Annotated in this window: 48 protein-coding genes (1 of these 48 running past the window's edge); 35 read left to right on the top strand and 13 right to left on the bottom strand. The window is 63.2% G+C overall.

Annotated features, from left to right (window positions below; genetic code table 11):
- The 18 genes from IB272_RS26595 to IB272_RS26510 form a co-directional block, all read left to right on the top strand.
- Positions 1-917: the 3' portion of an ABC transporter substrate-binding protein gene (locus IB272_RS26595; RefSeq protein WP_234798813.1), read on the top strand. The gene continues 697 nt to the left of window position 1, outside the view; only the last 917 of its 1614 coding nucleotides appear in the window; its start codon lies beyond the left edge, outside the window; it ends in the stop codon at positions 915-917.
- A gap of 19 nt (positions 918-936) precedes the next feature.
- Positions 937-1920 (top strand): ABC transporter permease, encoded by a 984-nt coding sequence (locus tag IB272_RS26590; RefSeq protein WP_034789647.1) that lies wholly within the window; start codon positions 937-939, stop codon positions 1918-1920.
- Positions 1917-2819, top strand: a complete 903-nt coding sequence (locus IB272_RS26585; protein ID WP_192356905.1) for an ABC transporter permease — start codon at positions 1917-1919, stop codon at positions 2817-2819. The genes IB272_RS26590 and IB272_RS26585 overlap by 4 nt, the downstream gene beginning before the upstream one ends.
- The gene (locus tag IB272_RS26580; RefSeq protein WP_060519302.1) at positions 2816-3631 is read left to right on the top strand and encodes an ABC transporter ATP-binding protein; all 816 of its coding nucleotides are present in this window, start codon (positions 2816-2818) and stop codon (positions 3629-3631) included. Before IB272_RS26585 ends, IB272_RS26580 begins: the two co-directional genes overlap by 4 nt.
- Entirely contained in the window at positions 3628-4569 is a 942-nt protein-coding gene (locus IB272_RS26575) for an ABC transporter ATP-binding protein (protein ID WP_113188590.1), read from the top strand. The genes IB272_RS26580 and IB272_RS26575 overlap by 4 nt, the downstream gene beginning before the upstream one ends.
- A gap of 86 nt (positions 4570-4655) precedes the next feature.
- The gene (locus IB272_RS26570; protein WP_034789642.1) at positions 4656-6680 is read left to right on the top strand and encodes a beta-N-acetylhexosaminidase; all 2025 of its coding nucleotides are present in this window, start codon (positions 4656-4658) and stop codon (positions 6678-6680) included.
- Positions 6681-6936: 256 nt separating this feature from the next.
- A complete protein-coding gene (locus tag IB272_RS26565) occupies positions 6937-7815 on the top strand; it encodes a LysR substrate-binding domain-containing protein (protein ID WP_192356904.1) in 879 nt (292 codons plus the stop codon).
- Between the two features lie 195 nt (positions 7816-8010).
- Positions 8011-9435, top strand: a complete 1425-nt coding sequence (gene aldA / locus IB272_RS26560) for an aldehyde dehydrogenase (protein ID WP_060528954.1) — start codon at positions 8011-8013, stop codon at positions 9433-9435.
- A gap of 107 nt (positions 9436-9542) precedes the next feature.
- The gene (locus IB272_RS26555) at positions 9543-10820 is read left to right on the top strand and encodes an MFS transporter (RefSeq protein ID WP_200949915.1); all 1278 of its coding nucleotides are present in this window, start codon (positions 9543-9545) and stop codon (positions 10818-10820) included.
- A 5-nt stretch (positions 10821-10825) separates the two neighbouring features.
- Positions 10826-12043 carry a mandelate racemase/muconate lactonizing enzyme family protein gene (locus IB272_RS26550; protein WP_034789633.1) on the top strand — a complete coding sequence of 406 codons (1218 nt, stop codon included), beginning with the start codon at positions 10826-10828 and terminating at the stop codon, positions 12041-12043.
- A gap of 21 nt (positions 12044-12064) precedes the next feature.
- Complete coding sequence (locus IB272_RS26545) at positions 12065-13678, top strand: GMC family oxidoreductase N-terminal domain-containing protein (protein WP_060519375.1); 1614 nt, start codon at positions 12065-12067, stop codon at positions 13676-13678.
- Positions 13679-13920: 242 nt separating this feature from the next.
- Complete coding sequence (gene ggt / locus IB272_RS26540; RefSeq protein ID WP_060519315.1) at positions 13921-15660, top strand: gamma-glutamyltransferase; 1740 nt, start codon at positions 13921-13923, stop codon at positions 15658-15660.
- A gap of 217 nt (positions 15661-15877) precedes the next feature.
- Positions 15878-16234, top strand: coding sequence for an SPW repeat protein (locus IB272_RS26535; protein ID WP_034789629.1), 357 nt, complete (start codon positions 15878-15880; stop codon positions 16232-16234).
- A gap of 680 nt (positions 16235-16914) precedes the next feature.
- Entirely contained in the window at positions 16915-18048 is a 1134-nt protein-coding gene (locus IB272_RS26530) for a YdcF family protein (RefSeq protein ID WP_192445425.1), read from the top strand.
- Between the two features lie 235 nt (positions 18049-18283).
- On the top strand, positions 18284-18994 hold the full coding sequence (queC, locus tag IB272_RS26525) for a 7-cyano-7-deazaguanine synthase QueC (RefSeq protein WP_192445424.1): 711 nt from the start codon (positions 18284-18286) through the stop codon (positions 18992-18994).
- Positions 18994-19350: a 6-carboxytetrahydropterin synthase QueD gene (queD, locus tag IB272_RS26520; RefSeq protein ID WP_113135820.1), complete on the top strand. Its 357-nt coding sequence runs from the start codon at positions 18994-18996 to the stop codon at positions 19348-19350. The genes queC and queD overlap by 1 nt, the downstream gene beginning before the upstream one ends.
- Positions 19347-20084, top strand: a complete 738-nt coding sequence (gene queE, locus IB272_RS26515) for a 7-carboxy-7-deazaguanine synthase QueE (RefSeq protein ID WP_060519323.1) — start codon at positions 19347-19349, stop codon at positions 20082-20084. The genes queD and queE overlap by 4 nt, the downstream gene beginning before the upstream one ends.
- A 102-nt stretch (positions 20085-20186) precedes the next feature.
- On the top strand, positions 20187-20537 hold the full coding sequence (locus IB272_RS26510) for a DUF488 family protein (RefSeq protein ID WP_060585677.1): 351 nt from the start codon (positions 20187-20189) through the stop codon (positions 20535-20537).
- Between the two features lie 14 nt (positions 20538-20551).
- On the opposite strand, the gene IB272_RS26505 is transcribed toward IB272_RS26510, so the two are convergent.
- Both IB272_RS26505 and IB272_RS26500 read right to left on the bottom strand, forming a co-directional pair.
- On the bottom strand, positions 20552-21400 hold the full coding sequence (locus tag IB272_RS26505; protein ID WP_113135821.1) for an arylamine N-acetyltransferase: 849 nt from the start codon (positions 21398-21400) through the stop codon (positions 20552-20554).
- Positions 21401-21402: 2 nt separating this feature from the next.
- Positions 21403-22569: a serine hydrolase domain-containing protein gene (locus tag IB272_RS26500; protein WP_113135822.1), complete on the bottom strand. Its 1167-nt coding sequence runs from the start codon at positions 22567-22569 to the stop codon at positions 21403-21405.
- Positions 22570-22767: 198 nt separating this feature from the next.
- Here IB272_RS26500 and IB272_RS26495 point away from each other — a divergent pair, with 198 nt between their 5' ends.
- The 3 genes from IB272_RS26495 to IB272_RS26485 all read left to right on the top strand — a co-directional run bounded on the left by IB272_RS26495 (position 22768) and on the right by IB272_RS26485 (position 25485).
- Complete coding sequence (locus tag IB272_RS26495) at positions 22768-23583, top strand: SDR family NAD(P)-dependent oxidoreductase (RefSeq protein WP_113135823.1); 816 nt, start codon at positions 22768-22770, stop codon at positions 23581-23583.
- Between the two features lie 7 nt (positions 23584-23590).
- Positions 23591-24484 carry a LysR family transcriptional regulator gene (locus tag IB272_RS26490; RefSeq protein WP_162733032.1) on the top strand — a complete coding sequence of 298 codons (894 nt, stop codon included), beginning with the start codon at positions 23591-23593 and terminating at the stop codon, positions 24482-24484.
- Between the two features lie 149 nt (positions 24485-24633).
- Positions 24634-25485: an alpha/beta hydrolase gene (locus IB272_RS26485; protein WP_113135825.1), complete on the top strand. Its 852-nt coding sequence runs from the start codon at positions 24634-24636 to the stop codon at positions 25483-25485.
- 57 nt (positions 25486-25542) lie between these two features.
- On the opposite strand, the gene ugpC is transcribed toward IB272_RS26485, so the two are convergent.
- The 7 genes from ugpC to IB272_RS26450 form a co-directional block, all read right to left on the bottom strand.
- Entirely contained in the window at positions 25543-26625 is a 1083-nt protein-coding gene (ugpC, locus tag IB272_RS26480) for a sn-glycerol-3-phosphate ABC transporter ATP-binding protein UgpC (protein ID WP_113135826.1), read from the bottom strand.
- Positions 26622-28886 carry a glycoside hydrolase family 2 TIM barrel-domain containing protein gene (locus IB272_RS26475; protein ID WP_113135836.1) on the bottom strand — a complete coding sequence of 755 codons (2265 nt, stop codon included), beginning with the start codon at positions 28884-28886 and terminating at the stop codon, positions 26622-26624. Before IB272_RS26475 ends, ugpC begins: the two co-directional genes overlap by 4 nt.
- 8 nt (positions 28887-28894) lie before the next feature.
- On the bottom strand, positions 28895-29716 hold the full coding sequence (locus IB272_RS26470; RefSeq protein ID WP_051659165.1) for a carbohydrate ABC transporter permease: 822 nt from the start codon (positions 29714-29716) through the stop codon (positions 28895-28897).
- Positions 29713-30612 (bottom strand): sugar ABC transporter permease, encoded by a 900-nt coding sequence (locus IB272_RS26465; protein WP_034789839.1) that lies wholly within the window; start codon positions 30610-30612, stop codon positions 29713-29715. The genes IB272_RS26470 and IB272_RS26465 overlap by 4 nt, the downstream gene beginning before the upstream one ends.
- An 82-nt stretch (positions 30613-30694) precedes the next feature.
- A complete protein-coding gene (locus IB272_RS26460; RefSeq protein ID WP_060643595.1) occupies positions 30695-31963 on the bottom strand; it encodes an extracellular solute-binding protein in 1269 nt (422 codons plus the stop codon).
- 126 nt (positions 31964-32089) lie between these two features.
- Positions 32090-33118 (bottom strand): LacI family DNA-binding transcriptional regulator, encoded by a 1029-nt coding sequence (locus tag IB272_RS26455; RefSeq protein ID WP_113135827.1) that lies wholly within the window; start codon positions 33116-33118, stop codon positions 32090-32092.
- Between the two features lie 134 nt (positions 33119-33252).
- Positions 33253-34140: a LysR substrate-binding domain-containing protein gene (locus tag IB272_RS26450; RefSeq protein ID WP_162733033.1), complete on the bottom strand. Its 888-nt coding sequence runs from the start codon at positions 34138-34140 to the stop codon at positions 33253-33255.
- A gap of 91 nt (positions 34141-34231) precedes the next feature.
- Here IB272_RS26450 and IB272_RS26445 point away from each other — a divergent pair, with 91 nt between their 5' ends.
- The 7 genes from IB272_RS26445 (at position 34232) to IB272_RS26415 (ending at position 42350) form a co-directional block, all read left to right on the top strand.
- Complete coding sequence (locus IB272_RS26445; RefSeq protein WP_060585691.1) at positions 34232-35131, top strand: EamA family transporter; 900 nt, start codon at positions 34232-34234, stop codon at positions 35129-35131.
- Between the two features lie 203 nt (positions 35132-35334).
- Positions 35335-36297 (top strand): galactofuranose ABC transporter, galactofuranose-binding protein YtfQ, encoded by a 963-nt coding sequence (ytfQ, locus tag IB272_RS26440; RefSeq protein WP_034789595.1) that lies wholly within the window; start codon positions 35335-35337, stop codon positions 36295-36297.
- A gap of 133 nt (positions 36298-36430) precedes the next feature.
- The gene (ytfR, locus tag IB272_RS26435) at positions 36431-37945 is read left to right on the top strand and encodes a galactofuranose ABC transporter, ATP-binding protein YtfR (protein ID WP_090297020.1); all 1515 of its coding nucleotides are present in this window, start codon (positions 36431-36433) and stop codon (positions 37943-37945) included.
- Positions 37942-38967: an ABC transporter permease gene (locus IB272_RS26430; protein WP_113135829.1), complete on the top strand. Its 1026-nt coding sequence runs from the start codon at positions 37942-37944 to the stop codon at positions 38965-38967. Before ytfR ends, IB272_RS26430 begins: the two co-directional genes overlap by 4 nt.
- Positions 38964-39932 (top strand): galactofuranose ABC transporter, permease protein YjfF, encoded by a 969-nt coding sequence (yjfF, locus tag IB272_RS26425; RefSeq protein ID WP_034789588.1) that lies wholly within the window; start codon positions 38964-38966, stop codon positions 39930-39932. The genes IB272_RS26430 and yjfF overlap by 4 nt, the downstream gene beginning before the upstream one ends.
- A gap of 15 nt (positions 39933-39947) precedes the next feature.
- Positions 39948-40676: a FadR/GntR family transcriptional regulator gene (locus IB272_RS26420; RefSeq protein WP_060528942.1), complete on the top strand. Its 729-nt coding sequence runs from the start codon at positions 39948-39950 to the stop codon at positions 40674-40676.
- Between the two features lie 150 nt (positions 40677-40826).
- Positions 40827-42350 (top strand): FAD-dependent monooxygenase, encoded by a 1524-nt coding sequence (locus tag IB272_RS26415; protein WP_113135830.1) that lies wholly within the window; start codon positions 40827-40829, stop codon positions 42348-42350.
- 105 nt (positions 42351-42455) lie between these two features.
- Here the strand turns inward: IB272_RS26415 and IB272_RS26410 are convergent, their stop codons facing one another.
- The 3 genes from IB272_RS26410 to katG form a co-directional block, all read right to left on the bottom strand.
- Positions 42456-45644 (bottom strand): multidrug efflux RND transporter permease subunit, encoded by a 3189-nt coding sequence (locus tag IB272_RS26410; protein ID WP_113135831.1) that lies wholly within the window; start codon positions 45642-45644, stop codon positions 42456-42458.
- 3 nt (positions 45645-45647) lie between these two features.
- The gene (locus IB272_RS26405) at positions 45648-46760 is read right to left on the bottom strand and encodes an efflux RND transporter periplasmic adaptor subunit (protein ID WP_034789574.1); all 1113 of its coding nucleotides are present in this window, start codon (positions 46758-46760) and stop codon (positions 45648-45650) included.
- A 405-nt stretch (positions 46761-47165) separates the two neighbouring features.
- Positions 47166-49373, bottom strand: coding sequence for a catalase/peroxidase HPI (gene katG / locus IB272_RS26400; RefSeq protein ID WP_090297014.1), 2208 nt, complete (start codon positions 49371-49373; stop codon positions 47166-47168).
- A 438-nt stretch (positions 49374-49811) separates the two neighbouring features.
- On the opposite strand from katG, the gene IB272_RS26395 reads away from it, so the two are divergent.
- Positions 49812-52100 (top strand): hypothetical protein, encoded by a 2289-nt coding sequence (locus IB272_RS26395; protein ID WP_113135832.1) that lies wholly within the window; start codon positions 49812-49814, stop codon positions 52098-52100.
- A 42-nt stretch (positions 52101-52142) separates the two neighbouring features.
- Here the strand turns inward: IB272_RS26395 and IB272_RS26390 are convergent, their stop codons facing one another.
- Complete coding sequence (locus IB272_RS26390) at positions 52143-52523, bottom strand: hypothetical protein (RefSeq protein WP_146749526.1); 381 nt, start codon at positions 52521-52523, stop codon at positions 52143-52145.
- Between the two features lie 322 nt (positions 52524-52845).
- On the opposite strand from IB272_RS26390, the gene IB272_RS26385 reads away from it, so the two are divergent.
- The 6 genes from IB272_RS26385 to IB272_RS26360 all read left to right on the top strand — a co-directional run.
- Entirely contained in the window at positions 52846-53736 is an 891-nt protein-coding gene (locus IB272_RS26385; protein ID WP_034789833.1) for an AraC family transcriptional regulator, read from the top strand.
- A 133-nt stretch (positions 53737-53869) separates the two neighbouring features.
- Entirely contained in the window at positions 53870-54778 is a 909-nt protein-coding gene (locus tag IB272_RS26380) for an AraC family transcriptional regulator (protein WP_113135833.1), read from the top strand.
- 227 nt (positions 54779-55005) lie between these two features.
- Positions 55006-55914: an AraC family transcriptional regulator gene (locus IB272_RS26375; RefSeq protein WP_113135834.1), complete on the top strand. Its 909-nt coding sequence runs from the start codon at positions 55006-55008 to the stop codon at positions 55912-55914.
- A 146-nt stretch (positions 55915-56060) separates the two neighbouring features.
- Complete coding sequence (locus tag IB272_RS26370) at positions 56061-56711, top strand: hydrolase (RefSeq protein ID WP_043623178.1); 651 nt, start codon at positions 56061-56063, stop codon at positions 56709-56711.
- Between the two features lie 84 nt (positions 56712-56795).
- Positions 56796-57083, top strand: a complete 288-nt coding sequence (locus IB272_RS26365) for a XapX domain-containing protein (RefSeq protein ID WP_034789552.1) — start codon at positions 56796-56798, stop codon at positions 57081-57083.
- Between the two features lie 2 nt (positions 57084-57085).
- Positions 57086-57671 (top strand): amidohydrolase family protein (locus IB272_RS26360; protein WP_192445423.1); only part of this gene is annotated, 586 nt, incomplete at its 3' end.

Below are 57671 nucleotides of genomic sequence, written 5' to 3'. Positions count from 1 at the left end.
TGCCGCAGATCGACAAGACCTATGTCGGCCTCGACCCTGACCATAATGGCTACTGGCAGCCTCCAGCCGAAACCGTTTCGTTCCAGATGAACTTCAAGTCGTCGAATCCGGGCAACGCCGAGGCCTTCAACGATATGACGTTCCGGCGCGCCTTCAGCCTTTCCATGGATCGCACCGCGATGGTCGATATCGCCGGTTTCGGCTATCCCGTCGTCAACACCCATGCGAGCGGTCTGCCGCCGCGCTTCGACAGCTGGCGCAACAAGGCCGCCGAGGGTGCTCAGGACGAGTGGCTCGCCTATGACATCGACAAGGCCAACAAGCTGCTTGACGATGCCGGCTACAAGAAGGACGGCGAGGGCTTCCGCACCACGCCGAGCGGCAAACCGATCGCCTTTCCGATCATCGTGCCGAACGGCTGGACCGACTGGATCGACGCGGTGCAGATCGCGGCCGAAGGCTTGCGCAAGATTGGCATCAACGCCTCTGTCGCAACGCCCGAATACGAGCAGTGGCAGAAACAGATCCTCGACGGCAGCTTCGAGGCGGTGATGAATTCGCGTGCCGACGGCCCGACGCCTTTCCGCGGCTACTTCCAGTCGCTGTCGACCGGCTTCGGTGGGCGTATCACCAGCGCGCCGTCACGCTATTCCAACCCCGAACTCGACAAGGTCTTCGATGATTACCGCCGGGCGGCGACGGACGACGACCGCAAGAAGCTGTTCGATCAGGTGCAAGTGATCGTCGCCGACAACCTGCCCGTCGTTCCCGTCTTCAACGGTCCGACCTGGTATCAGTTCTCGACCAAGCGCTTTACCGGCTGGGTGACGAAGGACGAGCCTGTCATGAACCCCGAGGATCACGACAACAACCGGATGCGGCTGGTGCATCTGCTCCGCCTGAAGCCCGTACAATAAGTGGCAGCGGGTTCCAGCGATGCGACTTTCCCGTCGACGGCTTACCGTCTACTGCGTGGCGTTCCTCTTCGCGATCGTCATGAACTTCGCGGTTCCCCGGCTGATGCCGGGGTCCCCCGTCGACAGCATGATCGCCCAACTCGGACCGCGGGCAACGCCCGCGGCCATCGAGGCGATCAAGGCGCGTTTCGGTGCGATCGAGCAACCGATCTGGCAGCAGTTCGTCGACTATGTCGTCGGGCTCGCCCATTTCGATCTCGGCGTCTCGGTCAAGTATTATCCGCAGACGGTGCTTGAAGTTCTCGGCCGCTCGGCCGGGTGGACGGCGTTTCTCGTGGTCACCGCCATAACCTTCTCTCTTTGCATCGGTGTGCTGCTCGGCGCCGTCGCCGCCTGGCGCCGTGGCGGGCGTTTCGACAGTTTCGTCTCGCCGTTCTCGGTGGTGCTGATTGCCGTTCCGCCCGTCATCATCGCGCTTGCGACGCTTTTCACTTTCGGCGTGACGCTCCGGCTGCTGCCGGTCGGCTACGCCTATGATCCGAGCCTCGACCCGGGGCTCAACTTCACCTTCTTCGGCAGCGTCTTCCTGCATGCAATCATGCCGGTGCTGACGCTCTCGCCCTATCTGATTGGCGAGTTTCAGACGACGATGCGCTCCAGCATGATCTCGGTGCTCGGTGAGGACTACGTCACCATGGGGCGAGCCAAGGGCCTCTCGGAAGCAGCCGTCATGTTCGGCTACGCGGCGCGCAACGCCATGCTGCCGGTGCTCACCAACCTGGCGCTGATGCTGGGGGCGGTCTTTGGCGGCTCGATCGTGACCGAGATCGTCTTCAACTATCCGGGTCTCGGACTGACGCTCTATACGGCAAGCGTTGCCCGCGACTATCCCGTGATCCAGGGGCAGTTGCTGCTGATGACGATCGCCACGCTCGGCGCCAATCTTCTGGTCGACATCATCTATGGCGTGGTCGATCCGCGCATAAGGGAGGGCAGGGCATGAATGCGGCCGTCTCCTTGTTCTGGCGGCAGAAGAAAGCCGTCGCCGGCCTTGTCATCATTCTCACGCTCTGCCTGATGGCGCTGCTCGCGCCGGTTCTCGCACCGGGTGATCCGAGCGAGCGTGTCGGTCGTTCGCATCAGCCACCAACCGTCGAGCATGTCTTCGGCACCACGAAGATGGGCCGCGACGTCTTCTCGCAATTCGTCTGGGGTGCCAGGCCGTCGCTTGCCGTCGGCTTTGCCACCGGCCTTGCGATTACCGCGCTCGGCACCATCGTCGGCCTCGTCGCCGGTTACTTCGGCGGCCGCACGGATGCGACGCTTGATCTCGCCACCAATGCCGTCCTTGTCATACCGAATATTCCGCTGCTGATCCTGCTTGCGTCTTTTGCCGGCACGGTCGGGCCGATGGCGATCATGGCGATCATCGCGCTCACCTCGTGGCCCTGGGGCGCGCGCATGACGCGGTCGCAGACCATGGCGCTCCGGCAGCGTGAATTCGTGGTGGCGGCGCGCATGGTCGGCGAGCCGCATTGGCGGGTGATCTTCGTCGAGATCCTGCCCAATCTGGTGCCGCTGATCGGCATCAACGTGGTCGGCAGCATCATCTATGCGATCGTCGCGCAGACGACGCTCGAATATCTCGGCTTCGGCGATCCGCTCCGGGTGACCTGGGGCACCATGCTCTACAATGCGCAAAACTCCTCGGCGATCATCGTCGGCGCGTGGTGGGACATCGCCGTTCCGGCCGCGGGCATCGCGCTCGTCGGTCTTGGTCTCGCGCTCATCAACTTCACCTTCGACGAGATCGCCAATCCGCAGCTTCGCTCCGGTCCGGCGCTCAGCCGCTGGCTGCGTCTCACGCGGCTGCGCCGTCGCGAACTGGAGGCGGCCCGATGAGCGATGCACTCCTGGAAATCCGCAACCTGAACGTCGATTACCTGCTTGACGACGGCGCTTTCCGCGCGGTTAACGATGTCTCCTTCGAGGTGCGCCGCGGCGAACTCTTCGGCCTTGCCGGCGAATCCGGCTGCGGCAAGAGCACGATCGCCTATGCGATCACGCGGCTGTCAAAACCGCCGGCCTGGGTCGCCGGCGGCGAGATCCTGCTCGATGGTCAAAACCTCCTGAAGATGCCGGAAGCGTCGCTTCAAAACGTCCGCTGGCGGCGGATCGGCATGGTGTTCCAGAGCGCAATGAACTCGCTCAACCCGCTGATGCGGGTTGAGGCGCAGTTTTTCGACGTCTTGCGCAAGCACACCGGCGCGACCAGGCCGCAGGCCCGTGCACGGGCCGAGGAGATGTTCCGGCTCGTTGGAATCCCGATCAACCGCCTCGACGACTATCCGCACCAGTTCAGCGGCGGCATGCGCCAGCGCATCGTTATCGCAATCTGCCTGGCGCTGAAGCCGGAACTGATCATCATGGACGAGCCGACGACGGCGCTCGACGTCGTCGTGCAGCGGGAAATCCTGGAGCAACTCGTCGACCTGCAGCGCAACCTCGGTTTTTCGGTGCTGTTCATCACCCACGACCTGCACCTGATGGCGCAGCTCTGCCATCGCATCGGTGTTATGCTCAAAGGGCAACTGGTTGAGGTCGGCGACACGCAGCAGATCAGCCGTGCGCCGGAACACGACTACACGCGGAAACTCTGGGGCGCGATCCCGCAACTGCCCTCATCCGTCCGCAGCCTGGGGGTCGTCGAATGAACGTGATGCCGCTAACGACGACCATGGCTGATGAAGACGACGCGATCGTGCGCCTCAAGGACATCAGGCGCAGCTTCGGTACCGTCGAGGCTTTGCGCGGCATTTCGCTTGCCTTAAAGCCCGGCCGGGCGCTGGCGCTCGTCGGCGAATCCGGTTGCGGCAAGACCACCTGCGCCCGCATCGTCGCGCGGCTCGATGCGCCGACATCGGGGACGATGGCGTTTCGCGGCGCCGACGTTACCCAGGCCGGAGGAAGGGCCGACGAAAAGACGCGTCGGCGGGCGATCCAGATGGTGTTTCAGGATCCCTTCGCCTCACTCAACCCGGTGTTCTCCGTCTACCATCACCTCGCGCGGCCACTGCTTTTGCATGGTCACGCCAAGAACGGGGGCGAGGCGAAAGCTGCCGTCGCGCGTCTGCTCGCCGATGTCGGTCTGGACGCCGATGTGACGGCACGAAAGTTTCCGCACGAACTGTCCGGTGGCCAGCGCCAGCGCGTCAACATTGCCCGGGCGCTTGCCGTTGGGCCGGATGTGCTCGTTGCCGACGAGCCGACATCGATGCTCGACGTTTCGATCCGCCTCGACATCCTGGAACTGCTCGCGCGCATCAAGCGCGAGCGGAACCTCGCCATGCTCTACATCACCCACGATATAGCCACGGCCGCCCACATCGCCGAGGAGGTCGTGGTGATGTTTGCCGGGCAGATGGTCGAGTGGGGCGAGACCAGCGCCGTCATCGGCAATCCCCGCCATCCCTATACGCAACTGCTTCTTTCCGCGGTCCCCGACCCCGATCGCCCCTTTGTGCCAGGGCAAAGCGCCCGCTTCCTTGCCCATGCCGACGACGTGCGGCGAAAGAGCCGTCCGGCCTCCGACAACGTGGAAGAAGTTACCGTGAATCACTTCGTCCGTGCCCTTGGCCGAACGCCGGCGTGAGCTATGTGAACCGAGGACCCGCATTCCCCAAGAAACGCGCTGGCCCCCGGCCGGCCGCAGAGACCAATCACTCATGGAGCCATTTGATGACGTTTGCCGCCAAATCTGACTATCTTCTGGAAACGCTCTGGGTGCCCGTCGGCACCGCCGACAGGTCGGTCTATGCGCTGACGCTCACCAACAATTCGGACCGGCCGATCAAGGGCTTTCGCCTCGGCGTCTCGGGCCCGGCGCGCATCGATCCTGCCGCTGAGGTCGAGGGCGGGCAGCTTCTTGTCCGGCTCTCCAACTATGCGGAATTCGCGCCGCCGGAAGGTTTTGAGCTGAAGCCCGGCGCGACCTGGACGCTCAAGGCTCACGGCATGAGCTTCGAGCCGCGCCACTGGACCGATGGCGCAAACGCCGCCTTCCTCGTCCTGTCCGATGGCACGAATGCGCCGGTTGCCGTGCTTGCCTCGCGGGCGCACGGTGACAATGCCGAGCTGAAGCGTGGCGCCGCCGTCTATCCGGTGCCGAAGGTGGCTCCGGTGCCAGTCTCGATCGTGCCGTGGCCGCAAGCGGTTGCGGTCTCCGGTCAGCTATTGGCACCTCCGGGCCTCGATCTGAAGGCCGAAGGCAGTGAAGCGTCCGCCGCGGCGAAGGCGTTTGCCGATCTCACGGCCAGCCTGTTTCCGGTCGAGGGCATTGTCCGGCCGGCGGCGGAGGGCGGTTTCCCGGTCGAATTGTCAAAGGCGTCGCACCTTGGTCCGGAGGCCTACACGATCCGTTTCTCGCCTGCCGGCGTCGCCATTTCGGGCGGTAGCCAGACGGGTATTCTCTACGGCCTGATCACGCTCGGCCAGGTCCTGCGCGGGGCGCGGTCGCATCCGGGCACCTTCGTGTTTCCGACGGGCGGGGAGATCAAGGACGAGCCGGCGCTCGCCTGGCGCGGCACCCATCTCGACGTCGCCCGGCAGTTCTATAGCACCGCCGAGGTCGAGCGTTTCCTGCAGCTGATGGCCTGGAACAAACTCAACCGTTTCCACTGGCACCTGACCGACGACGAGGCCTGGCGCGTGGAGATTGACGCCTATCCGGCGCTCACCGAAATCGGCGCCTGGCGCGGCCATGGTCGCAAAATCCCGCCGCTGCTCGGCTCCGGTCCTGAACCGACCGGCGGCTACTACACCAAGGCGGCGGTTCGTCAGATCGTAGCGCTTGCCGCCAGCCTCGGCATCGAGGTGATGCCGGAAATCGACATCCCCGGCCATTCCTATGCGATGCTGCAGGCAATCCCGGAACTGCGCGATCCCGAGGAAAAGGGAAGCTATCATTCAGTCCAGGGCTTCCCGGACAACTGCCTGAACCCGGCGCGCGAAGAGACCTATCGCGTGCTGGAAGTCATCTTCGACGAGTTGATCGAACTCTTCCCGATGCGGGCGATTCATGTCGGCGCCGACGAGGTGCCGCTTGGTGCCTGGTCCGGCTCGCCGGAAGCGCTCACGCGGCTTCGTGCACTTGCCGGCGACGAGGTCGCCGAAACCCACGCCAAGCGCCTGAACGTCGTCACCAACACCCATGGCGCCGACGAGATCGACGGTTCGGGTGCGGCGGTGCTGCAGGGCGAGTTCCTGGCGCGCGTCCAGGCGTTCCTGGCGAGCCGAAATTGCGTTACCGGCGGTTGGCAGGAGGCGGCCCACGGCAACGTCATCGACAAGGCGAAGTCGTTGCTCTTCGGTTGGCGCACGGTCGAGGCGTCGGCCGCGCTTGCCGAGGAAGGTTACGACATCGTCGTCTGCCCGGGCCAAGTCTACTATCTCGACATGGCCAACAGCCCGGCCTGGTCGGAGCCCGGCGGCAGCTGGGCCGGCTGGTCAGACCCGGAAAAGCTCTACACCTTTGACCCGGTCGAAGGCTGGACCGACGCACAGAAAAAGCACCTGCTCGGCGTGCAGTGCTGCATCTGGTCCGAACCGATGACCGACCGCGCCGTCTTCGACCGGCTCGTCTTCCCGCGGCTTTCGGCGCTCGCCGAAACCGGATGGACGCGACCCGAACGTAAGTCCTTCAAGCGCTTCGAGGCGCTGGTCGGGCTGATGCCCGTGCTCTACGGCTTTTATGCTGCGGAGTAGGCGCGGTTAAGTTTCCAGTTTTCGTCTGGGCTTGGCCAGGCGATGGATTGGATAGGCAAACGGCGGCGAGAGCCGCCGTTCGTCGTTCGGAGCTAGCCAGGCGTGCGCTTCCGCTTTGCTGGATACGATTTGGATTTTCGTGCTTGTGCGCCGGAGCGTGACACGCAAAGGTGCGCATCGATCCCGCGACGACCCGCGGGATGCAGCGTTTCCTGAGGCCAAGTTATCGATGCGAAGACTTCCTGGATTGTCGGCGATGAAGGTCTTCGAAGTGGTCGGGCAGACCCGCAGCTTCACGCGGGCGGCCGAGCGGCTCAACCTCACGCAAAGTGCGGTCAGCCGCCAGGTTCGCAACCTCGAGGATGAGCTTGGCGAAGACCTGCTCATCCGTCGCCACCACCATCTCGAGCTGACGCCGGCCGGTGCCGAACTGCTGGCGACGATCCAGGAAGCGTTCCATAGTATCGAGGTTTCGCTGCGCAGCATCACCGAGAAGAGCAACCAGAACCGCTTGCGGATCAACGTTCCGCCGACCTTTGCCAAGCGCTGGCTGCTGCCGCGTCTGCCGCGGCTGCGCGAGGCTCTGCCCGATGTTGATATCAGCCTCAGCACCGAAGCCACGGACACGATTGCCGAGCGCGGTCTTCTCGACTGCGCCATCCGCTTCGGCGATGGCGAGTGGCCGATGCTGGATGCCAGCATCCTGATGACGGAGCGGCATGTGGTCGTCTGTGCGCCATCACTGCTCGAAGGGGTGAAAGTCGAGGGTCCGACGGACCTGCAGCGCTTTACCTTCCTGCACGTGCTCGCTTCACCCGACCGGCGCTATCTGACGTGGCGGCACTGGCTCGACGCGGCGGGGTTCCAGGATGTCGATACCCGCGGCGGGCTAGAGTTCGACCTGCTCGATCTTGCGATCGAAGCGGCCTGTGCGGGCCTCGGCGTCACGGTCGCCGACCGTTCGATGGTGCGCGGTCAGTTGGAAACTGGGCAGCTCGTGCAGCTTTTCGACGTCGAAGTCGAAGGGCATGAATCCTACTGGTTCGTCACGCGGCCCCAGGCCGGAAACGACCGCAAGGTCGACGCGTTTCGTGCCTGGCTGCTTACGGAAGTTTCGGCCGACCGGGCTGCCTGAGCCAAGCATTCCATTTTGGAATGCTCTCGCTGAAAATTACTCGCTTGTGCCTCCGGCCCTATCGTCGCAACAGTTTCGTGACGGTCTCGGTCGGGGAGAGAGACGGGCCGTCGCTCATTGTGCTCTCTCCCGCGCAGTCCGCTTGTCCTGCGCGCCTTTGGCGCCGGGAGCTGCGGCCAACACATCCGAGATGCCATGAGCCCCTATCGCAATTTTTCCGGCGGTCGTTTCATCGAAAGCACGTCTGCGGTGACGATCGACGTCCGTAATCCGGCGACAGGCCAGGTCTTCACATCGGTGCCGGCAGCAACGGATGAGGAGGCAACAGCAGCGGTCGAGGCAGCCATGAAGGCGCAGCGCGCCTGGGCGGCACTGCCGGCCATCCAGCGTGGCGATGCGCTGCGTCGACTGGCGACGGTGCTGGAAAGCCGGGCTGAGACCATCGGCGCTGCCCTGGCGAAAGAGTCGGGCAAGAGCCTCGCCGACGCGACCGCGGAAGTCATCTACGGCGCCGAACTGATGCGCTACCACGCCGAATGGGCGCGCCGCATCGAGGGCGAAGTGATCGAGAGCGACAATCCCGGTGAAACGCTGCTCTTGAAGCGCGTTCCGATCGGCGTCGTTGCCGGGCTGATCCCGTTCAACTATCCGATCTACACACTGGTGCGCAAAATCGCCCCGGCGCTGATTGCAGGAAACGCCGTTGTCGTACGGCCGAGCAACAATACGCCGACATCCGCCTTCGTTTTTGCCGAAGCGATCGTCGAGGCCGGCCTGCCGGAAGGTCTCGTCAACATCCTGACGATGTCGCATGACGTCGCGAAGACGCTCTGCACCCATCCCGGCGTCGGCATGATCACGCTGACCGGCAGCGTTTCGGCCGGCCGCATCGTGCTCGACTACTGCAAGGAAAACATCGCCAAGCCCTCTCTCGAACTCGGCGGCAAGACCCCCGTCATCGTCGAGCCGGATGCGGATCTCGATGCTGTGGCACAGGCGATCATCGCCGCCAAGACCGCCCATTGCGGCCAGGTCTGCACCAGTGCCGAGCGGCTCTATGTACACGAAAGCGTGCATGACACGCTGCTCGCCAAGCTGCGCGAAGGTTTCGCTGCCCGCGCCTTCGGCGACCGCGCCGAGGATGCGACCCGCATGGGCCCGCTCGCCAACGCCGCCGCGCAGAAACGCGTGCATGAAATGGTCGAGCAGGCGCGGGCGGAAGGCGGAACGGTCGAGACCGGCGGTTACCTGCCGGAAGGACCGGGCTACTTCTATCCGCCGACGCTGATTTCCGGCTGCCGCCAAGAGATGGAGATCGTGCGCGAGGAGGTCTTCGGGCCTGTTCTCGCGGTGATCCGCTACTCGACCTTCGAGGAAGCGCTGGCGCTGGCGAGCGACCATCAGTTCGGCCTGAGCTCGGTACTCTTCACCGAGAACTATCGCACCGTCATGCGGGCCAGCGACGCCATCGAGGCCGGCGAACTCTACGTCAACCGTTTCCCGGCGGACCCCTATCAGGGCTTCCACGCCGGTTGGAAACGCTCGGGCCTCGGCGGCGACGACGGCAAGCACGGCATGCTGGAATTCACCCAGACGCGCCTCGTCGTCCTGAAACACTGATCATTTGAAATGACGCAATTCCGGACGGGAACCGGAATTGTTCGGACATCAACATCAAGACCGGGCCGATGGCATGCTCCCGCCATCGGTCGGGGAGGAGACTACCCTTGAGCTCAATTTCCGAAACAGAAATCGCTGCGCCGTCCGTGTCGGCCCGCAGCCGTTACCTGCAACTGGCGCTGATCGTGATCGCCGCCGGCGCGATCTATCCGATCCTCTACCTGCGCCAGTCCTACCAGACGACGATGCTGGAGGTGCTTAAGCTTACCAACACCGAGCTTGGCGTTCTCTATTCCATTCTCGGCACCAGCTTCCTGGTCGGCTACCTGCCGAGCGGCTGGCTCGCCGACCGCGTCCAGCCGCGCATCCTGATCCTCGTTTCCATGGTCGGCACGGGACTGCTCGGCCTCTGGTATGCGACGCTGCCCGGCTACTCATCGCTTCTCGTTATCTATTGCGGCTTCGGCGTCACGACGGGCCTGACGTTCTGGGCGGCGACGCTGAAGCAGGTGAACCTGATCGCCGGCGCCAATGAGCAGGGACGCTTCTTCGGCATTCTCGACGGCGGCCGTGGCCTGGTCGAGGCGCTGCTTGCCAGCGTCGCCATCGCGCTCTTCGTCTTCACGACGGAAACGCGCGGTGCCGGGCTTGCCATGGGTTTCCGTGATGTCGTGCTGCTCTATGCCGTTTTCTGCATCGTCGTCGGCATCGCCTATTTCGCCGTGTCGCAGCCCGTCGCTGTCGAGAAAGGCGCGCGCAAGCGCGAAGGCAACCTGCTTGCCGACATCAAGACGCTGCTCCGTATCCCCGAGGTCTGGCTCGTCGCCGCCATCATCTTCTGCGGCTATCACGTGTTCCTCGCGACCTACAGCTTCTCGGCCTATCTGCAGGAAGGCGGCTTCGGCATTTCCGCCGCCATGGCCGGCCTGATCGTCACGATCAAGCTGTGGCTGCGCCCGGTCGGGGGCATCGGCGGCGGCCTGCTCGGCGACCGCTTTGGCAAGACCGCGATCCTGCTCCTGAGTTTCATCGTGGCAGCCGCCAGCCTCGTGGCGATGATCGCCCTGCCGGGCATCGGCTCGACGGTCCTCTTCGTCGGGCTGGTGCTGCTCGTCGGCCTCATCACCTATACGATCCGTGGCCTCTACTGGGCGATCCTCGACGATTGCCACGTGCCGGCCAACATCACCGGCCTTGCGATCGGCATCATCTCGCTCGTCGGCTACGCGCCCGACACCTACCTGCCGCTCGTCAACGGATACCTCTCAGACCGTTATCCGGGCATCGCCGGCTACCAGTTCTATTTCGGCTACATCGCCGCCATCTGCGTCCTCGGCGCCATCGCCACCCTGGTGCTGATGGCCCGCCTCAAGAAAAAGGGATGACACAAATGAAGATCGCGTCTCTCAAGACCTATGCCGTCGCCGTCCCGCCGCCGCATGTGGGCGGAATGTACTGGATCTTCGTGCGCCTCACGACCGCCTGCGGCATCGAGGGCATCGGCGAGATCTACGCGACCTCGTTCCATCCAAAGGCGCTGACGCCGCTGATCGAAGACGTCTTCGAGCGGCATCTGCTCGGCCATGATCCGCACCAGATCGAGCGCTTCTGGCGCTCGGCCTATTCGAGCGGCTTCACCCAGCGCCCCGACCCGACGATGATGGGCATCGTCTCGGGTCTCGAAATCGCCTGCTGGGATATCATCGGCAAGGCCGCCGGCCGGCCCGTCGCGGACCTGCTCGGCGGCACCGTGCACGAGAAGCTCCGCGCCTACACCTATCTCTACCCGAAGAACGCGGCTGGAGAGTTCGACTTCAACGATCCGGATCTCGCCGCCGGATGCGCCGTCGAAATGGTCGAGATGGGCTTCACCGCCGTCAAGTTCGACCCGGCCGGTCCCTACACCAACTATTCCGGCCACCAGCTTTCGCTCGGCGTGATGGACCGCTCGGAGGAATTCTGCCGCAAGATCCGTGACGCCGTTGGAAGCAGCGCCGATCTGCTCTTCGGCACGCACGGCCAGATGGTGCCGTCCTCGGCGATCCGGCTGGCGCGGCGTCTCGAAAAATACGACCCGCTCTGGTTCGAAGAACCGGTTCCTCCCGGACAGGAAGCGGCGATGGCAGAGGTGGCGCGCGCGACCTCGATCCCGATTTCGACCGGCGAGCGCCTGACGACCAAGTACGAGTTCCAGCGCGTCCTCGAACTGAAGGCTGCCTCGATCCTGCAGATGAACGTCGCACGCGTCGGCGGGCTTCTCGAAGCGAAGAAGATCGCCGGCATGGCAGAAGCCTATTACGCCCAGATCGCCCCGCATCTCTATAACGGCCCGGTCGGGGCTGCGGCCAGTATCCAGCTGTCAGCTGCGTCGCCGAACTTCCTCATCCATGAGGCGATCCTCGATTTCAGCGGATTTCATGCGGATGTGCTGAAGACCAAGCTCGCCGTCGAGGATGGCTACATCATCCCGTCGCGCGAGCCTGGCCTTGGCATCGAGCTCAACATGGACGTCGTCGAAAAGCACACGCCGTACACCGGCGAGCGCCTGCACCTGCAGATGGACAGCCGGCCGGCGGACGTGAAGGCCTTCGCGCCGGCACGCGGATAACTCCGACTATAGGACATGCAGATGATCTACGACTACATCATCGTCGGCGCCGGGTCGGCCGGCTGCATTCTTGCGAGCCGGCTCAGCGAAAATGGTCGCCACAGGGTGCTTTTGATCGAGGCTGGCGGCAACGACAATTCCTTCTGGTTCAAGATCCCGGTCGGCTACGCCCGCAGCTACTACAATCCCCAGGTCAACTGGATGTATTCGAGCGAGCCGGAGGCCGAGCTTCAGGATCGCAGCATCTACGTGCCGCGTGGCAAGGTCCAGGGCGGATCCGGCTCGATCAATGCGATGATCTATGTGCGCGGCGCGCGCGACGACTTCGACGACTGGAAAAACGCCGGCAATACGGGCTGGGGCTATGACGATGTCCTGCCCTATTTCCGCCGGCTCGAAACCCATGCGCGCGGATCGTCCGAATGGCACGGCGGCGAAGGCCCGATCCACATCACCCCGATGCGCGGCATGACGCACCCGATCACCGACGCTTTCCTCGAAAGCTGCGGATCGTTGCAGCTGCCGCTGAACGAGGATTTCAACGGCGCCTCGATCGAGGGCGCCGGCGTCTACGACGTCAACACCAACAACGGCCGCCGCTCGCATTCGAGCGCGGAGTATCTGAGGCCCGCCCTCAAGCGTCCCAATCTCACGATCGAACGCTACGCGCAGGCAGAAAAGCTGGTCTTCGGCGAAGACGGACGCGTGACCGGTGTCGATGTCATCCAGAATGGGACGCGGCGTCGCTTCACGGCGGGGCGCGAGGTCATCCTGGCCGCCGGTGCGGTCGGTAGCCCGCAGCTGCTGCAGGTCTCGGGCATTGGCGACGGCAAGCAGCTGTCGTTGCTCGGGGTCGAAACGCGCCGGCATCTGCCGTCGGTCGGCTTGAACCTGCAGGATCATCTCTGCGCCAGCTTCTATTATCGCGCGACGATCCCGACGCTCAACGACGAGTTCGGCAGTCTGTTCGGCCAGATGCGTCTCGGTCTGCAGTATCTCTTGACCGGCAAAGGACCGTTCTCGATGAGCGTCAACCAGGCGGGCGGTTTCTTCCGCGGCCGGCCCGACGAAGAGCGGCCGAACATCCAGCTCTATTTCAACCCGCTCTCCTACCGCATCCCGACGGATCCGAAGGCCGGGCTGAAGCCGGAGCCCTATCCCGGCTACCTGATCTGCTTCAATTCCTGCCGGCCGACGAGCCGCGGCAGCATCTCGATTGCGTCCGGCGACCCCTCGGTGAAACCGCTGATCCGGCCGAACTACCTGACGACCGATCGCGACATCGACGAAGTGCTGCAGGGAAGCCGGCTTGTCCGCCGGATCGCGTCGGCCTCGGCACTCTCATCGTTGACGGCGGAAGAGATTTCGCCGGCGCCGCGCGTGGAAAGCGACGAAGCGCTGATGGACTATTTCCGCGAAAACTCCGGCTCGATCTACCATCTTTGCGGCACCTGCGCGATGGGGCCGGAGCAGGAGAGTTCGGTGGTCGACAGCCGCCTGAAGGTTCACGGCGTGCCCGGTCTCCGCGTCGTCGACGCCTCGATCTTCCCCAACATCACCGCGGGCAACATCAACGCGCCGACGATGATGGTTGCGGAGAAAGGTGCCGATCTGATCCTTGCCGATGCCGCCTGAGCGGCACGGCTTTTCTGTCGACTGGGGGACCCGACGCAGTGGCCGGTCAGGCGTAGGGGTGTCGTTGAACGTCAGGCGTGATTTGCCATCGTCGATTGAGCGTGACTATACTTCCCGCACTTCATAGCCGTCCATATCAGGTGCTTGCCCCTACCGAACGATCGTTGCCACCGCGCTCGACGCGGCGAGACCACGGTCATTGAAATCTGGCAATGCGCCGCGAGCCTGCGAGGGAGAGACGCATGCCGAGTTTCCGCTTGAAGACCCTGTCGATTACGTTGCTCTTTGCATCGAGCCTGACGCCCTGGGCGGTGCAGGCGGCTTCACCCGAGCCCGTGAAGGCGGAGCACGGCATGGTGGTCACCGCCCAGCACCTGGCATCCGATATCGGTGTTGCCGTGCTGAAAAGCGGTGGCAATGCCGTGGATGCAGCCGTTGCCGTCGGCTATGCGCTTGCCGTCACCTATCCGACCGCCGGCAATATCGGCGGCGGCGGTTTCATGACCATCCGCTTTAAGGACGGCAAGACGACGTTCCTCGATTTCCGCGAGCGGGCGCCTCAAGCCGCTACCAAGACCATGTATCTCGACGCCAAGGGCAATGTCGTCGACGGCCTGAGTACCGAGGGCTATCTCGCCGTCGGCGTTCCCGGTCCGGTCCTGGGCTTCGAAATGGCGCGCAGCCGCTATGGCACCAAGCCGCTTGCCGAATTGATCGCTCCGGCGATCGCGCTTGCCAAAGACGGCTTCGTGCTGGAGCAGGGCGATATCGATTCCTTCGAGGGCGAAACGGACAGGCTCGCCAAGGACCCGGCCGCGGCCGCGATCTTCCTGAAGGACGGCAAGCCGTTCGTCGCCGGCGAGAAGCTGATCCAGGCCGATCTTGCCGCATCGCTTTCGAGCATCGCCGAGAAGGGCACCGACGCCTTCTACAAGGGCGCGATCGCCGACCAGATCGTCAAGGCGAGCGCGGAGAAAGGCGGCGTGCTCGTCAAGGCAGATTTCGAGCGCTACGCCGTGCGCGAACTGGAGCCGGTCAAGTGCAACTACCGCGGCTATGACATCGTCTCCTCGCCGCCGCCATCCTCCGGTGGCGTGATCATCTGCGAAATCCTCAACGTTCTCGAAGGCTACCCCATTTCCTACATGGGCTATGGCGCCGCCGACACCGTGCATGTGATGATCGAGGCCATGCGCCACGCCTATGTCGACCGCAACACGTCGCTCGGCGATCCTGATTTCGTCGAGAACCCCGTCGCCAAGCTCACCGACAAGGCCTATGCCAAGGACATCCGCGACAAGATCGATCCGTTCCGCGCCGGCGTTTCCGCCACGCTGATCCCCAAGGGTTTCGGCGAAAGCAAGGAGACGACGCACTATTCGATCATCGACGACGAGGGCAATGCGGTTGCCGTCACCTATACGCTGAACGGCTCCTTCGGCGCCGGCGTCGTGGCGCCCGGAACCGGCATCCTGCTCAACAACGAGATGGATGATTTCACCGCCAAGCCAGGCGTGCCCAATCTCTACGGTCTGGTGCAGGGCGAGGCCAATGCGATCGCGCCCGGAAAGACGCCGCTGTCATCGATGAGCCCGACGATCATCTCCAAGGACGGCAAGCCCTTCATGGTGATCGGCAGCCCCGGCGGTGCACGCATCATCACCATCACGCTCGAAGCGATACTCAACGTCATCGACCACGGCATGAACATCCAGGAAGCGGTCGACGCGCCGCGCGTCCATCACCAGTGGCTGCCGGACAAGGTGTTCATGGAGCCCTATGCGCTCTCGCCAGATACCCGCAAGCTGCTGTCGGCCATGGGCCACAATGTCCAGATCGATGAAAGCTGGACGATCTGGGGACAGGCGACCGGCATCCTCGTCGGCGGCGAGAGCCTTTCGGACATCGAGGCCGGCGGCGGCGCCCGCTACAATGGCGCAGTCGACAGCCGCATCGGCGCGGGTGCTGCGCGCGGTTACTAGACGCACGCGAAGCGGCGCAAAGCTGCGCCCTCGACACCCATTCAGAGCGGCGGATCGTCGGTTCGCCGCCTGATTTCGCGCATGCGACCACCGCGTGCTCACGCGAAAAAGATTTGAAAGCGGTTCCGGTTGAATTTATTATGTTTTCAGAGCGTGCGACCGCACGCGATCGTACGCGATCGTACGCTTTGGCCAAGCTTCATTCGTGGAGGTTGTCATGGCACTGATGGAAGGAAAGAAAGCACAGGACTGGATCAATCTGGTTCTTGCCGTCTGCCTGTTCGTCTCTCCCTGGATCATGGGTTTCGTTGTCGAAAGCGTTCCGGCCTGGAACGCTTGGGGCGCCGGCGTCGTGCTCGGCGTTCTGGCTATCGCGACGCTTGCCATGTTTGCGGAATGGGAAGAATGGGCAAGCCTCATCGTCGGGCTCTGGCTGATCGCTTCACCCTGGCTGCTCGGTTTCTCGACCAGTCCCAACCCCATGTGGACGCATGTCGTCCTTGGGGTGTTGGTGACCGCGCTCGCGATCTGGGCCGTCTGGGACGAACGGCAGCATCCGCATGCACATGCATGACGATGAGTAGAGAAGATTGCGGCCCGGCGCCGCAGCGCCGGGCCGCAATCAGTTTGCATCATTCGTTGCAATTTTGCGTTTGCGGCTGGCCGGATCGAGAGCGAAATCTGAAAAACCGTGCGGAACCGTCCGTCTTCGGATTTGCGTGAGTTCAAAGGTCAGATCCCTTCGAACAATCCAAACGGGCCAGCGCATCGATTCACCTTACGGTGTCTTCGACAGCGCGGCGCGCAACGACCGCCACGAACTCCCGAGCTCCGGAGTAGGTTTTCGGCTACCCATCGGCAGCGAGATCGTTGAAGCAGGCTTTGCTCTTGCCGAACCATGGAAATCACTGCCGGCAAGCCAATGTTCATGACATCCTGGTCATTCAGCGATTGCGCACGCACGCTGCGCGGGCGATGGCGTGCAATTGGATAATACCAATATAACGCCAATCAGCGACTGTTTCGGAACGTGAACGCAACTTGTATGCGCTATCTGTAAGAAATGTAACACGAATTATTCCGGCTTCAGTCGCCATTACGGATAGTTGCGCCGCCGCGATCTGGACAGGTGGTCATGTTTTGGTATTTCTAATACTGGCCGCAAGGAGATGGGCCAAATCGGAAGTGAATACGGAACGCTATCGGCCCGAGGGCGAGCAAGCCGGCGGGCAACCGGAAAACTGGGAGATTTAAATGAAGCCGAGTTCCATTTTTGCCCCGTTGGGGTCGACCGTGACAGCATCGGGCACCCCGCGTTCGGTGAAGGCGGGTAGCGCACGGCGCCGCCTCCTTGGACTGTTGACAGCGACAGCGTGTCTCATTTCAGCGGTTCCAGCCGGCGCCTTCGACCAGGCAAACGCTGCCCGTATCAAACAGCTGGTCGACACCGGCATGCAGTATTACTGGTCGGGCGGCGACGTCAAAAAGGCGGAAGCCGAAGTCTTCAAGGGCATTACGCTGCATGGCAAATATGATGTCGTGGAGGAAGCCTTCAAGGAAGCGTCGACGCTCGCGCCTGAGCGGTTGGATTTCCAATATGCCGTTGCTGCGACCCAGATCATCCAGAAGAAGCTCGACGACGCGCAGGCGACCTTCCAGAGCATCCTCAGCAAGGACCCGACCGCTTTTGATGCGCAAAGCTGGCTTGAGGCAATTGCCCGCATCCGTGGCGATGAGACCGGCGCGGCGCTTGCCCACCAGGCTCTGGCCGGTCTCGATCGCGAGAAAGCGGAAGAGTATCGCAAGCGGTTTGTTCGCGCAGAACAGATCATGGCTGAAAAGCCGAACTTCGACGTCCCGACTGTGCCAGGGAAGGTCGTGATCGTCGCGCTGGGCTACGCGCTCGCCGATGACGGCAAGGCGCAGCAAACCTTGCTCGATCGTCTCGAGGTGACGTTGAAGGTCGCCGAGGCCAACCCGACAGCGCTCGTCATGGTGAGTGGCGGCGTGCCGAAAAATGGCGTTACGGAAGGTGACGTCATGTCCAAGTGGCTGGTCGACAAGGGTATCAGTCGCGATCGCATCATGATTGAGGACAAGTCGAAAGATACGATCGGCAATGTGATCAATGCCGCCAATCTCCTGGTGCGGCATCAGGCCGACACGGTAATCCTGGTGACCAGTTCGAGCCACATGCGCCGCGCGCGCACGGTCATGGAGGATGCCTTGAAGCAGCGCGACCTGCCATCGGCAGTGGTGCCGCTGAATGCGCTGGACGCGCCAACCCAGGATGAAGCGGCAAAGATCGGGGCGGACGAGCGGTTGGTCATTTACCGTGATCTGATGCGTGTTTCGGGCGTATGGGCCTATCCGGGGCTGCAGCAGTAGTCATCGGAACATCCCCGAAAGCGCCTGATGCTTGCGCGTCCCACCCTTGCACTTAAGGGTGGGACGCGTGCGTTTCTGGCTCAGTTTGAGAATGCGCCGGTCGCGTGTATGGCACGCAGGAAGAGGCTGCGTTCTCCCGCACTTCAACATAATGCTTCCCATCCGTCCTGCTTTGCCCTAGAAGGCGCGCCGTAATCCGGTCGCAGCCTACCCGGTCAAAACAAGGACACCTATCATGAAGACAATCGTCATCTGCTCCGGCGGATTGGACTCGGTATCGCTTGCCCACAAGGTCGCAGCCGAACACGAACTCATTGGCCTGCTCTCCTTCGATTACGGCCAGCGACACCGTAAGGAGCTGGACTTTGCCGCCGCCTGTGCCAAGCGGCTCGGCGTTCCGCATCAGGTCATCGACATCAGCGCGATCGGCGCCCATCTCACCGGATCGGCATTGACGGACGATGTCGACGTGCCCGACGGCCACTACGCCGAGGAAACGATGAAAGCGACGGTGGTTCCGAACCGCAACGCCATCATGCTCTCCATCGGCTTCGGGTTGGCAGCGGCGCAGAAGGCGGATGCGGTGGCTGTCGCCGTGCATGGCGGCGACCATTTCATCTATCCCGACTGCCGTCCCGGCTTCATCGACGCGTTTCAGGCGATGCAGAACCACGCGCTCGACGGCTACGCCGACATCACGCTCTACGCGCCCTATGTGACGATTTCGAAGGCGGATATCGTCACCGACGGCGCGAGCCACCAGACGCCCTTCGAAGCGACCTGGTCCTGCTACAAGGGCGGCGCGCTCCATTGCGGGCGCTGCGGCACCTGCGTCGAGCGGCGCGAGGCCTTCCATCTGGCCGGCGTTGCGGATCCGACCGACTACGAAGATCCGGATTTCTGGGTGGCGGCGACATCGGCCTTTGCGGCCGAGGAGGTGAAGTGATGTTCCGGATCACCAAGGAATTCCATTTCTCCGCCTCGCATCAGTTGAAGAGCCTGCCGGCCGAGCATCAATGTGCGCGACTACACGGCCACAACTACATCGTCGAAGTCGAGCTTGCCGGCGCGGAGCTCAACGAGCACGGCTTCGTGCGCGACTATCACGAGCTTTCGCCACTGAAGCGCTACATCGACGAGAGTTTCGATCACCGCCATCTGAACGACGTTCTCGGCCACGACCGGGTGACGGCCGAATGTCTGGCGAAGCACTTTTACGACTGGTGCAAGGCGAGGCTGCCGGAAACCTCCGCCGTGCGTGTCAGCGAGACGCCGAAGACCTGGGCAGAATACCGGCCATGAGCGGGCCCGGCGAAACGCGCATCCGTGTCAGCGAAATCTTCGGGCCGACGATCCAGGGCGAGGGCATCCTGATCGGGCTTCCGACCGTGTTCGTGCGAACCGGCGGCTGCGACTATCGCTGCAGTTGGTGCGACACGCTGCACGCGGTCGACAGCGAGTATCGCGACCAATGGCTGCCGATGGGCGTCGAAGAGATCTGGAGCGAGGTCGTCACGCTCTCCGGTGGCAAGCCGCTGACGGTCTCGCTTTCCGGCGGCAATCCGGCGATCCAGCCGCTGGCGCCCCTGATCGCCCGCGGGAAAGCCGATGGCTATCGCTTCGCGCTGGAAACGCAGGGCAGCATCGCCAAGGACTGGTTTGCGGACCTCGACGCGCTGGTGCTGAGCCCGAAGCCGCCGTCGAGCGGCATGGAAACGGACTGGCGGGCCTTCGACGACTGTCTTCGAATGGCAGCGGATGGGCCGCAGGTGGCGCTGAAGATCGTCGTTTTCGACGAGCGCGACTATGCCTATGCCCGGGATACGGCGGCCCGGTACCCCCATCTGCCGCTCTACCTGCAGCCTGGCAACCATACGCCTCCACCCCCTGACGACGACGACGCCAAAGTCGACATCGACGGCATCATCGATCGCATGCTCTGGCTTGTCGGCAAGGTGACGGAAGATCGTTGGTTCGAGGCCCGCGTCCTGCCGCAGCTGCACGTCCTGCTCTGGGGCAACAGGCGCGGGGTGTAGGCGGCAGGCGCCCCTTTACCGCTTGCCGGCAAGCGCCTTCGCGCTTGGATCGCCAATCGGCGGCAGCTATGGTCCTCAAATCAAGACCAATGAGGGGCGTTCATGCAGCTGAAGACGAAACGTGTCTATGAGCCGAAGGCCGATGGCGACGGGATGCGCGTCCTCGTCGATCGCCTCTGGCCGCGCGGTTTGACCAAGGCGGAAGCCGCGGTCGATCTCTGGCTGAAGGACATAGCGCCGACCACGGAGCTGCGCCGCTGGTTCCATGCGGATGAAGGTACGTGGGAAGAGTTTCGCGAGCGCTACCTTGCCGAGCTCGACGGCAATCCGGAGGCAGTTGACCTGTTGCGACAGCGCATTGCTGAGGGCCCGGTGACTTTGCTTTACAGCGTGAAGGATGAGGCCCGCAATCATGCGGAGATCCTCAAAGGCTACATCCTCACCCATCGATAGACGAGGCGCCGGGTTCACGTCATGTCGTTGGAATGGATGCCTCGAATGCGCCGCCGGCGCGCAGCGACCCGGCGCCAGTCGCCGTCGAGGGGTAATCCGAAGACGTTGATAAGGGCAGATTCGATTGCCGGTGCATCGAATTCCTGGCGCGTCACGGTGCCGTTCCTGTCACGGATCGTCAGCCGGTTTCCAAGCAGGATGTTACGTGTCTCCTCGGTGGTCAACGTCACCAGCAGGGTCTGTCGGAAAAGCGAATGCGGATCCGTGTATGTCGCGATGTTTGCGATCCGATACGCGTCCTCTCCACAAATGCTCGGCGATACCTCGTAGACCGGTACCCAGTCACGACCAAGTAATGCCTCCAGCACGTAGCCATCGAGCGTTCGGCTGAGACGGAACGGCTCATGCGGCGTCGGTTGCGGCGTGGTCCGGTCGAAACGCAGCGGCGCGGTCGGCACGCAACTGCCGAAGCCGACATCGACCAGATAGCCGACATCGTTCACGAAGACGCGGAGCGCCATGTGCGACCAGGCCGGCGGCGGCGCACCCGGGGCGCGCATCCACAGGACACGGGCAATCAAGGGATCCACCCGGTAGCCGAGCGACGTGAGCACGCGCTGCAACAGGCTGTTCTGCTCGAAGCAATAGCCGCCACGCCGGCGGTCGATGAGCTTGGCGTCGACCGCCGCCGGCGAAAGGTCGATCCGACGGCCGAGAAGCACGTCGATGGCCTCGAAGGGGATCGACGCGGCATGGCGGGCGACGATCCTGCCAAGCGTTGTGAGATCGGGCGAGAGCGGCCCGACATGACCGATGCGGGCGAAGTAGCGGCCGAGGTCGACGGGAAATGGGGCGTTCCGCATGGCTAGAGGCTCCGATAGATGGCGTCGCGAAGATCGTCCGGGAAGCGTCCGTTCATGCCCTCAAAAGCGGTGTTGGTGAGCGCAACGACTGTCAGGCCGCGGGCCGGGTCGATGAACCACTTGTGCCCGTAGGCGCCGTCCCATTGCAGCGTGCCGCGCGACTGCGGTGTTCCCGCCATCTCGGGTTCGACAAGCACGGCGCCGCCGAAACCGAACTCCCACCCGGCGCCGGCGGCCAATCCGCCCGTCCTTGCCTGAATGTCGAACATCGAGCGGGTGCTGGCGGCGTCGAGCACCGGCGAGTGTCCGGTCCTGAGGCTTTCGAGAAGGCGGATCACGTCGCCGGCCGTGCCTGCCATGCCGGCTCCTCCGGAGGGAAAGGCTCGAGGATTGAAGATCCGGCCGGGCGAGAGGCGTACGGGATTGCCAAAGAAGGGGACCGCGTCGTCGCCAACGAGCCGCCGTGGCCGCGGCGAGGCATCGCCATAGTGGACCACGAGCTTGCGTTTATCGGTCACGGAAAAGGCGGTGTCGTTCATCCCCATCGGGCGTGTGACGAGCGTAGCAATCGCCTCCGGCAGCTTTGATCCCGTCGCCTCTTCGATAACGGCGCCAAGCACGTCGAGGCTCATCGAATAGCCCCAGCCGTGTCCGGGCGGATAGGATAACGGAATGGCGGTGAGCTTGCCGATGAGGGCGGTGAGATCATCGTCGGTGTCGTCGAGGCCGCTGCTGATGGCGTGCCGGCGATAAGGGCCGTCGCCTCGCTCCATGAACACGTAGCTCAAACCGGCACTGTGCGTCAGGAGTTGGCGGATGGTTATCCGAGGCTCGCTGCCGTCCGGCAGCTGCGGCCTGAACGCGGGCAGCCATTCCGACACGATATCGTCGAGACCGATGGTGCCCCTTTGCACCAGGTTGAGAGCGGCGACCGTGACGATCGGCTTTGCGACCGAGGAGAGCAGGAAGATGCTGTCCTCGGTCATCGGCCGGTCGGCCTCGCGGTGCGCAAGCCCGGCGGCATGTCGGTAGCCGGGCTCGCCGTCGATAAGGATCTCGACGACTGTGCCGACGATGCGCTGTTCATCCAGGGCTTCCGCAATCACCCGGTCGAGTTCGGCCTTCAGCCGCGTTCTGCGCTCCGATCTTCCCTGTCTTGTCGCATCCATGCTCGTCTCCTGTGCTCCTCGAAACTGCGGCCCGGTCGACGCTTCAGGGCGAAATTCGGGCTCCCGGACAAAGGCAAAGCCCGTTCGCAGCGAAAGTCGATCGTCTGTTCCCGTATGGGAGGCATACGCGCCTGCACGAGGCAGCCGTCGTCGTCCGGCGCTAAAAACGGTGCGACAACGTCAGATGGAGTCGGGTTGATGAACACAAACAATCTGGGATTTGCAGGCAAAGTCGCCTTAGTCGCAGGCGCCAGCAAGGGTATCGGCGCGGCCACCGCCCGCGCCTTTGCGCAGGCCGGCGCATCCGTTGTCCTTCTTTCCCGCTCGCAGCCGGCGGTCGAGGCGTTGGCGGTTTCCATCCGCCAGGCGGGCGGCGACGCACTGGCGATCGCTGCCGATGTCGGCGACGAGAGTGCCATGAAGCAGGCGCTTGCAAGTGTGATGCAGCACTATGGCCGGCTCGACGCCGCCTTCAACAATGCGACGGATGGAACCATGCCGGCCCCGCTTGCCGATCTCGATATCGAAGGGTTCGATCGCGGCATCCGCACCAACATTCGCGGCACCTTTCTCGGCATGCGTTACCAGATCGAGGCGATGGCGAGGGGCGGTGGCGGTGCGATCGTCAACATGGCGTCGGTTGCCGGCATCAACGGCACCTCCGGGCTTTCCGCCTATGTCGGTGCGAAGGCCGGGATCATCGGGCTGAGCAAGGCGGCGGCGCTGGACTATGCCGACCAGGGCATCCGGATCAATGTCGTTGCGCCCGGGCCGATCCTCACCCACCATCTCGAGGCCGCCGGCGCGGACATCCAGCGGCACGCAGCACTTTCGACGCCGATGCGGCGGCTTGGCCGGGTGGAGGAGGTGGCCGCCGGCGTGCTCTGGCTCTGTTCCGATGCGGCGAGTTACATCACCGGCGTGGTGCTGCCGATCGACGGGGGCATGACGGCGGGCACGAAAGTGCCTATGAATTACCGTCGAGGCGAGCCGCCTCGGCCGGCTGAACCCTGAGGTGCCTGTGGACTGGGAAGAACTCCATCTTGTTCAGTACTTGTTCCGCCACGGCTCGCTGAGTGCAGCCGCCCGTGCGATGGGCACCACGCAACCGACGCTCAGCCGTCGCCTCGAGGCTTTCGAGCAGAAGACGCGCAAAACACTGTTCGAGCGGCAACCGGGCGGCCTCGTGCCGACCGCCGTGTGCCTCTCCATCCTTTCTGCGCTCGAGCACATGGAGGCGAACGCGCTTGCGGTGGAGCGGCGCCTTGCGGTGCAGGACGACGCACTTGAAGGCACCATCACCGTGACCAGCCTCGACTGGATCGGAGACTACCTCCTGGCGCCGATCCTGACCAAGTTTGCAGCAATGCATCCCGGCGTCAGCATTCACCTTTTGAACGATGGCCGGCGCTTCAACCTGTCCAGGCGGGACGCAGACATCGCCTTGCGTTTCGGCAGTTTCGACCAAAACGATATCGTCGAGCGCAAGGTTGCCGATGTCGCCTACGGCCTGTTTGCAACAGAGGCCTACCTTGATTGTTTCGGCCATCCGGATGTTGCGGGCGAAGGCAGGAACCAGACGATTGTCGAGCTGGTGGAGGTGCCTGTGCGGGTATCGCTCTCGACCTGGCTGAAAGATCTTTTGCCGGAGGCGAGAGTGCTGCTGCGCACGAATTCGATCCGCTCGCAATTGAGTGCGGTTGAGACCGGACAGGCACTTGCCACGCTGCCGCACTTTATCGCCGCCGGCCGGAATGGCCTTGTGGCCCTTGACCTCGGCGTTGCCGCGCCGGTTCTGCCGCTGAAGCTCGGTGTTCACCCGGAATTACGTGAATTGCCGCGGGTGCGAAAGCTCATGGATTTTGCCGTATCGCAGTTCGCGCCCCTGCGGGTGAGCCTCAACCCGTCAGGCTGAAGCGCCGGCGGACCAAGGCGCGACGCGTTTGCTGGGCACTGCAACGAATGCGCGAAATTTTCTTGGCTGTCGATGTCGGGAGATGACGACGTCATGCGTCTTAATCTCGAAGGCGGTGCTCAACCGCGCTGACAACAAGGAGATTGAGAATGTTTCGTACCGCTTTGATCGCTGGCGCCCTGCTCATGTCCGGCACTGCCTTTGCCGAGGCTGAGACCGTCGAAGTCAACGGCATGAAGATGTATTACGAAGTCTCGGGCGAGGGCGAGCCGCTCGTCGTGCTGCACGGCGCCTACATGAACATTCCCTCGATGGGTGCGATCATCCCGAAGCTGGCCGAGACCCACAAGGTCTATGCAATCGAGTTCCAGGGCCATGGCCGCACCACCGATATCGATCGCCCGATCACCTATCCGAACCTCGCCGACGACGTCGCCGCCTTCATGGATGCGGTGAAGCTGGAGAAGGCCGATGTCTTCGGCTACTCGATGGGTGCGGCTGCCGGCCTGCAGCTGGCGATCCGCCATCCGGACAAGGTGAACAAGCTAGCCGCCGCGTCCGTCGGCTACGATGCCGAGGGCTGGCAGCCGGAATTCAAAGCATTCATCCCGCAGATGACTGTCGAGATGTTCGTCGGCATGCCCTTTGCCGAAGACTACCGCAAGCTTGCTGCCAATCCGGATGGGTTTCCCGATCTGGTCAAGAAGCTGATCCAGCTCGAAAAAGAACCGATGGCCTGGGAGCCGGATGTCAAGGCACTGAAGACCCCGGTTCTCGTCGTCGCCGGCGATGCCGATGTGGCGACGTTGGAGCACACGGTGGCACTGTTCCGCCTGCTTGGTGGCGGCGCCATGGGCGACATGGGAAAGCCGCTGTCGCCTTCGCGGCTCGCGATCCTGCCGGCGACGTCGCACACCGCCGTCATCAACCAGACGGAACTGTTGGAGGCTTTCATCGAGCCCTTTCTGAAGGGTGAGACACCGAAGGGCATGTTCCCGTGACAACAACGAACGGCGCCATCTTCGCAGGTGGCGCCGCCCTCCTATGGTGGATAGCTTCTAGCGCAGGCGCCTGCCGTCTGCGTCGAACACCAGAGCGGCTGTGGGTTCGAAACGGGCGGCGATGCTGTCGCCGGACTTCAGGCCGCGGCCGTTTTTTGTTTCGATGATGATCAGTTCGCCGTCGCCGTCGCCGTGCCGGGCATAGGCAAAGGTCTCGCCGCCCAGATGCTCCAGCATGTCGATCGTCAAATCGAGGCTCGCCGAGCCGCTGTCGCCGAAATGCTCGGGGCGAATGCCAATGGTCACGGTGCTGCCGGGCGTTACGTCCTTGACCGCAATCGGCAGCGTCGCATTGCCGAAATCCGCCAGGCGGACATGTCTCTCCCCGCCCGCGTTTGTTTCGACGATCCCCTTCAAAAAGTTCATCTTCGGCGAACCGATGAAACCGGCGACGAAGAGATTGGCCGGATCGTCGTAGAGGTCGAGCGGCGAGCCGACCTGCTCGACCACGCCGCCGCGCATGACGACGATCTTGTCGGCAAGCGTCATCGCCTCGACCTGATCGTGGGTGACGTAGATGATTGTCGTCGCAAGCTTCTTGTGCAGCCTGGCGATCTCGATACGCATGTGCACGCGCAGTTCCGCATCGAGGTTCGAGAGCGGCTCGTCGAAGAGAAAGATCTTCGGGTGCCGCACGATCGCCCGGCCGATCGCCACGCGCTGGCGCTGGCCGCCCGAAAGCTGTTTCGGCTTGCGGTCGAGCAGCGGCCCGAGTTCCAGGATGTTCGCCGCTTCGCCGACGCGTTGTGCGATCTCGGCCTTCGGCACGCCGGCAAATCGCAGCGCGAAACCCATGTTCTCCCGAACCGTCATATGCGGGTAGAGCGCATAGGACTGGAACACCATGGCGATGCCTCGTTTCGACGGATCGACATCGTTCATGCGCTCGCCGCCGATCGTGAGATCACCTGACGAGATCTCCTCCAGTCCGGCGATCATCCGAAGCAGGGTCGACTTGCCGCAGCCGGATGGCCCGACGAAGACGACGAACTCACCGGTCTTGATGTCGAGGTCTACACCCTTGATGACCTCGAAGTTGCCATAGGACTTTCTGACGTGCTTAAGTTGGAGTTCGCTCATGCAGCCGCCGCCTCGTCCGACACCGCCGAAAGCTCCAGCCTCACGGTTCCAAGCCGCGTCGAGGTCACCGCGACGGCGATGCCGCCGGCAGCACCCGTCGTTTCCAGCCAGAAGCCGGTCGAACCGCCCTGGAAGATCAGGCGATCGGGGCCGAGCAGGCGGGCAGGGCCGGTGACTGTCACGTCGACCGCGTCATTGAGGAAGGGCAGGATGTTGCCGGCCTGATCGAGCGCGCGCACGATCACCCGCACGCTGTCGCGCCCTTCGGCCCGAAGCGCCGTGCTGTCGGGGACGACTTCCAGCGCCGTCGGCACCGGATCGGCGACCATGCGGAGGTTGGCGACGGGCTCGCCGTCGATAAAGCCGGTGAAGGCTGCGTCATCCCACTTCATGCCCCAGACGCCGAGTTCGTCCTTGGTGAAGTGGCGATGGTCGATGACGACGGGCGGGTGCGGCAGATGCGGGAAGTTCTCGCGGTCGGGACCGACGCGCTTGACGAGCGATCCGTATTTCAGCTCGACCTCGTCGCAGTTGGTGAGCACGATCAAGGGCAGCACGCCGCCGATGTTGCGCTCGCCGCGTGCCCAGAAGGTGACCGGCTTCATCACCACGCCCTCCGACGGTTCACATTGGCTGGCATAGACATGGGCCGCGAATTTCGGCTGGCGGAACATGTCCATGACACCGTGATAGCAGATCCGGTCGCCGGAGCCGAAGTCCTTGTGGGTGTTGTAGTCGAACATGCACCAGCCGACGGCGCCTGAAATGCTTGGGTCGCCATAGGCCGCGTTCAGCACTTCCAGGTGCCGGCGCACATGCTCTGCCTGCCGTTGCTCCTGGTCGTAGATCTTCGTCGGAAACATGTGGCCGCCGAATTCGGTGATGAGATAGGGCACCTTGCGGGTGAGCCCGGTGCATTCCTGCTGCGGACGTAGCGCCGTGCGCGGGCGGTTTGCGCCCGGCAGTTCCTCGTTGCCGAGGATAAAGTCGTTCATGGTGTAGACGTCTTCGAGGTATTCGCTGTCGGTAATGTAGCGCACGCCGCCGGTCTGGCGCGTGGGGTCGAGTTCGCGTGCGAGCCGGTTGGTCTCGACGTAGAAATCATGCGAGTCCTGGGATTCGTTGATGCGCACGCCCCAGATGATGATCGACGGGTGGTTCCAGTCGCGCTCGATCATGCGGCGGACGTTTTGGATCGCCTCCTGTTTCCAGCCCTCGCCGCCGATATGCTGCCAGCCGGGGATTTCCTCGAAGACGAGCAGGCCGATGCGGTCGCAATGGTCGAGGAACCACTTGGATTGCGGATAATGCGAGGTGCGCACGAGGTTGCAATGCAGCGTGTTCTTCAGGATCTCGGCATCGCGCTCCTGCGCCGTGCGGCCCATGGCGTAGCCGACATAGGGGAAAGCCTGATGGCGGTTGAGGCCGCGGATTTTCAGCGGCCGTCCGTTGAGCTTGAAACCATCCGTGGTGAACTCGGCGGTGCGGAAGCCGAAGCGTGACGACAGCCGGTCGCTGCCGCGATCGCTGCGCAGCTGCGCTTCCACTTCATAGAGAACGGGGCTGTCGATATCCCAGAGCGAGAGGCCCTTCAGGCCCGTGATCTCAAGGGTGACGCTCTCGCCGCGGCTTTCACCGGCTGCTTCCGCCAGCACCTTGCCGTTCGCGTCCTTGAGGAGTGCCGTGACCGTGCCGGCAAAGTTGACGCCTTGCGGATTGCCGAGATCGCAGCGGATCGAGACGGACTTGGCATCGCTGAGCGCATCGCGGGTTTCGATCTTGAGATTGGCGATCGAAACGGCATCGGTGACCTTCAACCAGACGTCGCGATAGATGCCGGCATAGGTGAGATAGTCGATGCGGCCGCCGAAGGGCGGGATCTCAGGGTTTTCGCTGCCGTCGATCTTGACCGTGATCAGGTTGTCGCCTTCCCGCAGCTTATCCGTCAGTCTTGCTTCAAAGGGCGTGTAACCGTCCTTGTGGGCGATGATCTCCTCGCCGTTGAGATAGACGACGGCGTCGGCCATGGCGGCGTCGAACACGAGCGAGACCTCGCGGCCGTGGAACTCGCGACGCCAGGTAAGCACCTTCTGATAGGTGAAGGCGCGCTGATAGGATGCCTCGTCGAAATAGTTGAACGGCAATTCCACCGCATTGTGCGGCAGGCTGACCGATTTGCCTGCCTGCAGGCGGCCAGCGCTCGCCGCATCGAAGCCTTCGGAGAAAATCCAGGTATCGTTGAAAGAGGTAACAGAACGCATGATCATTCCTATTTGACTGAGCCCAGCATTCCCTGGACGAATTGGCGTTGCATGAAGAAGAAGACGGCGAGGGTGGGAAGTGTCGCGAGAATGGTGCCGACCATGACGACGCCGTAGTCGGGGTAGTAGGCGGAAGCGAGCGAGGAGATGACCAGCGTGATCGTCTTCTGCTCGTTCGACTGCAGCACGATCAGCGGCCAGAGATAGTTGTTCCACGCCGTCATGAAGACGATGATGAAGGCCGCCGCATAGGTCGAGCGCATGACCGGCACATAGATGAACAGGAAGATCTGCCATTCCTTGAGCCCGTCGACCTTGGCGGCGTCCCGCAGTTCCGACGGGAAGGCCTTGGTGGTCTGGCGGAAATAGAAGACGACGAAGGCAGAGCCGATGGTCGGCAGCACGACAGCGAGGTGCGTGTTGATCAGCCCCGCCTTGCCCATCATGATGAACAGCGGAATCATCAGCGCGGCAAACGGGATCATCATCGTCAACAGAAGGGCGCTGTAGATCCTATCGCGGTGGCGCGAGCGGAACATCTCGAAGCCGTAGCCAGCCAGCGACGACACGGCGAGCGTCAGCACCGTCGCGAGAATGGCGATCTTGGCCGAATTCCAGAAGACCAGCGGTGCGTTCACCTGGGTGAAGAAAGTGGCGATGTTGGTGGCAAGCGCGCTGCCCGGCATCATCCTGCCCTTGATGATGTCGATCGAAGAATTGGTCGCGCCGAGCAGCATCCAGACGAAGGGAAAGATCGAGAGAAAGGCCATCAGCCCGACGAAGCCGTAGGTGACGATGGTGCCGACGATACGTGTGGTTCCGTTGTTCATCGGTCGCGCTCCCGTGCCGCGAAGAATTGCAGGCAGGCGAGCAGGGCGACGAGCACCACGATCACATAGGAGACCGTCGCCGCGTAGCCGAAATTCGGCATGAAGCGGAAGGTCAGGTTGTAGATATAGAGCGACAGGGTCAGCGTGGCGTTGGACGGTCCGCCCTTGCCTTCGGTGAGGTTATAGACCTCGTCGAAGAGCTGGATCGTGCCGATCGTCGAGATGATCGTCGTGAACAGAATGACGGGCTTCAACAGCGGGATAGTGATGTGGGTGAAACGCGCCCAGGCGGGCACGCCGTCTATCCGCGCGACCTCGTAGATCGACTTGTCGATGTTCTGCATCGCCGCGAGATAGAAGATCATGTTGTAGCCGGTCCAGCGCCAGGTGATGGCGAGGATGACGAGCACCTTCGCCCAGAAGGGATGGGTCAGCCACGGGATCGGCGAGGCGATGAGGCCGATCGCCTCGAGCGTCGAGTTGACGATCCCGTCGAGCGCGAACATGCCCTTGAACAGCACCGAATAAGCAACCAGCGAGGTGACGCAGGGCAGGAAGATGGCGGTGCGGAAGAAGCCGCGGCCGACGAGTTTCGGATTGTTGAGCAGCGACGCCAGGATCAGCGCCAGCAGGATCATGATCGGCACCTGCACGACGAAATAGGTCAGCGTGTTCGTCAGTGCCTTGATGAAGACCGGATCGTTCCAGAGGCGGATGATGTTCGAAAAGCCGGCGAATTTCAGCATCATGCCGCGGCCGGACTGGAACGACATCCACAGCGACCAGACGATCGGATAGATCATGAAAAGGGCGATCAGCCCGAGTGCCGGCGCGACGAAGAGCCAGCCATTGACGTTGTAATATCGGCCGATGCCGCCGCGACGCGCGAGAGCCATCATCATCCCCATGGATAGCAGGAGCCGTTGGCCGCGGCGTGTTTACCGCGGCCAGGAGCAATGCAGATAATCGCCGCGGCGATTACTGGACCTGTGCGCTGACCTCGGCGTCGATCGCCTTCAGGATGTCGTCGACGGGCGTTCCCTGCTGCAGTGCCGGAAGCTGTGCGGTAACGGCCGTGTCCGCCTCGTTGGTGAAGACGCCGTAGTTGACCGAGGGGACCTTCGCGAGCCAGTCGGAGAAGTTCTGCCAGACCTTTTCGCCACCGAAGAAGGCATCGGCCTCGCCATAGGCGGCACCGCCGCGGGCAGCGAGCAGTGAGCCGACGGCGCCGCGGTCCGTAAGGATCGTCTGGTAGAAGTCGACGTCCTTGGCGTAGACCTCGTTCAGGAAGTCGATCGCTTCGGCCTTCTCGGCTGAGCTTTCAAGCACGTACCAGCTCGAGCCGCCGAGGTTCGAGGCGTGCGTCGCGCCGTCGATCGAAAGCGCCGGGATCGGCGCCACGCCCCATTTGCCCGACTGGTCCGGCTGCGCCTTGACGGTGCCGGTGATCCAGACGCCGGTGATGACGGTGGCGACATCGCCGGACGTGAAGGTGCCGACCCAGTCGGCCCAGCCGGCGGCGGGCTTGTAGATGTTGGCGGCCATGATCTTGCCGACCGTCTCAAGCGACGCCTTCAGCGCCGCGTTGCCGGTGATGTTCGTCTTGCCTTCCTTGTCGAAATACCATTGCCCGGCCGATTGCATGATGATGCGCACGAGCCCGGCGTCGGTCGGGTCGAGACCCATCATCTTCTTGCCGGTCTTGGCTTCGACCTGCTTTCCGATCTCGATGAAGCGATCCCAGGTGATGCCTTGCATGTCCTGCGCCTTGAAGCCCGCCTGCTCCAGATAGTCCTTGCGGTAGTAGAGACCGGTGACGCCGGAATCGAATGGCATGCCGTAGACCTGGCCATCCAGCGTCATCAGCTCGACCTTGTAGGGAGCGAAGCCTGAGTAATCGACGGTGCCGGAGAGCGGCGCGAAGGCTCCGGGGAAGGACTGCAGATATTTCTGCGCGCCGTAGTCCTCGATGAGAACGATATCCGGCAGGGCGTCTGCGGTGCCGGACGAGAGGCCGGTCTGCAGTTTCTGCTCGACGTCGGCCTTGGCGAAATCGACGATGTTGAAGGTCACGTCCGGGTGCGTCTTGGTGTAGCGCGCGCCGGCCTCCTTCATGATCGCGACGTTGAAGTTCGGATCCCAGCACCAGATGGTGATTTCCTTGGCCTCGGCGGCCGTGACGGCCAAGAAGCTGGCGCCTGCAAGCGCGATGGCGGCAAAGCGCGGCAGATAGGTACGCGTGTCCATAGTTTCTCCTCCCTCGAAATTCGTTCCCCGAGACGTTCCTCCTGGTCTCGGCGCGGAGTATTTCGCAAAATTCTGGAGAAGGCAATATTTCAGTAAATTTTTACCACGCGTTTTTTACCGACCGTTTTACACACCCGGAACGGCGGCTCTCGCCATCGTGCTGCCGCGCCAGACCATCTCGGTTCCGAGGATCACCTTCTTCGCCACGTCTCGCCCGGTCAGCCGCTCGACCAGGAGGTCAACGGCGGTCTCGCCGATCACTTCGGCGGGGATCTTCACCGTCGAAAGCGGCGGCCCGAGAAACTGGGCGACAGGAATGTCGTTGAAACTCGCCACGGCAACATCGTCGGGGATCCGCAGGCCCATTTCGTGAATCGCGCGGTAAGCGCCGATCGCCATATTGTCGTTGCAGGTGACGAGGATCTTGGGCGGATTGGGCTTCGACAGCATCGCCTTGGCGAGCGTATAGCCGCTATCGGGCGTCAGCTTTTCGACCATGCAGAGTTCGGGATCGTAGAGGCCGGCCTTCGTCATCCATTGTATGAAGGCGCGGCAGCGACGCTCCGAATGGATGTCGTCCTTGTCTCTGAAAGCGTCGATCCAGCCGAGAAAGCCGATGCGGCGGTAGCCCATGCCGTAAACGCCGTCGAGCAGGCGGTTCATCGCGATCGAGACGTCGCTCATCACGCTGTCGTCGACGTCATCGTCGGGGGCAAAGTCCGCAAAGACCAGATGGCGGCTGTGCCGGCGCAGCCAATGGACCTCTTCGCCATAGTGGTGGCCGACGGCGACGACGCCGCTGGCGCCCTGCAGGATCGCGGCCTCCGGCAGGTTGCCGTTGTGGAAGACCTTGACCACCTCGATCTTCAGCGCCTGACAGCGGTTTTCGATGCCGAGCCGGACGCCGACATAATAGGGGTCGATCAGTTCCTGGGCGGGCTGAAGGAAATGCACCAGCGCGAATTTCAGGCCCTGCATTGCCCCGGCGCCGCGGCCGCGGTTGCGCGGGGTGGCGTAATTCAGCGCCTCGGCCGTTTCGATGATCGCCTGTCGCTTCTTGGTGGAGATCGAGAGGGTCGGATCGTAATTCAGCACCCGAGAAACAGTCGCCGAAGAGACCCCGACAGCCGAAGCGATTTCCTTGATTGTTACCATGTCCAACGTCCCGCCCGCCGCCGCGGCCCTCCTTTCGGGCGCGGCGCAATTTTTATTTAGTAAAATTTTGCCTGGGGTTTTTCAATCGCTGGGCGTCTTATTTCGTTCATGGAACGGGGCGCAACCGCGCGTGGTCACGCCGCGCGGCCAATTGCCAAGGCCTGCGCTTGCAGTTCGTCGGAAAGAAACGCCCAAAGAGCCGAGACCGGGCGGGACGCCAGACCCTGATCGTCGGCGGCGAAAAGCCCCAGCTCGATCACCGGGGCAGGGGGCAGACCCTCTTCACCACCGAGAACCCGCATCGTGTTTGGACGGATGTTGAGATCGAGGAGAACTGCTATGCCGAGGCCCGCCTCGATCATCGACTGGATGGAAGACAGGCTGGCGCTCGTCAGCACCGTGCGCCAGGGGCGATCCCCGCCCTTCAGCGCCTCGATCATCTTCTGCCGCCAGGTGCAGACGCCGTCGAAGGTGATGAGTGGCAGAGGCCCTTCCGCCGGCACCTCGAAACCGCGCGCCGCGACCCATCGGAGCGGCAGTCGCCAGGTAAGGATCGCCTCGCCGCGGATCAGCGCCGGGTCGCCGATCGCGACATCGAGCCGGCCCTGCGACAGCTTCTCCGACAACACGGTGCTTTCGGTCACCGTCAGTTCGAGCGCGACATTCGGATGGCATTCGGCAAACCGTTGCAACGCTTTTGGTAGCGAGCCGACCGCGATATCCTCGATCATGCCGAAGCGGATCGGTCCCTGGACGGCCTGCCCGGCAAGCGCCCGCCGGGCGCCGGCGCTCAGGCCCAGCATCTTCTGGGCATAGGGCAGCAGCACATGCCCGGCTTCGGTCAGGTCCATGCCCCTTGCATTGCGGTTCAGGAGCTTGGCGCCGAGATCGTCCTCCAGCCGGCGCAACTGCATGCTGACGGCCGCTTGCGTCCTGGCCAGCCGCTGCGCAGCGCCGCTGACGCTGCCGCATTCGGCGGTCACGACGAAGGCGCGCAACAGGGCGATATCCAGATCATGCATATAACGATCCCTTATGAAGGTATCACAATTATTAGCGTTCCTTATTGTGCCGGGATTGTTATGTCTGTTCAAGCCCAAGGGGAGAACGGACATGGCGGAAACAGAGACGACAGCGAATAGCGCGTGGAGCGAACCGGGTGCGACGGATGACACCAACGGGCGCGTCACGCTTGCCATCGTCTTCTGCCTGCTCTCGATGTCGAGCGTGCAGTTTGGCGCAGCCCTTTCGAAGCCCGCCATGGAAAGCGTCGGAGCCTTTGGCGCAACCTGGCTGCGGCTATCCTGGGCGGCCGCCTTCCTGCTCATCCTCGTCCGCCCGCCTTTTCTCCGCTACACCCGAGCGCAATGGATTTCCGCGCTTTCGCTCGGCGCGACGATGGCGGTGATGACGCTCTGCTTCTTCGCGGCGATCGCCCGCATTCCCCTCGGCCTTGCCGTGGCGATCGAGTTTCTCGGTCCCCTGACGGTCGCTGCCGTTTTCGGCGGCCGTGGCTGGCGCCTGCTTTGTCCCGTTATCGCTGCGGCCGGTGTGCTCTGCCTCTCCTGGGACGGTTCCTCCTGGGTCGCAGATACGCGCGGGCTTCTGTTCGCCTTCGGTGCGGCGATCGGCTGGGGCGGCTACATCATCCTGATGAAGCAGGCTGGCCAACGCTTCAAGGGACTGGAAGGGCTCGCCGTTTCGCTGCTGTTTGCCGCGCTCTTTGCGACGCCGTTCGGCCTGTCTCAGGTGCAGTCCGGCTTCTCCTTCGACATGCTCTTGATGACGGCCGGGCTTGCCATCCTGGTGCCGCTGCTGCCTTATGCGCTCGAATTCATGGCGCTGCGGCGCATGCAGCCATCGGCCTTCGGCATCCTGATGAGCCTGGAGCCGGCGATCGGCGCGGGTGCCGGCTTCATCGTGCTGGGTCAGGCGCTTTCCCTCAACCAGATCTTCGGCGTGGCCCTCGTCATGCTCGCGAGCGCCGCCGGAACCTTGCTGGCGAAAGCCTAGAGCGCAGCAGCCAGGCTGTTTTGCCTGACATCGGCTTTCTGAAACTCGCAGTTGGGGGGCTGGCGCTTCAGCCCGCCGCGCCAACCTCTCCAAAAAAATAGGCACGTTGCGCACGACAGGCGAGATGTGCCCGTTTACAAAAGTAATATTATATGATTTTTTCTCGATGGCTGCGTGGAGGCAGCTTTCTTTGGGAGGAAATCATGAAAATCGCCAAGGCACTTGCGAGTGCAACGATCCTTGCTGCCTGCACGTTTGGCAGCGCATCCGCGGCCGATCTGGTCGTCGGCTTTTCGCAGATCGGCTCGGAGTCCGGCTGGCGCGCCGCCGAGACGACACTGACCAAGCAGCAGGCCGAACAGCGCGGCATCGACCTCAAATTTGCTGACGCACAGCAGAAGCAGGAAAACCAGATCAAGGCGATCCGCTCCTTCATTGCGCAAGGGGTGAACGCCATTCTCGTGGCGCCAGTGGTTGCAACCGGCTGGGACGAAGTGCTGCAGGAAGCCAAGGACGCGGAAATTCCGGTCATCCTGCTCGACCGCACGGTCGATTCGTCGAATGAGCTTTACCTGACGGCCGTCACGTCCGACCTCGTGCATGAGGGCAATGTTGCCGGCAAATGGCTGGTCGACACGACCGCGGGCAAGCCCTGCAACGTCGTCGAGCTTCAGGGCACGACCGGCTCCTCGCCGGCGATCGACCGCAAGAAGGGATTTGAACAGGCGCTATCCGGCCACGACAACCTGAAGATCATCCGCAGCCAGACCGGTGACTTTACCCGCACCAAGGGCAAGGAAGTCATGGAAAGCTTCCTCAAGGCTGAGGACGGCGGCAAGAACATCTGCGCGCTCTATGCCCACAACGACGACATGGCCGTCGGCGCCATCCAGGCAATCAAAGAAGCCGGCCTGAAGCCGGGCAAGGACATCCTTGTCGTTTCGATCGATGCCGTTCCGGACATCTTCCAGGCGATGGCCGCCGGCGAAGCCAATGCCACGGTCGAGCTGACGCCGAACATGGCCGGTCCCGCTTTCGATGCGCTTGCCGCCTTCCAGAAGGACGGCACCGCGCCGCCGAAGTGGATCCAGACGGAATCGAAGCTCTACACGCAAGCCGACGAGCCGCTGAAGGTCTACGAGGAAAAGAAGGGCCTCGGCTACTGACGTTGGCCGTGGCCCGCGCTGCTTCTCGCGCGGGCCACGCTCTTTCCCGAGTTTCCGTCTGAAGAGCACAGCTTGCCGCAGCTAGGCGCTGTGCTTCTCGTCAGTAGATACCAGCATCGCGGAGACGGTATCGATGCAGACCAATGACCACATTCTCCAGGCGATCCGGATCGAAAAGACTTTTCCGGGGACCAGAGCCCTCGACAAGGTCGATTTTCACCTCAGGCGCGGAGAGGTTCATGCGCTGCTTGGCGAAAACGGTGCCGGCAAGTCGACCCTGATCAAATGCCTGACCGGCGCCTATCGTCGCGACGGCGGCGCCATCCTGCTCGACGATGCCGAGGTTGATCCGCGCGACACCTTCGAAGCCCAGGCGCTCGGCATCGGCACGGTCTATCAGGAGGTAAACCTGCTGCCGAACCTGACGGTTGCCGAGAACCTCTTCCTCGGGCGCCAGCCGCGCCGCTTCGGCATGGTCGACGCCCGTGCCATGAATCGGCGGGCACGGGATCTGCTTGCCGATTATGAACTCGACATCGACGTCACCCGCGATCTCGCCAGCTATTCGGTGGCGATCCAGCAGGTGGTCGCCATTGCCCGCGCCGTCGATCTCTCCGGCAAGGTGCTGATCCTCGACGAGCCGACGGCGAGCCTCGATGCGCATGAGGTGGCGATGCTGTTCCGCATTATCCGGCGCCTCAAGGCACGCGGGCTCGGCATCGTCTTCGTCACCCACTTCCTCGAACAGGTCTATGAGATTTCCGACCGGATTACCGTGCTTAGGAACGGGCAGCTCGTCGGAACGCGCGAAACCGCCGGTCTTGATCGGCGCGAGCTGATTGCGATGATGATCGGCCGCGAGCTGGCGGCGGAAATCCACGCGCCGCGCGCCGAGGCCCAGCAAGGGCCGTTGCGCTACCGCTTCCGAAACTACGGCCGCAAGGGGCGCGTCCGACCCTTCGACCTCGATGTCCGAGCCGGCGAAGTGGTCGGCATGGCCGGCCTGCTCGGCTCCGGACGGACGGAGACCGCCGAGCTTCTCTTCGGCGCCCATCGCGCTGACAGCGGCGGGGCCGAGATCGATGGTCGTGCGGTCGATCTCTCGTCGCCGCGCGCTGCCATTCGCCATCGCTTCGGCTTCTGCCCGGAGGATCGCAAGACTTCGGGCATTATCGGCGATCTCTCGGTGCGCGAAAACATCGTGCTGGCGCTGCAGGCCCGCCGAGGCTGGACGCGGCCGATCTCGCGGGCGGAGCAGAACCGGCTGGCGGACCACTATATCCGCGCGCTCGATATCCGCACGGCCGATCGGGAGAAGCCGATCAAGCTTCTGTCCGGCGGCAACCAGCAGAAAGCGATCCTCGCGCGCTGGCTCGCGACCGAGCCCGAATTCCTGATCCTCGACGAGCCGACGCGCGGCATCGATGTCGGCGCCCATGCGGAAATCGTCAAGCTGATCGAGGCGCTGCGCGAGAAGGGCCTGTCCCTGATCGTCGTCTCCTCGGAGATCGAGGAACTGGTCGCTTACAGCACCCGGGTCATCGTGCTTCGCGATCGCGCCCATGTCGCCGAACTCGACGGCAGCCGCATCACAGCCAGTGAGATCGTCGAAGCGATCGCCGCAACCAATGAAAGGAGGACGTCGTGACGTCGTTCCTCAGGCTCTATTTCAACCGGTTGCTGCCGCAGCTGATTGCGCTCGGCATAATCGTCGCGGCGGTATCACTGGTGTTTCCCGGCTTCCTCAACCTGCAGATCCAGAATGGCCGCCTCTATGGCAGCCTCATCGATATCCTCAATCGCGGCGCGCCGGTGGTGCTTTTGGCAATCGGCATGACGGTCGTCATCGCCACCAAGGGCATCGACCTCTCGGTTGGCGCGGTCATGGCGATCTGCGGCGCAACGGCCGCCGCGGCGATCACGTCGGGACACTCGCTCGCCGCGACGCTGCTGATCACGCTTGGCGTCGGTATCCTTTGCGGTCTCTGGAATGGGGTGCTGGTCGCGGTGCTCGACATCCAGCCGATCATCGCGACGCTGGTGTTGATGGTCGCCGGCCGCGGCGTCGCCCAGCTCATCACCGAGGGGGCGATCCTGACCTTCAACGACCCCGGCCTCGTCTTCATCGGCAGCGGTTCCTTTGCCGGCCTACCGATGCCGGTGGTGATCTGGTTGATATTCGGCATATTGACTGCGCTGCTCGTAAGGCGGACGGCGCTCGGCATGCTGATCGAGGCGATCGGTGTCAATCGCCAGGCGAGCACGCTGTCCGGGGTGCTGACGCCTGTGCTGTTGATCGCCGCCTATGTGCTTTCCGGTCTCTGCGCTGCCATCGCCGGCATTATCGCCGCCGCTGACATCCGCGGTGCGGATGCCAACAATGCCGGTCTGTGGCTGGAGCTCGATGCCATCCTTGCGGTCGTCGTCGGCGGCACGTCGCTGCTCGGCGGCCGCTTCAGCATCGCCGCATCGGTGCTCGGCGCGATCATCATCCAGGCGATCAACACCGGCATTCTTCTCTCCGGCTTCCCGCCAGAGTTCAACCTGATCATCAAGGCTGCGATCATCGTCTTCATCCTGGTGCTTCAGTCGCCGCGCTTCCGCACGGCCTTTGCCCTCCTCGTGCCGGCGCGCGGTGCGAGAAACCCGAGCGAGCGAGCCGCAAAATGAAGCCGAAATATCTTCCGCTCACGGCAACGCTCGTGATCTTCCTGCTCGGCTACGCGCTTTGCGTGGCGCAATATCCGAACATGCTGTCGACGCGTGTCATCGGCAACCTTCTGACGGACAACGCCTTCCTTGGCATTGCCGCTGTCGGCATGACCTTCGTCATCATCTCCGGCGGCATCGATCTTTCGATCGGCTCGGTGATCGCCTTTACCGGCGTGTTTCTCGCCGTCGTGCTGGAACACACGAGCATCCACCCGCTCATTGCCTTCGCGATGGTTCTGGCGATCGCGACGCTCTTCGGCGCCGCGATGGGGGCGATCATCCACTATCTGGAAATGCCGCCCTTCATCGTCACGCTGGCGGGCATGTTCTTGGCGCGGGGCATGGCCTTCGTGTTGTCGATCGACAGCATTCCGATCAAGCATCCCTTCTACGCGACCTTGAAGGCGCTCTACTTCAAGCTGCCGGGCGGCGGGCGCATCACCCTGATTGGCGGCCTGATGTTGCTCGTCTTCGCGATCGGTATCCTGATCGCGCACCGCACACGCTTCGGCACCAATGTCTATGCGCTCGGCGGCGGCACGGCGACGGCGCGACTGATGGGCGTGCCGGTTGCGGCGACGACGATCCGCATCTATGCGCTCTCGGGCCTGCTTGCGGGATTGTCCGGCATCGTCTTTTCGCTCTACACCTCGGCCGGCTATTCCCTTGCCGCCGTCGGCGTCGAGCTCGACGCCATCACCGCGGTCGTCATCGGGGGCACGCTTTTGACCGGTGGTTCGGGCTTTGTTGCCGGCACGCTGGTGGGCATCCTCATTCAAGGGTTGATCCAGACCTACATCACCTTTGACGGATCGCTGTCGAGCTGGTGGACGAAGATCCTGATCGGCCTTCTGCTCTTTGCTTTTATCCTGCTGCAGAAGGGTATCATCTTCGTTTCGCGCCAGCGCCAGCAGCGGGCGTGAGGCAAGGGTCGCGCGATGTGGCCGTCCCCCCATCAGCCGCGCAAACGCACGAGCCACCGGCTCGTCGTCGAGGAACTCGGCCAGGCGGTGGTCGGAGGGGAATTCGCTGTCGGGGATATCCTGCCGGGTGATGTGGAGCTGGCGGCACGCTTCAACGTTTCGCGCACGGTCCTGCGCGAGGCGATGAAGACACTTGCCGCCAAGGGGCTGATTGTCGCCCGCGCCCGCATCGGCACGCGCGTGATGCCGCAGGCAAACTGGAACCTGTTCGATGGCGACGTGCTTTCCTGGCATTTCCGGGCCGGCGTCGATGAGGCGTTTCTCCGCCATGTCAGCGAGGTCCGTCTGGCGCTCGAGCCCTATGCGGCCGGACTGGCGGCACGCCGCGCCACGGACGCGGATATTTCCCAGATGATGCGGCTGGCCGTTGCCATGGGCGATGCCGGCCATAGCGCGCAGACGCTGGCGCGCGCCGATCTCGAATTCCATCTCCGTCTGCTTGAAGCGTCGCTCAATCCGTTCATGCAGACCGTCGGCAGCCTGATCGAGGCGGCGCTGATGGGTGTCTTTCAATTGAGCAACACGGCCGCCGATGGTGCCGAGATCGACCGCGTCGCGGTCGCGCATATCCGCATCGTCGAGCAGATCCGCCTGCGCAACGAGGAAGGTGCACGGGTTGCGATGGAGCAGGTGATCCGCGTCGGCCAGCAGCAGTTGATCGCCAATTTGAGGGCACGCGGCTGATCCGCAGCCGTGTCCGTCGGCAAGACACAAGGCGGAATTCGCCGCGCTGCTTGGCATTTGCCGGCACCTGCGCGTAGGCTGCCGTTGTGGGCGGAGAAACCCAAATCCCGATGCGACCGGGCCGCCGACAGAGCGAGCGGGGAGAGCAGGGTGAAACAGGATGTGCTGATCGCCGGCGCGGGACCGACGGGCCTGGTGCTGGCTCTCTGGCTGACCGCCCAGGGTGTCAAGGTCCGCATCATCGACAAGAACGTTGGTCCCGGCCCGACGTCGCGGGCGATGGTCGTGCACGCGCGAACGCTTGAGCTTTACCGGCAGCTCGATCTGGCCGATGCCGTGTTCGAGGCGGGTCACCGCAACCCTTCGGTCAACCTCTGGGCGAAGGGCAAGGTCAAGGCGCGGATATCCTTCAGTCCGACCGGCGGGAAAATGACGCCCTATCCCTTCGTTCTTGTCTATCCGCAGGATCATCACGAGCGGCTGCTGGAGGCCCGACTGGCGGCCTTGGGCGTCAAGGTCGAGCGGCAGACCGAGCTTGTCGAGTTCGAGCATGACGCCGCCGGGGTGAGCGCTCGCTTGCAGTTGCCCGATGGTGGCTCGGACGTTTGCACGGCGCAGTATCTTGCAGGGTGCGACGGCGCGCGCTCGCCGGTCCGGCACGGACTGGAGGTCGATTTTGCCGGCGGAACCTACGACCAGACCTTTTACGTCGCTGACGTTGAAGTGAGTGGGGCGACTGCGAATGGAGAAGCCCATATATCGCTCGAAACCGGTGATTTCGTCGCCTTGCTCGCCTATGCCGAGGGGCGGGGCCGCCTCATCGGTCTGGTGCGGGAGAAGCGGGAGGATGCAGACGCACTCACCTTCGCCGATGTGAGCCATCGCGCCATCGAAAGCCTTCGCCTCACCGTCGACAAGGTCAACTGGTTCTCCACCTACCGTGTGCATCATCGTGTCGCCGATCGCTTCGAGCGCGGGCGCGTGTTTCTGCTCGGCGACGCTGCGCATGTGCATAGTCCGGTCGGCGGCCAGGGCATGAACACCGGCATCGGCGACGCCATCAATCTGGCCTGGAAGCTTGCAGCGGTGCTGAAGGGACAGGCGCCGGACCGCCTGCTCGCCAGCTATGAAGGCGAACGGATCGCATTTGCCCGCCAGCTTGTCGAAACGACCGACCGGCTGTTCACCTTCGTGACGGCCGAAGGCAGCGTCGCGGATTTCCTGCGCATCCACGTCGCCCCAGCCTTGGCTGGTGTCGCCTACCGCGTCGGCGGTGTCAGAGAATTCCTGTTTCGCATCCTGTCGCAGACGCAGCTCAACTATCGCGGCGGCCCTTTGAGCCGGAGTGCGCGCGGCCGGGTGCAGGGTGGCGATCGGCTGCCCTGGCTAGGCATCAATGGCCTCGACAATTACGCTTCGCTGGCGGCCATCGCCTGGCAGGTACATGTCTATGGCGAGGCGCATAACGACATAAGAGCTTGGTGCGCGGCCAAGCACATGCCGCTTCACGTCTTCCCATGGGGCGAGCAACAGGCCGCCGCCGGCCTGGCGCGGGATGCCGCCTATCTGTTGCGTCCGGACACCTATGTGGCGGTGGTTGCGGACCGAGCGATGCCGGAAGCCCTCGAAGCCTACTTCGCCGAACAGGGGATCCGCCTGTCGGCGCCGGCTTGAGATTTCCCGAGACGGCGGCGCGGTGCGCCGCCGATGCTTGGTCGCAAGGAGCGTCAAGCTGAGACGAGAGATACGATCCCTTGTCGGCTTGAACTCGACCGGCGGTCAGTGCCCGGCCGGCGTCTCGGCCTTGCGTTCCGCTGCTTCGCCTTCAACGGCCGGATGCCGGGAAATGCCCACGAGCTTGTGGCCGCGCTCACGCAGCCACTGGAAAGCGACGTAGAGCGCCGGAATGACGAAGATGCCGACGAGCGCTGCGGCAAGCATGCCGCCAGCGACACCGGTGCCGACCGCGCGCCGACTGAGTTCGCCGGCGCCCTTGGCGACCACCAGCGGCACCAGGCCAACGATGAAGGCGAAGCTCGTCATCATCACGGCGCGGAAGCGGGCGCGGGCGCCTTCGATCGCCGCATCGACGATGCTTGCTCCAGCCTCGCGGTGCGCCTTGGCAAACTCGACGATCAGGATCGCGTTCTTCGAGGCGAGCGCGATCAGCACGACGAGGCCGATCTGGGCGTAGATGTCGAAGGACAGACCCGCGACGAGCACGGACAAGAGCGCGCCTGAGACGCCGAAGGCAACCGACAGGAGCACCGGCACGGGGATCGTCCAGCTTTCGTAGAGCGCGACGAGGAAGAGGTAGGCGAACAGCACGGCCATTGCCAGGATGGCGGTGGTCTTGCCCGCCGCCTCCAGCTCCTGCAACGCCGTTCCGGTCCATTCGTAGCTGTAGCCGGGCGGCAGGGTCGAGGCCGACAACGCTTCCATGGCGGCAAGCGCCTCGCCCGAGGAGCGGCCGGCGGACGGCTGGCCGTTCAGCGTGATCGAGCGATAATTGTTGTAGCGCACGATCGACTGGGGACCGACGATATAGTCGACCTTGGCGACCGAGGCGACCGGCACCATGTCGCCGCTCGTATTGCGCACGTGTAGGCGCTGGATGTCGTCGACGGCGTTGCGGTCGGCTTGCGCCGCCTGCATCGTCACCTTCCAGGTGCGGCCGAAGAGGTTGAAGTCGTTGACGTAGTAGCTGCCGAGCGTGCCCTGCAGCGTGGTGAAGAGGTCGCTCACCGAAACGCCGAGGGCCTGCAGGCGGTCGCGGTCGATATCGAGATAGAGCTGCGGCGAGCTTGCCGAATAGGTGGTGAAGGTCGGCCCGAGCGCCGGGTTCTGGTTGGCGGCGATAATCAAGCCGCCCGCCGTTGCCGAAAGATCGGCGACGGAACGGCCCTGCAGATCGAGCAACTGGTACTCAAAGCCCGAGCCGGTGCCGAGGCCCATGATTGGCGGCAGGTTGAAGGCGAAGATCTGCGCGCCGCGGATCGCCTGGCCCTTGACCATGGTCGTGCGGATCGCCGCCTCGACGCCGGCCGCTTCGCTCAGGCGTTCCGCAAAGGGTTTCATCGTGACGATCGCGAAGGCCGAGTTGGACTTCGACAAACCGTCGAGGAAGGAGTAGCCGGTGACGGTGATGACGTTGGCAACGCCCTCGATGCCGCCGAGCATCGTCTCGACCTGTTTCACGACTTCGTCGGTGCGGTTGTAGGAGGCGCCTTCCGGCAGACGGATTTCCGTGAAGAACGCGCCCTGGTCTTCCGCCGGCAGGAAGCCGGTCGGCACGACCTTGAAGAGGAAGCCCGTGGCGACGAAGGCGACCGCGAGCAGTGCCAGGCCGATGATGGCGCGCCGGGCGATGTGTCCGGCGACGAAGGCATAGCCGTCACGCCCCTTGTCGATGGTCCGCGAGATGTAACCGAGGATGCCGCGCTTCGGCCCATGATGGGGTTTCAAGAGCACCGCGCAGAGCGCCGGGCTGAGCGTCAGCGCGTTGATCGCCGAGATCACCATCGACACCGAAACGGCGACGGCAAACTGCTGGAACAGCTGGCCGCTGAGGCCAGGAATGAAGGCGACGGGCACGAAGACGGAGAGCAGCACGAGCGTGATGGCGACGATGGCGCCGGTGATTTCGCCCATCGCACGCCTTGCCGCTTCCGCAGCCGACAGGCCTGGATTTTCCTCCATCACCCGCTCGACGTTTTCGACGACCACGATCGCGTCGTCAACGACGATGCCGATCGCCAGCACCATGGCAAGCAGCGACACGGTATTGAGCGAGAAACCCATGGCGAGCAGCACGGCGAAGGTGCCGATGAGTGCGACGGGAACGGCAACGAGTGGGATCAGGGTCGCCCGCCAGTTTCCGAGGAACAGGAAGACGATGATGATGACGAGGATGAAGGCCTCAAACAGCGTCTCCTCGACGTTGTCGACGCTGGCTTCGACGAACTGGGCTGTGTCGTAGGAGACCGAATAGGTGAGGCCCGGCGGGAAGGATTTCGACAGCCGTTCCATCGCCTCCTGCACGCCCCTGGCGGCGGCAAGCGCGTTGGCGCCCGGCGCCTGGTAGGTGCCGATCATGGCGACCGGCTTGCCGTTGATCCGGGCGTTGGAATCGGAGCTGGCGGCGCCGAGCTCGACGCGCGCGACGTCGCGGATGCGCACATAGGAGCCGTCGGGCCGTGCCCTCAGAACCACGTCCTCAAACTGTTTGGGATCGGTGAGGCGCCCTTGCGTCTGGAGATTGAGCTGGAACAGCGGGTCGTCGGTCATCGGCTGGGCGCCGATGCGGCCGATCGCGGCCTGGACGTTCTGGGCCTTCAGCGCATTGATCACATCGGTCGGCGTCAGGTCGAGGCTGGTCATGCGGTCGATGTCGAGCACGACGCGCATCGAGTAGTCCTGGGCGCCGAAGAGCTGGGCATCGCCGACGCCGGGCACGCGCTTGACCGTGTCGAGCACGTTGATCGTGGCGTAGTTAGAGAGGAACAGGCTGTCGAAGTTCTGCTTCTCGTCCGCTGCAAAGATCGTGACGACCTGCATCAGCGCGGAGGACTTCTTGCGCACGCTGACGCCGCTCTGCTTGACCTCGGAGGGCAGGCCGGCCTCGGCGAGCGACACGCGGTTCTGCACGTTGACGGTGGCGATGTCGGGGTCGGTGCCGACGGCGAAGGTGACGGTCAGCGTATAAGAGCCGTCGGCGCCGCTCGTCGACTTCATGTAGAGCATGTCGTCGACGCCGACGACTTTGCTTTCGATCGGCTGGGCGACGGTGGTTTCGACCACGTCGGCGCCGGCGCCGGGATAACTGGCGGTGACGCTCACCTGCGGCGGCACGATATCGGGGAACTGGGCGATCGGCAGACGGGTGAGCGCAAGCAGACCCGCCAGCGTCAGCACGATGGAAATGACCGTGGCGAAGCGCGGGCGATCGATAAAGATCTCTGAAATCATCGCTTAGCCACCTGCTGCCGTGGCTGCATCGACGGTGATGCCGGGCCGCACCTTGCCGGCGCCCTCTGTGATGACGTTCTCGCCTTCCTTGAGGCCCTTGCTGATGACCGCCTGGCCGCGGGCGTTGCGTGACACGTCGATGCGGCGAAGCTCGACCTTGGAGCTGGCGTCGACCACCAGAACGAAGGCGCCCTGCTGGTCACGCTGGACCGCCTGCTGCGGCACGGCAAGCACGTTCTGCTTGTCGGATTGTTCGAGCATCACCCGCACCAGCGCACCGTCGAGCAGGATGCTGTCCGGATTGGGGAACTCGGCGCGCACGGTCACGGTGTCCGTCCCTTGCGAGACGTTGCTGGCGATAAAGTTGATCGTGCCTTTTTGCTTGTACTCGGTGCCGTTCGGAAGGCCGAGCCCGACATTGGCGCCGCCGCTGATCTCGCCCTTCAGCACCCGTTCGCGATAGGTGAGGTAAAGTGCGGTCGCCACCGGAAACTGGACATAGATCGGGTCGAGCCGGGTCAGCGTCACGAGCGGGCCGCTGTCCGGGCCGACGAGGGCGCCGACATCGGCCGCCGTCAGGCCGACGATGCCGTCGAAAGGCGCCGTGATCTTCGTATAGGAGAGGTTGAGGTCGGCGTTGTCCTTGCTGCCCTTGAGCCGGATCAGGTCGCCTTCGGCTTTCCTGACTTGCGCGTGCGCTTCGTCGACCTTGGCTTGGCTGATCGTCTTGCTGGTGAGGAGCTGCTCGGCGCGGTCGCGCTCGAGGATCGCGAATTCCTTGGCGGCTTCGGCTGCCTCGATCTGCCCTTCGATCTCCTGCACGGCGGCGCGGTAGGCGCCGTCTTCCACCCGGTAGAGCTCCGTGCCCGCCGTCACCTTCTGCCCTTCGGTGAAGTTGACCGCCTCGAGGAAACCCGAAACGCGGGCGCGAATATCGACTTTCTGGATCGCCGTAACCTTGCCCGTCAGATCCACGCTCTCGCGCAGGTCCATGATGGTGGCCGGCGCCACGACCACGGCTGGCGCCTGCTGCGCCAATGCCGTTTGCGCGGAAAACCCGATCGCGACAAGCAGTGCTGATGATAGTGAAAGGGCAGGAATTCTCGAACGACGCATGCAACGTTCCCCCTGAACGAAACAGCTGGAGATAAGATCAGTCCTTGGCAGTGCATTGAAATCAGAACATGTTCTCCGCGCCAAGTCACGCAATCATGGGTTGATTTAAGTGGAGGCTTGCAAAGATGATGCAAATACCCGCGAAAGGCGGGTTCAGAGAGAACTTGTCACAAAAGCAATGATTTGCCAGACCATCGTCCGTTCACGGCAGAGGGAGGCGACAGGCTGATTTTGTCGGATTTCGGTTGAGGGAGATGCGTGGAGGCGAACGTTTTACGTGTGCCACATCGTCACAATTGACGAGACCGGTCTGCAACCTCCGGTGACAGTTTCGCGAAGCCGCTGGGCAGACAGGTCCCGGCGCGATGCCGGGACCATGCTTAGTACTGTTGCCGGATCCAGCCGTCAGACGAGGTCGAAACGGTCGGCGTTCATCACCTTGTTCCAGGCCGCGACGAAATCGCGTACGAACTTCGCCTTTGCATCCGCCTGGCCGTAGACTTCGGCGATGGCCCGCAGCTGCGAGTTCGAACCGAAGACGAGATCGATGCGGGTGGCCGTCCGCTTGACGTCGCCGGTTCTGCGGTCACGCCCTTCGAAGACATCCTTCGCGTCGGATGTCGCCGTCCAGGCCGTGCCCATGTCGAGCAGGTTGACGAAGAAGTCGTTGCTGAGCGTTTCCGGACGATCGGTGAAGACGCCGTGGGCGGTCTGCCCGTGGTTCGCGCCGAGAACGCGCAAGCCCCCGACGAGCACGGTCATCTCCGGCGCGGTCAGCGTCAGCAACTGCGCCCTGTCGATCAGCAGCTCTTCCGGCGAAACCGCGTACTGGGCCCGCTGGTAGTTGCGGAAGCCGTCGGCGATCGGTTCGAGAACCGCGAAGGACTCGACATCGGTCTGCTCTTGCGTCGCATCCATGCGGCCAGGCGCAAAGGCGACCTCGATGTCGTGGCCGGCGGCTTTGGCTGCCTTCTCGACCGCTGCGGCGCCGCCGAGCACGATCAGGTCGGCGAGCGACACCTTCTTGCCGCCGGACTGGGCGTCGTTGAAACTACGCTGGATGCCTTCGAGGACCTCGAGAACCTTCGCCAGCTGCGCCGGCTGGTTGACCTGCCAGTCCTTCTGCGGGGAAAGGCGGATGCGCGCGCCATTGGCGCCGCCGCGCTTGTCCGAGCCGCGGAAGGTCGAGGCCGACGCCCAGGCGGTCGAAACCAGTTCGGAGACCGAAAGGCCCGAAGCGAGGATCCTGGCCTTGAGATCGGCGATATCCTTGGCGTCGACGAGCGGATGATCGACGACCGGGATCGGATCCTGCCAGATCAACTCTTCGGCCGGCACTTCCGGGCCGAGATAGCGGGCGCGTGGACCCATGTCGCGGTGCGTCAGCTTGTACCAGGCGCGGGCGAAGGCGTCGGCGAAGGCATCCGGGTTCTCGTAGAAATGCCGTGCGACCTTCTCGTAGGCCGGGTCGACGCGCAGGGCGAGGTCGGTCGTCAGCATCGACGGCGCATGGCGCTTGGATTTGTCGTGCGCGTCCGGCACGGTGTTGGCACCCATGCCATGCTTCGGCGTCCACTGGTGTGCGCCGGCCGGGCTCTTCGTCAGTTCCCATTCGTAGCCGAAGAGGTTCCAGAAGAAGTTGTTGCTCCATTTGGTCGGCGTCGTCGTCCAGGTGACTTCGAGGCCACTCGTGATGGTGTCGCCACCACGGCCGCTGGCGTAGGTGCTTGCCCAGCCGAGGCCCTGTTCCTCGATACCGGCAGCTTCCGGCTCGCGGCCGACATTGGCCGCATCGCCGGCGCCATGGGTCTTGCCGAAGGTGTGGCCGCCGGCGATCAGCGCCACGGTTTCCTCGTCGTTCATCGCCATGCGCGCGAAGGTTTCGCGGATGTCACGCGCGGCGGCGAGCGGGTCCGGAGTGCCGTTCGGGCCTTCCGGATTGACGTAGATCAGGCCCATCTGAACGGCGGCGAGCGGGTTTTCGAGGTCGCGGTCGCCCGAGTAGCGCTTGTCGTCGAGCCAGGTCTTTTCCGTGCCCCAGTAGATGTCTTCCTCCGGTTCCCAGACGTCGGGGCGGCCACCGGCAAAGCCGAAGGTCTTGAAGCCCATAGACTCGAGCGCACAGTTGCCGGCGAGGATCATCAGGTCGGCCCAGGAGATGCTGTTGCCGTATTTCTGCTTGATCGGCCACAGCAGCCGGCGTGCCTTGTCGAGGTTGGCGTTGTCCGGCCAGCTGTTGAGTGGCGCAAAGCGCTGCTGTCCGGCGCCCGCGCCGCCGCGGCCGTCACCGGTACGGTAGGTGCCGGCGCTGTGCCAGGCCATGCGGATGAAGAGCGGGCCATAGTGACCGAAGTCGGCCGGCCACCAATCCTGCGAATCGGTCATCAGCGCGAAGAGGTCCCTCTTCACCGCCGGCAGGTCGAGTTTCTTGAATTCCTCGGCGTAGTCGAAGGCTTCGCCCATCGGATCGGACAGCGAAGAGTTCTGGTGCAGGATCTTCAGGTTGAGCTGGTTCGGCCACCAGTCGCGGTTCGAGGTGCCGGGCGACTGTGCGCTCGTCTGGGCTCCGTGCATGACGGGACATTTGCCCGTTTTGTCGGCTTTCGCGTCCATTTTTATCTCCCTTCAAGATGACGTGAATTTTGGATGGGTCAGAGGAAAAGCGCCAGGCGCTGACAGGCGCCCAGCCGAGCCCGCGGCCCGGCATGTCTGGTGCCGTCGGTGGTTGTCGTTCCGCGAAGCGGTGTCGCCACTGGCTGCGTCTCCCTCATTGTGCCGTAGACTCTATCAAAGTGGTTCCATTAATTTAAGTTGGATTTCCTGATTGTAGCGATAAGCGAATCCTATCGCTAATGGACATGGGTCCCATGGGCACATGCTTGCAGCCCTCCATGCATTTTTGATGACGTTGGAGCGTTGCCGATTGCAGCCGATACAAGAAAATTGTTGCACTGCACTCCCGCCAAACTTGCGGAAGGTAGCGCCAATGGTTAGTCACACCGCAACGACTCAAGAGCTTTCCATTTTTCGTGTGACGAAAGGACAGAAATCGTGGCTGAGACAGAAATTGGTGCCGGCAAGGGCCGTCGCAAAGCACTTTGGGCTGCTGTCGCGGTCATCGCGATCGCAGCCGCGGGTGTCGTCGGCGGCAAGTTCATGCTCGAAAAGGCGGTCGGGACCTTCATCGCCGAGCGCGGCGGGAAGGCCGGCTCGGTTGAGGCGGACTTCTTCGGCCGCATTCATCTGCGCGACGTCACGCTGCCTTTCGCCGATGGCGTCAGCGCGCGCATCGCGGCAATCGACGGACGTCCGAAGATCTTTTCGCTGAGCGGCAAGCTCGACGTGAAGGGCCTGGAGCTCGACCTGAAGGCCGCCAAGCTTTCCGTGCCTGCGGCAACGCTGGAAGATCCCGACTTTTTCGCAGCCGGCCTGACGGCAAGCGGGGAAAAGGCTGACCTTTTGAAGCGCATCGAGCGTTTCGCGGCAAAGCAGGTCTCCGCGCCGGAAGTGACCATCGTCCAGAACGTTGCAAGCTCCGAGCAGAAGACGGTCTACAAGGATGTCCGGCTCGAGGATATCGCCAGCGGCCGCGTTGCGCGCTATTCGGCGAGCGGCGCCACGTTCGCCTTTGCCATGGATATTCCTGACGGCGAAGGGGCAACGAAGCGGGAAAAGATGGACGGCACCATGGGCGCCGTCACCGGAGAGAGCTTCGATGTGGCCTACATGGCCCGCATCTACACGCAAAAAGCCGGTCCTGAGGACAAGGAACCGAAGCTGCTCTACGGCCCGATCTCCGTAAAGAACCTTGCCTTCTCCGATAGCAAGTCGCGTTTCGGCTACGACGAAGTGCGCAGCAGCGGCCTCAGCGTCCGCATGCCGACCGAGCCGCTTCTCGAAACGCTCGAGCAACTCCAGGCGGTCAGCGATCCGCAAGCCCTGCCACCGGCGGAGCGCCAGGCATTCTTCAAACGCATTCTTTCGCTGGTCGACATGCTGGCAAAGGGCGACATGGAACTGCTCGGCCTGAAGATGGAAGTGCCGGAGCAGGAAAGCGCCGAGGGCAAGCTCGTGAAGCTCGCCGTCGACAAGATGGCGTTCCAGCTCAACGGTCGCAGTTTCGATGGCACGATGAACGGTGTCACGGCGGGCGAGGGGACCGACTACTTCAAGTTTGCCGAAGCCAGCATCAACGGTTTCTCCTGGGCTCCGACCATGGAGGCACTGACGAAGCTTGCGGGCCTGAAGGAGGAGGAATTCGAGACCTTCCCCTACACCACGCTGATGCCGGAATTCGGCACGATCCGGATCGCCGGGCTCGACGTGGACATGCCCGGTAGCGACCCGGCAGCCGTGACGGACAGTGAAACCGTCGAGGACGAGAGCGCGACCGAAACCGAGGTCGATCCGTCGATCAGTGCCGAACAGGCGCCGGAAGCCGAGCAGGTGCCGGACGAAACGACAAACGGCGAAGCCGCCAGCGACGCGGCGGTCCCCGGCGATGCAGCAGAAGAGCCGATGGCCGAGGCGCCTGCAGAGCAGTCGGCGGATGAAGCGACCGACGGCGAAGCCGCCAGCGGCGCGGAGATCGCCGGTGAAGTGCCGGAAGACCCGATGGCCGAGGCGCCCGTAGAGCAGCCGGCCGTGCCGTCCGTTCCGGAACGCGTTCGTTTCACGCTCGATACCTATGAAATCGCGCTGACGAAGCCGCGCAACGGCATTCCGACGGATGTCCGCGTCAGCTACCGCGACCTCAGCGTTCCGATCCCTGCGGACACGCAGGAAGAGGGCTTCAAGACGCTGCGCAAGATCGGCCTCGACAAGCTGGTCTTCTCGTCCAACGTCGAACTGTCGTGGGATGAGCCCAACGAGAACTTCGTCATCAAGCAGATTTCGCTGGATGGCAAGGACATGGGCAGCCTCTCTTTCTCCGGCGTCATGGGCGGCGCTTCGGAGGACTTCTTCTCTGGCGACCTCAATGCCGCGCAGATCGCGATGTTCGGTCTTACGGCGAGGGAAGTCACGCTCAAGCTCGAGGACAAGGGCATCATGGCCAAGGGCATCAAGCTCTATGCCGAAGATAACCACATGACCGAGGACAGCGTTCGCGGCCTGCTCGTGTTGATGACGAGCGCCGGTGTGCAGCATTTTGCCGCCACGCAGCCGAAACTGCAGGACGCGGCGACGGCGTTTACCCAGTTCATCAGCAAGCCCGGCACCTTCACGCTGAAGGTCAAGGCCAAGGATGAAGCCGGTGTCGGCGCGCTCGAACTGATGGGAGCTGCCGAAAACCCGGCGCTTCTGCTCGAGCAAGTCGATATCGAAGCCAAGGCGCAGTAAAATCTATCGCGGGCCGCGTCATCAGATGCGGCCCGCATTGCTTCAGTCGATGGCCGCCTGAAGGAAATCCCGAAGCGCTATCAATTCATCCTGCTCGATCTCGTGTGCGGCCCGATTGTAGAGGGGTCGGACATCAGCTTTCTGCCCCGCAAGATAATCGACCAGTTGTTCGGCGAGCGCCAATGGACCGGTAGGATCGTCTTGGCCGCCGGTGGCCAGGATCGGTTTGCCCTGAAGTCCGGCGTTGCCGGGTGGCACCCAAGACACGAGGGGATGCAGCAGGACCGCTCGCTCGAACAGACCAGGATATTTGACCAGGAGTGCGGCGAGCAGCGTCGCGCCTGTGGCGTAGCCGATGCCATAGACGGCTTGGCCCGGGTACACACGCCGCCTGTCGCCGATGGTGTTCGCCAGGTCTTCCACGGAGGCCGCGAATGCCCGGATATCGCACAGCCCGTCAACGGCTGCCGCTCAGGGTTGCCAAGTTCTCCGATTTCTTCGAGAGCTACGTCACCGAGACGCGGCCGCTTTGAAGCGGCGGGATCATGCGGCATGAAGTCAATACAGAGCCGTTTGCGGCTAAATGTGAGCAAAGGATACAAGAAATTACTGGCAGCACCCCCCATGTTTTCTCGGATATGAGCGGCAATAGCGAGATGCCCCCTTGCGTCGGATCTTTCGCGCATCGAATCGGATTGCACGCGAGGAGTGAACTCCATCGCCAGGGGGCGGGGCTGGACGGATGATGACAGAGCCAAGCGGTATTGGAGCGTATTTTGGCGAGCCGAAGGCGCCGTTTCTCATGGTGCGGCCCGTGCGGGACGCCCGGTTTTCGGTGACGCGCCTGCGGTGCCGGCTGAACGGAGAACTGAGCCGCATCGTATCGCTGCCGGCCGACGACGCCTATTTCCTGATGTTCTACTTCAAGGATGTCATGCACTGCGACCTGGTGCCGGGCGAAAGCGAAAGTGAAATTCGCCGCTACCGGCAGGGGTCGATCTGTCTCGTCGATCTCGCTGAGGGCGCCAGTATCCGGCTCGTCAGCGATCTCGATTCACTCGCTTTCCATCTGCCACGGGCCTTGTTTCATGAAGTCTGCGAGTTTTCGCATGCTCCCGCCGCCACCAGTCTTAGATGCCGTCGCGGCGAGGTCGACGACGTCATGCACAATCTCGCCTTGGCGCTGTCGCCGCTTCTTGACGAGAGCGAGGGTGAACCGGGTGCGGTGCTGCAGCACATCGCCGTCGCCATCTGCGCGCATCTTCTGCATTCCTACCCGGATCGCGCCGTCGCATCCGGCGGCCCCGATCTGTCTGTGTGGCAGGAGAAGGCGGCCAAGGACTTCATGATCGACCATTGGGCCAAGGACTTTTCGTTTGCGGCAGCAGCAGCGGCCGCAAATCTTTCGGAAGAGGGTTTTGCCGCGGCTTTTGCATCCGTGACCGGCCAGACGCCGCAAGAGTGGTTGATGCGGTACCGGATCGGTCGCGCCAAGCGCTATCTGATCGAAGAGGGATGGTCGCTGAGCAAAACCGCCGCCAGTTGCGGCTATGCCGACGAGGCCCGGTTCGTCGAGGCCTTTCGTGAGGTGACGGGCGTGACACCCGCCGTCTGGCGCGCGCGCTGGCTGCAGTGAGGGTACCATGCTGACCTTTGACGCTCGGCGATGCATCGCTGGATTTGCCTCTATATTGCGACAGCCAACCGTTGTAGCATCCGCCCGGCCGCTGAAGCGGGCGGCTGAGCTGGAAATCGGGAGACCCTGACCGATGGCCTTGCAAGAAGGACTGAGCGCAGACGAACGCACACCGCGCCCGATCGCCAAGCGGATCAGCGTCGGTGACATCACCGTCACGAGAACCTTCTCGGATCGCTTCGATCTGGAAGTCGGGCCGCTGATTCCGGTCGCCGATGCCTTCAACGTCATCGTCCAGATGCATGACTTCGAGGCGCATCGCCTGTGGCGGCGTGGCGAACTCGTGTATGAGGGAGGGCATCCCAAGGCCTCGCTCGCGATCACCGATCTTCGCGACCAATGGCAGTGCCACCATCTGTCGCCCTTCGACAATGTCCGCTTCCACATTCCCTTTGCCTCTATGCGGAGCTTTACTGAAAGGGCCGGGCGCGGCGAGTATGTGTCGCTGTCTCCCGTGCAGGGACGCGTGGATCCGGTCATGTTCGGCCTTGCCCAGGCCCTGCTGCCCTCGCTCGATGAGCCGGACCGGGCCAATCTGCTCTTCGTCGAACAGATCAACCTTGCCGCATTGGCCCATCTCAGCCAGGCCTATGGCGGTCTGCATTTCCCCGTCGACAAGAAGGGGACGCTGGCGCCATGGCAGGAGAGGCTGGCGACGGAGTTTCTGGTCGCCTATTTCAACACGCCGTTCTCGATCGGCGATCTTGCGGCCCAGTGCGCGCTCTCGCGCAGCTATTTTAACAAGGCTTTCAAGGAAAGCTTCGGGCGCACACCGTCCAGGTGGCTGTCCGAATATCGGATCGCGCGGGTTAAGGAGTGTCTGCTTCAGGACACACCCCTTGCTGAAATTGCTATCCACTGCGGCTTTGCCGACCAGAGCCACATGACCCGGGTATTCACCAGCCAGACGGGGGAAACGCCGGCACGCTTCCGGAAAAAGAACCGGTCGGTCGTCGTCGCTGTGGATCGATCTCCGCAATAGGGTGGAAAGAGGGCGCGCCCTCGTGCAAAATTTTCAAAACAGGTGAAAAACGTGCAAGAATGATGCGGCGACCGGGGCATTCATAGGGCCGCTCCTGCAAATGATTTGGTGAAACCGAGAATGAGTTGCGCGCACGTTTACCCTGCGCACGGCGACTTACGTCTTTCGTTTTCGTCGTCACGGCAGGTGGGTTTGGCGGGCAGTCTCGACACATAGGAGCGAAGACGATGACGAATGTTTCCACTGCCTCGGCCGGAGCGCGACCGCGCGACAGTCTCGGATGCTCGCTCGACCAGCTGGATGACGACAGGACGATCGAAGGCCGCGACATGGTCTTCCACCGCAAGCGGTCGACAGCGGGACCGCCGGGCCAGGTCACGACACCTGGCAACGGGCGAGGCTATCTGATCGGCCTATCGCTTGTGGGCGGTCATCGCCGCCGGGTTTTCGGAGCGCACCACTCTGCGACCCAGGAATTCGGCCAAAACTCGATCTACGTCAGGAACTTTGCCGACGATTATAAAGCCGATCTCAAAGGATCCTTCGATTTCACCTTGCTTGAAATCGGCCACGGTGCGCTCGAACGCATCGCAGACGCGGCAAATGCTTCTGGCGTGAGCGAGCTGCGGCCCGTTTCCGGCTCGCCCGACCCTGTTCTCGGCGGCATGCTCGGCGCTTTGTTTGCGTCGGTGGACGGATACACGGATCGAAGCGCGCTGTTTGTCGACCAGCTCTCGGTGGCAATCGGCGTGCATATGGTCCGGCAGTACGGTAACGGCCGTGGCGAGAGCCTTGCCGGAGGACGCAGGCTTTCGCAGCGCTGCCAGGCAAAGATCCGCGATCTGGTGCAAGCCCGTCTGGATGGCGAGCTCACCGTCGAGGACATGGCTGCGACCTGCAATCTGTCGCAGGCGGCTTTTTTGCGTGCCTTTCGCGAGACCATGGGCAGCACGCCCTACCGCTGGCTGCTGCAGCAGAGGATCGAAAAGGCCAAGGATCTGTTGCAGTTCTCGCCCACGTCCCTAAGTGAAATTGCCGTCGTCTGCGGCTTTTCGGATCAGAGCCATTTTACCCGGGCCTTTGCGCAGGCCGCAGGTGCCACGCCGCGCCAGTGGCGGCGCAGCCGACAGTCGTAACCCTCTGAAAGTACACGCGCCCTGCCGGCTGAAGGCGAGCGAAACTTTCAAAAATCCACCTTTGGCGACAAGAACGGGTCGCCGGTCGGCGGCATAGTTGGGCCTCTCCAATCGGAGTTCAGTTTCAACAGTAAGAGGTCACGACCATGTCTGCGACAGCGACCCCCGGTAAACTCCTCGTCTCGCCCAAAGACCACACCCTGATCATGATCGACTTCCAGTCGCAGATGTCCTTTGCGACCAAGTCGATCGACGCGGTGCTCCTGCGCAACAACGCAGCACTTGTCGCCAATGCGGCGGCAGGTTTCGGCGTTTCGACCATCCTCACGACCGTTGCCGAAAAGACGTTCTCCGGCCCGATGTTCTCCGAGATCACCGATGCCTTCCCCGGCCAGAAACTGCTGGACCGCACCTCGATGAACACCTGGGAAGACGCCGCGGTGATCGAAGAGGTCAACCGCATCGGCAAGAAGCGCCTTGTCATGTGCGGGCTGTGGACCTCGGTCTGCATCGTCGGCCCGACCCTCTCGGCGCTCGATCAGGGATTCGAGGTCTATGTCATCGCCGACGCCTGCGGCGACGTTTCGGATGAGGCGCATGAGCGGGCGATGGACCGCATGGTGCAGGCCGGCGTCCGGCCGATGACCTCGCTGCAATACATGCTCGAGCTGCAGCGCGACTGGGCGCGCACCGAGACCTACGACATGACCACCGGTATCGCCAAGAAGTTCGGCGGTTCGTATGGCCTCGGCATCATCTACGCCAAGTCGATGTTCGGCGCGTCCGAAGGCCACTGACAGAACGCTTCCGCGCTCTAGATTAACGCTCTGGCCGCCTCGCTGCGGCCGGAGCGCCACCTTTATCCCGTAAAGGAGTTGGCGATGAAGATGTACCTTCTCTCGCTTGGAGCCGGGCTGGTCGTCGGCGTCATCTATGCGCTGCTCAACGTCCGCTCGCCGGCGCCGCCGGTCATCGCGCTGATCGGTCTGCTTGGCATTCTCATAGGGGAGCAATCCGTCCCCCTGGTCAAGCGCGCCCTGTCGGGTGAGCCGGTCAACCTCTCCTGGTTCAATCGGCAGTGCATGCCGCACGTGTTCGGCCATCTGCCCGGCGGGCAGATCGCAACCGGCACGGCGAAGGATGCTGCCGGCACCGACGAAAGGGCCTGACGATGCCGACTAGACGCTCGTTCCTCGGTGCCGCCTCGTCGCTGGCGCTGCCCGCTCTCTTCCCGTCGGCCCGCACCGCCGGCGCCCAACAGACCGGAGATACTTCGATGACGCCCGACCTGATCCTTCACACCGGCCTCGTGACGACGCTCGACCGCGCCAATCCGACTGCCACTGCCGTTGCCGTCAAGGATGGCCTGATCCTCGCTGTCGGTGACGACAGGACGATCATGGCGCTGGCAGGCTCAGGCACAAAGACCATCGACCTCAAGGGCAAGCGCGTCCTGCCGGGCCTGAACGACAATCATACCCACGTCGTGCGTGGCGGCCTCAACTTCAACATGGAGCTGCGCTGGGACGGCGTGCGCTCGCTTGCCGATGCGATGGACATGCTGAAGCGGCAGGTGGCGATCACGCCGGCGCCGCAATGGGTGCGGGTCGTCGGCGGCTTCACCGAGCACCAGTTCGCCGAAAAGCGGTTGCCGACGATCGATGAGATCAACGCGGTCGCGCCCGATACGCCGGTGTTCCTGCTGCATCTCTATGACCGGGCGCTGCTCAATGCCGCGGCGCTCCGCGCCGTCGGCT

The organism is Ensifer sp. ENS08 (assembly GCF_014852195.1).
GTDB classification, from domain to species: Bacteria; Pseudomonadota; Alphaproteobacteria; order Rhizobiales; family Rhizobiaceae; genus Ensifer; species Ensifer adhaerens.
This window is presented reverse-complemented; position numbering and strand designations above follow the sequence as displayed.

Bases quoted from the DNA above. Each gene is read 5' to 3' on its own strand.
- IB272_RS26510 (WP_060585677.1), top strand. From the start codon at position 20,187: ATGCAGCTGAAGACGAAACGTGTCTATGAGCCGAAGGCCGATGGCGAC.
- aldA (WP_060528954.1), top strand. From the start codon at position 8,011: ATGAGCCCCTATCGCAATTTTTCCGGCGGTCGTTTCATCGAAAGCACG.
- IB272_RS26375 (WP_113135834.1), top strand. From the start codon at position 55,006: ATGACGAATGTTTCCACTGCCTCGGCCGGAGCGCGACCGCGCGACAGT.
- IB272_RS26570 (WP_034789642.1), top strand. From the start codon at position 4,656: ATGACGTTTGCCGCCAAATCTGACTATCTTCTGGAAACGCTCTGGGTG.
- IB272_RS26580 (WP_060519302.1), top strand. From the start codon at position 2,816: ATGAGCGATGCACTCCTGGAAATCCGCAACCTGAACGTCGATTACCTG.
- IB272_RS26500 (WP_113135822.1), bottom strand. From the start codon at position 22,569: ATGGATGCGACAAGACAGGGAAGATCGGAGCGCAGAACGCGGCTGAAG.
- IB272_RS26365 (WP_034789552.1), top strand. From the start codon at position 56,796: ATGAAGATGTACCTTCTCTCGCTTGGAGCCGGGCTGGTCGTCGGCGTC.
- IB272_RS26470 (WP_051659165.1), bottom strand. From the start codon at position 29,716: ATGAACAACGGAACCACACGTATCGTCGGCACCATCGTCACCTACGGC.
- IB272_RS26485 (WP_113135825.1), top strand. From the start codon at position 24,634: ATGTTTCGTACCGCTTTGATCGCTGGCGCCCTGCTCATGTCCGGCACT.
- IB272_RS26405 (WP_034789574.1), bottom strand. From the start codon at position 46,760: ATGCGTCGTTCGAGAATTCCTGCCCTTTCACTATCATCAGCACTGCTT.
- IB272_RS26455 (WP_113135827.1), bottom strand. From the start codon at position 33,118: ATGGTAACAATCAAGGAAATCGCTTCGGCTGTCGGGGTCTCTTCGGCG.
- IB272_RS26495 (WP_113135823.1), top strand. From the start codon at position 22,768: ATGAACACAAACAATCTGGGATTTGCAGGCAAAGTCGCCTTAGTCGCA.
- IB272_RS26445 (WP_060585691.1), top strand. From the start codon at position 34,232: ATGGCGGAAACAGAGACGACAGCGAATAGCGCGTGGAGCGAACCGGGT.
- IB272_RS26370 (WP_043623178.1), top strand. From the start codon at position 56,061: ATGTCTGCGACAGCGACCCCCGGTAAACTCCTCGTCTCGCCCAAAGAC.
- IB272_RS26585 (WP_192356905.1), top strand. From the start codon at position 1,917: ATGAATGCGGCCGTCTCCTTGTTCTGGCGGCAGAAGAAAGCCGTCGCC.
- IB272_RS26475 (WP_113135836.1), bottom strand. From the start codon at position 28,886: ATGCGTTCTGTTACCTCTTTCAACGATACCTGGATTTTCTCCGAAGGC.
- IB272_RS26565 (WP_192356904.1), top strand. From the start codon at position 6,937: ATGAAGGTCTTCGAAGTGGTCGGGCAGACCCGCAGCTTCACGCGGGCG.
- yjfF (WP_034789588.1), top strand. From the start codon at position 38,964: ATGAAGCCGAAATATCTTCCGCTCACGGCAACGCTCGTGATCTTCCTG.
- queE (WP_060519323.1), top strand. From the start codon at position 19,347: ATGAGCGGGCCCGGCGAAACGCGCATCCGTGTCAGCGAAATCTTCGGG.
- IB272_RS26460 (WP_060643595.1), bottom strand. From the start codon at position 31,963: ATGGACACGCGTACCTATCTGCCGCGCTTTGCCGCCATCGCGCTTGCA.
- IB272_RS26590 (WP_034789647.1), top strand. From the start codon at position 937: ATGCGACTTTCCCGTCGACGGCTTACCGTCTACTGCGTGGCGTTCCTC.
- IB272_RS26545 (WP_060519375.1), top strand. From the start codon at position 12,065: ATGATCTACGACTACATCATCGTCGGCGCCGGGTCGGCCGGCTGCATT.
- IB272_RS26550 (WP_034789633.1), top strand. From the start codon at position 10,826: ATGAAGATCGCGTCTCTCAAGACCTATGCCGTCGCCGTCCCGCCGCCG.
- IB272_RS26385 (WP_034789833.1), top strand. From the start codon at position 52,846: ATGACAGAGCCAAGCGGTATTGGAGCGTATTTTGGCGAGCCGAAGGCG.
- IB272_RS26420 (WP_060528942.1), top strand. From the start codon at position 39,948: ATGTGGCCGTCCCCCCATCAGCCGCGCAAACGCACGAGCCACCGGCTC.
- IB272_RS26530 (WP_192445425.1), top strand. From the start codon at position 16,915: ATGAAGCCGAGTTCCATTTTTGCCCCGTTGGGGTCGACCGTGACAGCA.
- IB272_RS26450 (WP_162733033.1), bottom strand. From the start codon at position 34,140: ATGCATGATCTGGATATCGCCCTGTTGCGCGCCTTCGTCGTGACCGCC.
- katG (WP_090297014.1), bottom strand. From the start codon at position 49,373: ATGGACGCGAAAGCCGACAAAACGGGCAAATGTCCCGTCATGCACGGA.
- IB272_RS26380 (WP_113135833.1), top strand. From the start codon at position 53,870: ATGGCCTTGCAAGAAGGACTGAGCGCAGACGAACGCACACCGCGCCCG.
- ytfR (WP_090297020.1), top strand. From the start codon at position 36,431: ATGCAGACCAATGACCACATTCTCCAGGCGATCCGGATCGAAAAGACT.
- IB272_RS26465 (WP_034789839.1), bottom strand. From the start codon at position 30,612: ATGGCTCTCGCGCGTCGCGGCGGCATCGGCCGATATTACAACGTCAAT.
- IB272_RS26535 (WP_034789629.1), top strand. From the start codon at position 15,878: ATGGCACTGATGGAAGGAAAGAAAGCACAGGACTGGATCAATCTGGTT.
- IB272_RS26410 (WP_113135831.1), bottom strand. From the start codon at position 45,644: ATGATTTCAGAGATCTTTATCGATCGCCCGCGCTTCGCCACGGTCATT.
- IB272_RS26505 (WP_113135821.1), bottom strand. From the start codon at position 21,400: ATGCGGAACGCCCCATTTCCCGTCGACCTCGGCCGCTACTTCGCCCGC.
- ytfQ (WP_034789595.1), top strand. From the start codon at position 35,335: ATGAAAATCGCCAAGGCACTTGCGAGTGCAACGATCCTTGCTGCCTGC.
- queD (WP_113135820.1), top strand. From the start codon at position 18,994: ATGTTCCGGATCACCAAGGAATTCCATTTCTCCGCCTCGCATCAGTTG.
- IB272_RS26575 (WP_113188590.1), top strand. From the start codon at position 3,628: ATGAACGTGATGCCGCTAACGACGACCATGGCTGATGAAGACGACGCG.
- ggt (WP_060519315.1), top strand. From the start codon at position 13,921: ATGCCGAGTTTCCGCTTGAAGACCCTGTCGATTACGTTGCTCTTTGCA.
- queC (WP_192445424.1), top strand. From the start codon at position 18,284: ATGAAGACAATCGTCATCTGCTCCGGCGGATTGGACTCGGTATCGCTT.
- ugpC (WP_113135826.1), bottom strand. From the start codon at position 26,625: ATGAGCGAACTCCAACTTAAGCACGTCAGAAAGTCCTATGGCAACTTC.